We start from the raw sequence: 57,671 nt of genomic DNA on the forward strand, positions 1-57,671 counted from the left end.
GGTGGGTGGAGCGGGTCTCGTCCGCCTAGCGCGATCCGCTGGGACGCGGACCGTGCGTTCGGCGGTGCGGGGGCGCGTGGGGAGGGCGGCTCGTCGCCGGCGAGACGGGCGCGGAAGGCTCGGTGCTCGGGCCGAGACGGGCGCGGACCGGCTCTCGAATAGACTGGCCCCTGCCATCAGCGGCGCCCTCGGGGGCCGCACGCAACGAGATTTCCGAGGGAGAACCGTGTCCGGGCATTCCAAGTGGGCCACGACCAAGCACCAGAAGGCGATCAAGGACTCGCGCCGCGCGAAGTCCTTCGCCAAGCTGATCAAGAACATCGAGGTGGCCGCCAAGATCGGCGGCGCCGACCTCTCCGGCAACCCGACGCTCGTCGACGCCGTGCAGAAGGCGAAGAAGACCTCGGTGCCGAACGACAACATCGACCGCGCGATCAAGCGGGGTGCCGGCCTCACCGGCGAGGTCATCGACTACACGACGATCATGTACGAGGCCTACGGCCCCAACGGCATCGCCCTGCTCGTCGAGTGCCTCACCGACAACAAGAACCGCGCCGCGGCGGACGTCCGCACCGCGATGACCCGCAACGGCGGCACCATGGCCGACCCGGGCAGCGTCGCGTACAACTTCGCGCGCAAGGGCGTCATCTCCGTGCCCCACGGAGAGAGCGTCACCGAGGACGACGTGCTCGGCGCGGTCCTCGACTTCGGTGTCGACGACGTGCTCGACCACGGCGAAAGCTTCGAGGTCCGCGTCGAGCCGAGCGAGCTCGTCCCGGCCCGCTCGGCCCTGCAGGAGGCGGGCATCGACTACGACTCCGCCGACATCGAGTTCGTCGCCTCCCTCCAGGTCGAGGCCGACGCCGAGACAGCTCGCAAGGTCTTCCGCCTGATCGACGCGCTCGAGGACTCGGACGACGTGCAGAACGTCTACACCAACCTCGACATCACGGCAGAGGTGCGCGCCGAGCTCGAGAACGAGGAGTGACGCGGTGAGCCCGGCCCGATCCCGGAGGGCGGCCTGATGCGCGTCCTCGGGATCGACCCCGGGCTCACCCGCTGCGGCGTCGGCATCGTCGACGTCTCGCGCGACCGCCACGCGACCCTCGTGCACGTGACGGTCCTCCGGACACCGCCCGACGACGCGCTGGAGCGCCGCCTGCTGGCCCTGGGCGACGGGCTCGAGGCGCTGCTCGACGAGCACCGCCCCGACGCCGTCGCGATCGAGCGGGTCTTCGCGCAGAACAACGTCAGCACCGTGATGGGCATCGCGCAGATCAGCGGCGTCGCCCTCGTCGCGGCGGCCCGGCGCGGGCTCCCAGTCGGGATGCACACGCCGAGCGAGGTGAAGGCCGCCGTCACCGGCTACGGAGCCGCGGACAAGCGCCAGGTCACCGCGATGATCCAGCGCGTCCTCCGGCTCGACGCCCCGCCGCGGCCGGCCGACGCGGCCGACGCCCTCGCCCTGGCCGTCTGCCACGCCTGGCGGGCGCCTCTCACGCCGTCCTCCGGGTCGGCGGGAGCCGGTGCCGACGGAGCGGCGGGCGGCACAGCAGCGCAGCGGGCGTGGCGCGCCGCCGAGGCCGCGAGTCGAACGCCTGTTCGAGCATCTAGACTGACGCGGTGATATCCTCCCTCCGCGGCACCGTCCTCTCCGCCCGCGGGAGCCTCGCCGTCCTCGACGTCCACGGCGTCGGCTACGCGGTGAACGTGACCCCGCAGCACGCGCTCGAGATGCGCGTCGGCGACGAGACCACGGTCAGCACCGTGCTCGTCGTCCGCGAGGACTCGCTCACCCTCTACGGCTTCCCCGACGAGGAGCAGCTCGAGATCTTCGAGCTGCTGATCGGCGTGACCGGCGTCGGCCCGAAGTCCGCCCTCGGCGTGCTCGGCGCGGTCGAGCCGGACCGGATCGCGCAGGCGGTCGCCGACGAGGACGACGGGGTGTTCCGGAAGGTCAGCGGCATCGGCCCGAAGACGGCCAAGCTGATCATCCTGTCGCTCGCCGGCAAGGTGACCGTCCGTCCGCGCGCCGCCCGCGGCTCCGGTCCCGCCGCCACCGCCGCGCAGAACGTGCTCGCGGCGCTCGTCGGCCTGGGCTGGCCCGAGCGCACCGCGGCCGATGTGGTCGACGAGATCCTGCTCGACGCGCAGGCCTCCGACGCCGCGAACGTGCAGGCGCTGCTCCGGCTCGCCCTCGCCCGCCTCGGTCCGGCGGCCCGCTCGTGAGCGACGAGGTGCTGGGCGCCGAGGTCGCATCGGAGGCCGAGGTCGCCTTCGAGGGCGCTCTGCGGCCCAGGAACCTCAGCGAGTTCGTCGGCCAGCGCAAGGTGCGCGGCCAGCTCGAGCTGCTGCTCAAGGCCGCGGCCATGCAGGGCCGGACCCCGGACCACATCCTCCTGGCGGGCCCGCCCGGTCTCGGCAAGACGACCCTCGCGATGATCGTGGCGGAGGAGAGCTCCTCGCCCCTGCGGCTCTCCAGCGGCCCCGCGATCCAGCACGCGGGCGACCTCGCCGCCGTCCTCTCCTCGCTGCTGCCCGGCGAGATCCTCTTCATCGACGAGATCCACCGCATGGCGCGCTCCGCGGAGGAGATGCTCTACCTCGCGATGGAGGACTTCCGGATCGACATCATGGTCGGCAAGGGGGCGGGAGCGACGTCCGTCCCGCTGGATCTCGCCCCGTTCACGCTCGTCGGCGCCACGACCCGCTCCGGCCTGCTGCCCAATCCGCTCCGCGACCGCTTCGGCTTCACCGCGCACCTCGAGTTCTACGCGGAGGACGAGCTGCGGCAGGTGCTCGCCCGGGCGGCACGGCTGCTCGAGCTCGACATCGACGCGGACGCGATCGCCGAGATCGCCGGCCGCTGCCGAGGCACCCCGCGCATCGCCAACCGCCTGCTCCGGCGGGTGCGGGACTTCGCCCTGGTCCACGGCGGACGGGCCGACGTGACCGCCGTCCGCGCGGCGCTGGAGCTCTACGACGTCGACGCGCTCGGACTCGACCGGCTCGACCGCGCGGTGATGGAGATCGTGCTGACCCGCTTCGACGGCGGGCCGGTCGGCCTGAACACCCTCGCCGTGTCGGTGGGGGAGGAGGCGGAGACGGTCGAGGCCGTCGTCGAGCCGTTCCTCGTGCGGATCGGATTGCTGACCCGGACGCCGCGCGGCCGCGTGGCGACCCCCGCCGCCTACCGCCACTTCGGCATCGACCCCCGGGGGACGGCGGCTCAGCCGCCCCTGTTCCCCGATGATCTATGATTCTCTAGGCCCGACGGGCCGCTCGATCCGCTCCGCCTCGACCTGAGGCCGCGCGGCGGATCGCCCATCCACTCCGGAAGGCCCACCCATGGATCCGACGATCATCCTGCTCGTCCTGCTGCTCGCCGTGATGATCATCTTCATGTTCCGCAACAACAAGAAGCGCCAGCGCGACGCGGAGAGCATGAAGAACAACCTCCAGCCGGGGGTGGAGCTCATGACCGGCTCCGGCCTCTTCGGCACCGTCGTGTCGATCGACGACGAGGCGAACAAGATCGTCATCGAGTCGACCCCCGGCACGCTGCTGACCATCCACCGTCAGGCGATCGCCCGCCTCATCGACCCGAGCGAGAACGCCGTCGCCGTCGACACCGAGGACGAGGCCGACCCGCTGACCGCGACCGGCTCGCCCGAGTTCGGCGAGCGCGACTCCGCGCACCGCGACCCGCTGGTGGACCCGGTCGAGCGCGACCGCCGCCCCGACGCGCAGTAGTCTCCTGGTCGGGCCGGGCGCATCGGCGCCCGCCCGCCCTTCTCCACGCCCGGGCGACCCCGGGCCGATCACCGTCGACCGAAGAGAAAGCTGAGCCCTGGGTGGCCGCATCAACCCCCGTCCGGAAGGCCCGCCGCTCCCTGAGCTGGCTCGGTGTCCTGATCCTCGCTCTCGTCGGACTCAACACGGCGGCCGTCCTCTGGGGCGGCGGCTCCTGGACGCCGAAGCTCGCCCTCGACCTCGAGGGCGGCACGCAGATCGTCCTGCAGCCGCAGCTGAACGACGGCGACACCGTCTCGTCGGAGCAGCTGACGCAGGCCGTCTCGATCATCCGCCAGCGCATCGACGCGTCCGGCGTCTCCGAGGCCGAGATCACGACCCAGGGCTCGAGCAACATCGTCGTCTCGATCCCCGGCACGCCCGACGACGAGACGCTCCAGCGCATCGAGGCCTCGGCGAAGCTCGACTTCCGCCCGGTCCTCGTCGCGAGCCAGGCCACCAACAGCTCGGTCGGCGGCGACGCGACGTCCTCGCCCACGCCGACGCCCGTCGACCCGTCGCTCGCGACGGAGCCGACCGCCTCGCCGACGAACGCGAGCGACCTCGCCTACCTCACGCCGGCGCTCGAGGCCCAGTACACCTCGTTCGACTGCGCGTACCTCAACGGCCAGGACCCGAACCTCGCCCCGGCCGACCAGCCGCTCATCACCTGCGACGACAGCGGGACGGTGAAGTACGTCCTCGGCCCGGTGGAGATCACCGGCGAGGACATCTCGGACGCCTCGAACGGCCTGATGACGACCTCCTCCGGCGCCAGCACCGGCACCTGGGCCGTCAACCTCTCGTTCGACGACCAGGGCACGCAGGCCTTCGGCGACGTGACCTCGCGCCTCGTGGCGCTGCAGGGTGCGCAGAACCAGTTCGCGATCGTCCTCGACGGCCGGGTCATCTCGGCCCCGTCGACGAACGCCGCCATCACCGACGGCAACGCGCAGATCTCGGGCTCCTTCACCCAGGAGTCGTCGAAGACGCTCGCCGACCAGCTCAAGTACGGCGCGCTGCCGATCGGCTTCCAGGTCCAGAGCTCGGACAGCATCTCGGCGACGCTCGGCTCCGCCCAGCTCGCCAGCGGCCTGCTCGCCGGCCTCATCGGCCTGATCCTCGTCATCGTCTACTCCATCGCGCAGTACCGCGTGCTCGGAGCCGTCACGATCGCCTCGCTGCTCGTCGCGGCGATCGTCACCTACCTCGTCGTCACGCTGCTGTCCTGGCGGGAGGGACTGCGCCTCTCGCTCGCAGGAGTCGCGGGTCTCATCGTCGCGATCGGCATCACGGCCGACTCGTTCATCGTGTACTTCGAGCGCATCCGCGACGAGCTCCGCGACGGACGCGGCCTCGAGTCCGCCGTCGAGTCCGGCTGGCGGCGCGCGCTGCGCACGATCTTCGCGTCCGACATGGTGAACCTGCTCGCCGCGGTGGTCCTCTTCCTCCTCGCCGTCGGCAGTGTCCGCGGCTTCGCGCTCACCCTCGGGATCACGACGATCATCGACCTGATCGTGGTGGCGCTGTTCACCCACCCGATCCTGCAGCTGATGGCCACGAGACCGTTCTTCGCCGAGGGGCACAAGGCGTCGGGCCTGGATCCCCGGGCGCTCGGGGCCGTCTACCGCGGCCGTGCCGCCTTCCGTCCGCAGGACCAGGTGGTCGCCGGCAAGCGCGCCTCCGCGTCTCGTGAGGCGGCCAAGCGCCAGACCATCGCCGAGCGGAAGGCCGCCGAGGCGGCCGGCCTGCGCGACTCCAACGACTCGAACGGGAAGGACGCGTGATGGCCAGCTTCTCGCAGTTCGGAAACGACCTCTACACCGGTGCGCGATCGATCGACTTCGTCGGCCGGCGCCGCACGTGGTACCTCGTCTCGCTCGCCCTGATCCTGATCACGCTGCTCGGGACGGTCGCCCGCGGCGGCTTCAACTTCGGCATCGAGTTCACCGGCGGCTCGCAGTTCACGGTGTCCGCGCCGTCGAGCCTCGAGCAGGCGACGGCGACGGACGCGGTGACCTCGGTCGCTCCGGAGACCGTGCCGCGCGTGTCCATCGTCGGCGACGACTCCATCCGCGTGCAGACCGGCCAGCTCTCGACCGACGAGTCGACCGCGGTGCGGAACGCCCTGTCGGAGGCCTACGACGTGCCCACCGACCAGGTCGCCTCCTCCTTCATCGGAGCGGCGTGGGGCAACGACGTGACCCAGCAGGCCCTGCGCGGCCTGGTGATCTTCGTGGTCCTCGCGGCCCTGGCCATGTGGGCGTACTTCCGCACCTGGAAGATGTCGCTCGCGGCGATCGTCGCGCTCCTGCACGACCTCGTGATCGTGGCGGGCGTCTACGGCATCACCGGCACCGAGGTGTCGCCGGCGGCGGTGATCGGACTGCTGACGATCCTCGGCTACTCGCTCTACGACACGGTCGTGGTCTTCGACAAGATCCGCGAGAACACCGTGGAGGCGCTCGGCAGCACGACCCGCACCTTCTCCGAGACGGTGAACCTGGCCGAGAACCAGACTCTCGTGCGCTCCATCAACACCTCGATCGTCGCCGCCCTCCCGGTGGCCGCGATCCTCGTGATCGGCGCGTTCGTCCTCGGCGCGGGCACGCTCCGCGACATCTCGCTCGCCCTGCTGATCGGCATCATCGTCGGCACGTACTCGACGATCTTCGTCGCGGCGCCGCTGTACGCCCAGCTGCGCAGCCGGGAGCCCGAGATCTCCAAGCACGACAAGCGCGTGGAGTCGGCCCGGGCGAAGGCGACCGCTCCGGCCGCGCCGGCCGTGCAGGGCTGAGCCGTGGCCGACTACGCACAGGTCACGGCGGCCGACGCCGTCGGACTCGTCGAGCGCGACGAGGTCTGGCTGCTCGACGTCCGGGAGCCGCACGAGTGGGCGGCGGGGCATGCTCCGGCCGCCCACCACATCCCGATGGGGGAGATCGGCGCCCGGCAGGACGAGCTCCCGGCCGACACGGCGATCCTGGTGGTCTGCCACTCCGGAGTCCGCTCCGCGATGGTGACGCAGGCCCTCGACGGCGCCGGCTACGAGGTCGCCAACGTCGACGCCGGCATGACCGCCTGGGCCGCGGCGGGCGGCGACGTGGTCGACGGCGAGGGGCGCCCGGGACGCATCGGCTGACGCCGGCGCCGTCCGCCCCGGGCGGAACGGTCATCGGCGCCGTCCGCACGGGCGATAATGGGGCGATGGAGATCCTCGCGTGACGGAAACGACGACGACGTCCTCGACCGCTGCCCTGCGCAGACTGGTCCCGCGGATCTTCTCGCGCGCGCAGCCCTCCGGTGCTGTCGACACCCTCGTCCGCACCGTCCGGATGCACCACCCCAAGAGCGACATCGCGCTCATCGAGCGCGCGTACTCGGTCGCGGAGCGGGCGCACGCGAACCAGAAGCGCCGCAGCGGCGAGCCCTACATCACGCATCCGCTGGCCGTCGCGCAGATCCTCGCCGACCTCGGCATCGGCTCGAAGACGATCGCCGCCGCGCTGCTGCACGACACCGTCGAGGACACCGACTACCAGCTCGACGAGCTCCGCGCGGACTTCGGCGACGAGGTCGCGATGCTCGTCGACGGCGTCACCAAGCTCGACAAGGTCAAGTACGGCGACAGCGCGCAGGCCGAGACCGTCCGCAAGATGATCGTGGCGATGTCGAAGGACATCCGCGTCCTGATCATCAAGCTCGCCGACCGCCTTCACAACGCGCGGACCTGGGGCTTCGTCCCCGCCGAGTCCGCGGCCCGCAAGGCCACCGAGACCCTCGAGATCTACGCGCCGCTGGCGCACCGCCTCGGCATCCAGGCCATCAAGTGGGAGCTCGAGGACCTGTCCTTCGCGGTGCTCTACCCCAAGATCTACAACGAGATCGAGAGCCTGGTGAAGCGGCGGACGCCGCAGCGCGAGGAGTTCGTGCAGAACGTCATCGACCTGATCAGCGAGGACCTGCGGGCCGGGCGGATCCGCGGTCGCGTCGTCGGCCGGCCGAAGCAGTACTACTCGATCTACCAGAAGATGGTCGTCCGCGGTCGCGAGTTCGACGAGATCTACGACCTGGTCGGCATCCGCGTCCTCGTGAACTCGGTGCGCGACTGCTACGCCGTGCTCGGCTCGATCCACGCCCGCTGGACGCCGATGCCGGGCCGGTTCAAGGACTACATCGCCACTCCGAAGTTCAACCTCTACCAGTCGCTGCACACGACGGTCGTCGGGCCGAAGGGGCGTGCGGTCGAGATCCAGATCCGCACCAACGAGATGCACCAGCACGCGGAGTTCGGCATCGCGGCGCACTGGAAGTACAAGGAGCAGATGGCCACCGGCAAGGTGCCCACCTCCGGATCGAACGACACCGACCTCGCCTGGCTCGCGCACCTCTCGGACTGGCAGTCGGAGACCACAGACCCGAACGAGTTCCTCGACTCCCTCCGCTTCGAGATCGGCGCCAAGGAGGTCTACGTCTTCACCCCGAAGGGACGCGTGATCGGCCTGCCGACCGGTGCGACCCCGGTCGACTTCGCCTACGCGGTGCACACCGAGGTCGGGCACCGGACGATGGGCGCCAAGGTCAACGGGCGCCTCGTGCCGCTGGAGTCGGCTCTGACGACGGGCGACGTGGTCGAGGTCTTCACCTCGAAGAACCCCGACTCGGGACCGAGCCAGGACTGGCTCCACTTCGTGCAGAGCCCGCGGGCCCGCAACAAGATCCGGCAGTGGTTCACCAAGGAGCGGCGCGACGAGGCGATCGAGCAGGGCAAGGACTCCATCGCCCGGGCGATGCGGAAGCAGAACCTGCCGCTGCAGAAGCTGATGAGCCAGGACACCTTCACCGAGGTGGCCAGCCAGCTGCGCTACAACGACGTCGAGGCGCTCTACGCGGCCGTCGGCGAGGGCCACGTCTCGACCCAGTCGGTGCTCGAGAAGGTCGTATCCTCCATCCAGGGCGATCCGGAGTCGGACGAGAACGAGGTCACCCTCCCGCGCTCGCCCCGGCCGCGGAGCCGGAGCAGCGAGTCGGGCGTCCTCGTGAAGGGCGCGCCGGACATCCTCGTGAAGCTCGCGAAGTGCTGCACCCCGGTTCCAGGCGACCAGATCGTCGGATTCGTGACGCGGGGAGCCGGCGTCTCCGTGCACCAGGCGAACTGCCACAACGTGCAGGAGCTGCTGAAGGAGCCGGAGCGGATCGTCGACGTCGAGTGGGCGCCGTCCTCCAAGAGTATCTTCCTCGTGCAGATCCAGGTCGAGGCGCTGGACCGCTCGGGCCTGCTGAGCGACGTGACGCGCGTGCTCTCGGAGCACCACGTCAACATCCTCTCGGCGACGGTCTCCACCTCGAGCGACCGGCTGGCGATCAGCCGGTTCGTCTTCGAGATGGGCGACACCACCCACCTGGACCGCGTGCTGAACGCCGTGCGCCGGATCGACGCCGTCTACGACGTCTACCGGGTGAACGGGGGCTGATCCCCGGGCGGCGCCTCGCCGAGCGCCGCCCGCAGCCGTCGTCCGACGATCCTCCGTCCCGCGACGGCGCTGCCCTCCTCCAGCCTCGCGAGGACGGCGTCGAGGCCGGTCCGGGTGCTCCGAGAGAGCGCTCGGAGGATCGCGCCCGCGTCCTCCGTCCGGGCGAGGTCGATCAGCGTGCGAGCAGGCGACGTGACCGGCGCGCCGCCGAGGAGGACGACGTCGTCCTCGTCGAGCAGGACCTCGTGGCAGCGCAGGCGGGGGTTCGACGGCGCCTGCCGGCGCTTCCGCCGGTCGATCGAGGCGCTGTGCACCCGCGGCGGACGGTGCATCGCTCCGTGCACCCACGCGGCGGAGAGACGATCGGCGACGGCGCCGCGGGGGAGCAGCGAGCGCAGGGAGGCGGCCCGCTCGGACGCCCCCAGGGGCAGGTCCGCGACGAGGAAGCCCTCGTCGAGCGCGACCAGCTCGCCGTCGAGGCGGGCGGCGCACAGCTCCGCGAGAGGGAGGTGCCCGGGGAGGAGCACGGAGGGGAGGCGCATCCGGCCATGCTGGCCGATGCGCCTCCCCTCCGGAGCGTCGCGAGCGGATCTGTGGATGGATCCGCCGGCGCGGGTCTAGCCGATCGCGTCGAGCCAGACCTTGCGGGCGTCGAGCGCCTCCTGAGCCTGGGCGATCGCGTCGCGGTCGCCGCGCGCCTTCGCCTCGTCGAGCTCGTCCTGGAGCTTCTGGATCGCGGCGGTCAGCTGCGAGGCCAGACCCTCGGAGCGGGCCTTGCGCTCCGGGTTGCTGCGGTTCCAGTGCTCCTCGTCGAGCTTGCGGACGTGCGCCTCGACCTTGCGGAGACGGTCCTCGACGGTGCGCACCTGCTCGCGCGGCACGCGGCCGACGGCGTCCCAGCGCTCCTGGATCGAGAGCAGCACCCGCTTGGCCTTCTCGCGGTCCTGCTCCTGCAGGAGCGGCTCCGCCTCCTCGAGGAGGGCGAGCTTGAGGTCGAGGTTCTCGGTGTACTCGACGCTCTCCTGCGCGACGATCTCGGCCTTGGCGCCGTAGATCGCGTCGCCGGCGGCCTTGAAGCGCGCCCAGAGCGCGTCGTCGAACCGCTTGCCGGCACGGCCGGCGACCCGCCAGCGCTCGAGGAGCGCGCGGTAGTCCGGGATGGCGTCGGCGCCCTGGGGCACCAGCGCCTCGGCCTGATCGATGAGCGCCTGCTTGGCCTGCTTGGCCTCGCGGTGCGCGGAGTCGAGGTCGGCGAAGAACGCCTTGCGGTTCTGCTCGATCGTGGTGCGCGCACCGCGGAACCGGCGCCACAGCTCGTTCGCGTCGTTCTTGGGCAGGCGCGGGCCCTGCTGCTGGTGGTTCTGCCAGCGGGCGAAGAGGTCGTCGATCGCGGCGCTGGCCTGCTTCCACTGCGTCTTCGCCGGGTCGACCGCCGCCAGGGCCTCGGCCTCGGCGACGATCGCCTCGCGGTAGGCGAGGGCCTCGGACAGCGCGGCCTTCGACTCGGCCGCCTGCTGCTCGGTCAGATCCTCGACGGAACCGCTCAGCGCGTCGACCCGGGTCTGCAGCGACTCGAGGTCGCCGACCGCGTTGGCCTGCGCGATGGCCGCGGACAGCGACTGCACCGTCCGGGCGACGTCTCCGGCGGGTGCGCCCCGCTTGGCGCGCTGCTCGAGCAGGGAGACCTGCCCGGCGAGCTCCGTGTACTTGCGCTCGTAGTAGGCGAGCGCCTCCTCGGGAGTCGCATCGGGGTACTGGCCGACCTCTCGCTCCCCGTCGCCGACGCGGACGTAGACCGTCCCGTCGTCGCCGACCCGTCCCCACGGCTGCTGGTCACTCATCGCTCGGAGCCTCACCTTGCTGTTCGATGTCGTGCTTCTCGGTGCCCGTCGCGTCGTCGGCCGGTGGGGCTCGACGGCCGGAGGGCCGAAGACCGCGCTCGGCCGCGAACGGGCAGTGACGACAAGCCTATTGCACTCCCCGCGCGGGCGGACCGTGACGACGCCGCGGGTGCGGCTACTGGACGGAGACGGAGGTGATGGACACGGGCTCGGCGGGGGCGCCGTCACCCGATCCGTCGGCCGTGCCCTTCGACACGACGTCGCTGACGAGGGCGTCGAGTCCCGAGGTGACCTGCCCGAGCACGGTGTACCCGCCGGCCGCGTCGGCGGGCAGGGTCGTGTCCTGGTAGACGACGAAGAACTGGCTTCCCTGGCTGTAGCCGTTGCCGCCCTGGCGGGCCATCGCGATGGTCCCGGCCGGGTAGACGCCGTCCTCGGGCGCGTTCTCGACGGGGCCGTAGCTGTAGCCGGGGCCGCCGGTGCCGTCGCCGTCCGGGTCGCCGCACTGGAGGACGTAGAGGCCCTCCGTGGTGAGGCGGTGGCAGGAGACGCCGTCGTAGAAGCCGGACCGCGTCAGCGAGATGAAGGAGGACACCGCCTGCGGGGCAGCGGCGCCGGCGAGCGTGATGCCCAGCGGGTCCTCGCCGATCGTGAGCGTGCCCGTCCAGTCGCGGCCCTCGGCGATGTCGGAGGAGGGGACGTCGCCGGTGTTCGACCCCGTCGCCTCGGGCGTCGGGGTCGCGGAGGAGGAGGAGGTCGGCTCGGCGACCGGGGTGCCGGGGCCGCCGGAGAAGTAGAGGATCTGGGCGACGACCGCGAGCCCGATCACGACGACGGCGGCGATCGCCGCGATCACGTTGTCGCGCACGCGCCGCTTCTGCCTCGAGCGGTGGAGGCTCTGACGGGCCTGGTAGGCCCGGAGCCGGGTGCGCGCCTCGCGGTCGTTCGACTTGCCCTGGGCCACGTGTTCCTCCGACGTCCTCGTCCGCGCGGCTTCGGCGCGGCGGCCCGCGCACGCAGGCCGCGTCGAGCCTACGAGAACCGCCGGAGGCGCGACAAACGCCGCTCCGTCGCGCCGGGCAGTCGGGCCGGGGCTCTGTCGGAGGCCGTCGTTACGCTGGGGGCATGACCATGCAGCAGGCCGGACTCCGCTCCGGGGCGAGTCCGCTCGCCGTGCGGATGCGGCCGCGCAGCCTCGAGGAGGTCGCCGGCCAGCGCCACCTCCTGACGCCCGGCTCGCCCCTGGTCGCCCTCGCCGCCGACACGACGGGGGAGCGGGGAGCGGTGTCCGTGATCCTCTGGGGCCCTCCAGGCACGGGCAAGACCACGCTCGCGCAGGCGGTGGCCCACTCCAGCGGCCGCCGCTTCGTCGAGCTCTCCGCCGTCACGGCGGGCGTGAAGGACGTGCGGCAGGTGATGGAGGAGGCACTCTCCACCCGCGACCTCTACGGCACGTCCACCGTGCTCTTCCTCGACGAGATCCACCGCTTCACCAAGGCGCAGCAGGACGCACTGCTGCCCGGGGTCGAGAACGGGTGGGTCATCCTCATCGCGGCCACGACCGAGAACCCCTCGTTCTCGGTGATCGCGCCGCTGCTCTCGCGCTCGCTCCTGCTGACCCTCGAGCCGCTCAGCGACGACGACCTGGGCGTCCTGGTCGACCGCGCCCTGCACGACGAGCGGGGTCTGCGCGACTCGGTGACGCTGGAGGAGGAGGCCCGGGCGAGCATCGTGCGGCTCGCCTCCGGAGACGCCCGGCGGGCGCTGACCGCGCTCGAGGCCGCCGCCACCTCCGCCCGCTCGGAGGCCCGCGAGGCCGACCGGGTCGCCCGCGCCGCCGCCGCGGAGGACCCGGACGAGGAGGACGAGGACGACGAGGGCGCTCCCGTCGAGGCCGCCGCCGAGGAGCCCGCGCTCCCCGTGATCACGACCGAGGTCGTCGCGCGCGCCGTCGACCGCGCCCTGCTGCGCTACGACCGCAACGGCGACGAGCACTACGACGTCATCAGCGCCTTCATCAAGTCCATCCGGGGCTCGGACGTCGACGCGGCGCTGCACTACCTGGCCCGGATGATCGAGGCGGGGGAGGATCCGCGGTTCATCGCCCGCCGCATCATCGTCTCCGCGTCCGAGGACATCGGCATGGCCGACCCGCAGGCGCTCGTCGTCGCGATCGCCGCGGCCGACGCCGTGCAGTTCATCGGCATGCCGGAGGGGCGCATCCCGCTCGCCCAGGCGGTCGTGCACCTGGCGACCGCCCCGAAGTCGAACGCGTCCTACTCCGCCATCGACGCGGCCATCGCGGACGTGCGCGCGGGCCGCGCGGGTCGGGTGCCGGCGCACCTGCGCGACGCGCACTACCCCGGCGCCAAGAAGCTCGGCCACGGGAAGGGCTACCGGTACCCGCACGACGCCGACCTCGGCGTCCTCGAGCAGCAGTACCTCCCGGACCCGCTCCAGGGCGCGCGGTACTACCGGCCCACCGAGCACGGCAACGAGCGCGACGTCTCCGCACGACTGGCGAAGCTCCTGCGCATCATCCGCGGCGACCGGGGCTGACCGCGCCGACCGCGAACTCGCGCGACCCGCACGGGAGGCCGTGGCCTGATAGTCTTGCGAGGTTGCCCACCGCTCTGTAGCCGAGCGGAGCAGCGCATCCCTCTGAATCGCGCAGCCCGCCACTGCGGTCACCCTTCCCCCGCACCCGCGGAGGACACGACCGCGGCGTCCGCACTCCTCCCGGAGCCGGCGGTCGAGAGCTGCGACCGAACCTCTCAGACCTTGGAAGGACCACTGTGTCGACCACGTCCCGTACCCGCTCGAAGACGCGCCTCTCGCGCGCCCTCGGCATCCCCCTGACCCCGAAGGCCGCCCGCTACCTCGAGAAGCGTCCCTACGCTCCCGGCGAGCACGGCCGCTCGAAGCGCAAGGCCGACTCCGACTACGCGGTCCGCCTGCGTGAGAAGCAGCGTCTGCGCGCCCAGTACGGCATCCGCGAGAAGCAGCTCCGCATCGCCTTCCAGGAGGCGCGCCGCACCCAGGGCCTGACCGGTGAGAACCTGGTCGAGCTCCTCGAGATGCGCCTCGACGCCCTCGTCCTGCGCTCGGGCTTCGCCCGTACCACCGCGCAGGCCCGCCAGTTCGTCACCCACCGCCACATCATGGTGGACGGCAAGACGGTCGACCGCCCCTCCTTCCGCGTGAAGCCGGGCCAGGTCATCCACGTCAAGACCCGCTCCGAGGGCACCGAGCCCTTCCAGGTCGCCGCCGCCGGTGGACACGTCGACGTCCTCCCCAAGACCCCGGGCTACCTCGAGGTCGAGATCGACAAGCTGCAGGCGACGCTCCTGCGCCGCCCGAAGCGCGCCGAGGTCCCCGTGACCTGCGAAGTGCAGCTCGTCGTCGAGTACTACGCGGCCCGCTGAGTCCAGCCCTGCAGAGAAAGGCCCCGGTGTCCGCACCGGGGCCTTTCCCGTTCCCGGGGTCGCGATCCGGAGTGCCCGCCGCGCTCCGAGAGTCCCGCGCTGCGCCCGATCCGGCCGTCGCGCCCGAGCCGAGCGCCCGCCCCTGTCGCGGCCCGTCGGTAGGCTGGAGTGCCGCGCTGGGCGGCATCGAACGGAGGTCACCGTGACCGGTGGAGACATCGCAGGGCTCATCGCCGCGGGGGTGTTCGCGATCCTGGTGGCGATCACCGCCGTCCCGCTCTGGAAGCTCGGGCGCGTCTTCGACAGCACGAGCGAGGCCATCAAGCAGGCCAGCGACGGCCTGACGCCGATCCTCGACGAGTCGGCCTCCACCCTCCGCGAGGCCAACCACCAGCTCGCGCGGGTGGACACGATCACCAAGGACGTCGCCGAGGTCACCGGCAACGTCAACGCGCTCGTCGCCCTCACGGCCGCGACCGTGGGCGGTCCGCTCATCAAGCTCGCCGGCTTCACCGCCGGAGTCCGCGCCGTGCTCGTCGCCGGACGGACGGCCGACAAGGCCGGAGCCGCGGTCGGCCGCTCCGCCGCGAAGCGCACGAAGCGCCCGCGCTCGAAGTAGCGCCGCGCCCGCGCCCTAGAATCGAACGGGTCGTCGCGCCGTCGCGCCCGCCCCGCCGCTGTGGAAGGACACCCCGTGAAGAACATCCTCCTGATCGTCATCGGGATCGGCCTCGGATTCGCGGTCGCCCACCAGGTCTCGCGCACCGAGGCGGGCGCCCGGCTCTTCGCCGACCTCAACCGCACCGCGAAGGAGCTCGGCGAGGCCGTCTCCGAGGGCTACCACCAGCGCGAGGCCGAACTGAAGGCCGCCATCGGCGAGGGCTGACGCCCCGCCGCCCGACATCCGCGTCGTCACCGACCGAACCGTAACGGAACCCATGCAGACCGCAGACATCCGCAACCGCTGGCTCGACTTCTTCGGGAGCCGCGGCCACACCGTGGTCCCCTCCGCCTCCCTCGTGAGCGAGGACCCGAGCCTCCTCTTCACCGTCGCCGGCATGGTGCCGTTCGTGCCCTACCTCACCGGAGTGGTCCCCGCGCCGTACCCGCGTGCGACCAGCGTGCAGAAGTGCATCCGCACCAACGACATCGAGGAGGTCGGCAAGACGCCTCGTCACGGCACCTTCTTCCAGATGAACGGCAACTTCTCCTTCGGCGACTACTTCAAGGAGGGGGCGATCGGCTACGCCTGGGAGCTGCTCACCGGCGCCGAGAGCGACGGGGGACTGGGCTTCGACGAGAAGGACCTCTGGGTCACCGTCTACAAGGACGACGACGAGGCGATCGCGCTCTGGAAGACGATCGCGGGACTGCCGGACGAGCGCATCCAGCGCCTGGACAAGGACACCAACTACTGGTCGACCGGCCAGCCCGGCCCTGCCGGCCCCTGCTCCGAGATCTTCTACGACCGCGGCCCCGCCTACGGGATCGACGGCGGCCCGGCGACGGACGACGACCGCTACGTGGAGATCTGGAACCTCGTCTTCATGCAGTACCTCCGCGGCGAGGGCACGAGCAAGGTCGACTTCGACATCCTCGGCGAGCTGCCGCGCAAGAACATCGACACCGGCATGGGCCTCGAGCGCGTCGCCTTCCTCAAGCAGGGCGTCGAGAACATGTACGAGATCGACCAGGTCCGTCCGGTCCTCGATCGCGCCGCCGAGCTCTCGGGCCGCCGCTACGGAGCCGTCCACGAGGACGACGTCCGCATGCGCGTCATCGCCGACCACGTGCGCTCCTCGCTGATGCTGCTGTCGGACGGCGTGACGCCGTCCAACGAGGGGCGCGGCTACATCCTCCGCCGCCTCATGCGCCGCACGGTGCGCGCCATGCGCCTGCTCGGAGTGGACACCGCGACGTTCCCCGAGCTCTTCGCCGCCTCGCGCGACGCGATGGCGTCGGCCTACCCCGAGGTGTCCACGGAGTTCGAGCGCCTCTCGACCAGCGCCTACGGCGAGGAGGAGGCGTTCCTGCGCACCCTCGCGGCCGGCACCGAGATCCTCGACCTCGCGGTCCTGAAGACGAAGAAGGCCGAGTCGCCGACGCTGCCGGGCGACACCGCGTTCCTCCTGCACGACACCTTCGGGTTCCCGATCGACCTCACCCTCGAGATCGCCGAGGAGTCGGGTCTGACGGTCGACCGCGAGGCGTTCGATTCCCTCATGACCGCGCAGCGCACGCGTGCGAAGGCCGACGCGAAGTCGAAGAAGTCGGCGCTGGCCGATCTCTCGGTCTACGCCGACTTCCGCGCCCACGGCGAGACGCTGTTCACCGGCTACGACGTGCTCGACACCGAGACGCGCATCCTCGGCCTCATCGTCGGCGGGCACTCCGTCACGAAGGCGGTCGCGGGCGACATCGCCGAGGTGATCCTCGAGGCGACCAGCCTCTACGCGGAGTCGGGCGGCCAGGAGGCCGACGCCGGCCGCATCGTCGGCTCCGGCTTCGATCTCGAGGTCCTCGACGTGCAGAAGCCCGTCAAGGGGCTCATCAGCCACAAGGTCCAGGTCGCCAGCGGCGAGGTCGGAGTGGGCGACGCCGCCACCTCCGTCGTCGACCGCGACTGGCGCCGGGGCGCCACGCAGGCGCACTCGGGCACGCACCTCATCCACGCCGCGCTGCGCCAGGTGCTCGGTCCGCAGGCGCACCAGTCCGGCTCCTACAACAAGGCGGGCTACCTGCGCCTGGACTTCTCGTGGAACCAGGCCCTCTCGCTCGAGACCCGCAGCGAGATCGAGGAGATCGCCAACACGGCGATCCGTGACAACCTCGAGGTCGTCACGCGCGAGCTCCCGATCGACGAGGCGAAGGCGCTCGGCGCGATGGCCCTCTTCGGCGAGAAGTACGGCGACGTCGTCCGCGTGGTCGACATCGGCGGGCCCTGGTCGCGCGAGCTCTGCGCGGGCACCCACGTCGGGCGCTCGTCCGAGGTCGGCGTGATCAGCCTGGTCAGCGAGTCCTCGGTCGGATCGACCAACCGCCGCGTCGAGTCGCTCGTGGGCCGCGAGGCCTTCCAGGAGCTCGCCGCCGAGCGCGCCCTCGTCAGCACGATCTCGTCCTCGCTGAAGACCCCGCGCGAGCAGCTCCCCGAGCGGATCGGCGAGCTCGTCGCGAGCCTCAAGGCCGCTGAGAAGCGGATCGCCGCGTTCGAGGCCAAGGCCCTCGCCGACCGGGTGCCCGCCCTCGCCGCGACCCGCCGCACCGTGGGCGGCACGACCGTCGTCGCCGAGAGCATCGGCTCCGCCGGATCGACGGACGAGCTGCGCTCCCTCGTGACCTCCGTCCGCGAGCGGCTCGGCCAGGAGCCGGCCGTCGTCGCGCTCGCCGCCGACGTCTCGGGCAAGCCCGCGGTGATCGTCGCCACCAACCAGGCCGCCCGCGACCAGGGCCGCCGCGCGGGTGCGCTCGCCAGGCGCGCCGCCGGGATCCTCGGTGGCGGCGGAGGCGGCAAGGACGACCTCGCCCAGGGCGGCGGCTCCGACGTCTCCGCCATCGGCGCGGCGCTCGAGGCCGTGGTGCAGGAAGCGACCAGCTGAATGAGCCGGTTCGGCGTCCGGCTCGGCATCGATGTGGGCCGTGCCCGCATCGGGGTCGCCCGCTGCGACGCCGACGGCCTGCTCGCGGTGCCCGTCGAGACGGTCGCGCGGGCGGGCACTGACGGCGGATCCTCGGACGTCTCCCGGATCGCTCACCTCGCCGCCGAGTACGATGCCCAGGCGATCATCGTCGGACTGCCGTTGTCGCTGTCGGGGGCCGAGACGGCCTCGACGGAGGACGCGCGCGGATTCGCTCGACTGCTCGCCGAGGCGGTGCCCACCGCTCCGGTGCGGCTCGTCGACGAGCGGCTGTCGACGGTCACCGCTCAGAGCGCCCTGCACCGCTCCGGACGCACCACCCGCGGCTCCAGAGCCGTGATCGACCAGGTCGCCGCCGTGGTGATCCTGCAGCACGCCATCGATTCCGAGCGCTCGGCCGGCACCCCGGCCGGGGTCCTGCTCGAACCGAACGAAGGACCTCCTCGTGACCGACGTCCCCCCGAGCCGCCGCGACGCCCGCGCCGCCGAGCAGGCGCAGCCGACTCCGCCCGACCCGACTCCGGAGCAGCAGCCCGCGCCGACTGAGGCGCACGATCCGCTGGGCCGCCTCTTCACCGGGCCCGACGTGCCCGAGCCCCGTGGCCGCGACGACGCGGCCGCGTTCGACCCGGACGCGCGCCCGAAGCGTCGCCGCGCGGCTCGCGCGACGGGCGGCGCGAAGAAGCGCCGCAGCCGCCGCGGGCTCATCGGCGGGCTTCTGGCCTTCGGCGTCTTCGCCGCGCTCGTCGCCATCGCCGTCACGATCTTCCTCGAGCCCGTGCGCGGCCTGTTCGCCGAGCCCGAGCCGACCGACTTCACCGGCACCGGCTCGAGCGAGGTGCTGTTCACGATCCACCAGGGCGACGGCGGCAGCGACATCGCCAACAACCTCGTCTCGGACGGGGTCATCAAGTCGTACGACCCCTTCTACGACCTGCTCCTCGCCCAGAGCCCGGAGCCCGTCTTCCAGCCCGGCGCGTACTCGCTCAAGGCCGAGATGAGCGCCAAGGCCGCACTGTCGGCGCTGCTCGACTCCGAGTCGACGCGCCTCGCGAACACCTTCGTCATCCCCGAGGGGACGGCGCTCAAGGAGGCGCTGCCGCTCATCGCGGACGGTACCGGGGTCGCGCTGACGGACCTCGAGGCGGCCGCCGCCGACTGGGGCTCGTTCGGGCTCCCGGCCGGGGCGACGAGCCTCGAGGGGTTCCTGTTCCCCGCGACCTACGACATCGACCCGTCGACGCCGGCGCACGACATCCTGAAGACCCTGGTCGACCGGATGTACCAGTCGCTCGACCAGGCCGGCGTGCCGGCGGACGACCGCTACCGCGTCGTGGTGTTCGCGTCCCTCGTGCAGCGCGAGGCCCGCGTCGCCGAGGACTTCCCCAAGGTCGCGCGCGTGTTCCAGAACCGCCTCGACCAGGGGTGGCGCCTGCAGTCGGACGCGACCGTGGCGTACGGCACCGGCGCGACCGACCGCGTCTCGACCACGGACGCCGAGCGGAACGACGCCGGCAACGTCTACAACACCTACCAGCGCGACGGCCTGCCGCCCGCGCCGATCTCGAACCCGGGCGACGTGGCGATCGACGCGGTCATGCACCCCGCGGACGGCACCTGGATGTACTTCGTCACGGTGAACCTCGAGACGGGCGAGACGGTCTACTCCACCACCGACGCCGAGCACAACGCGGCCGTCGACCAGTGGCAGGCCTGGATGCGGGACCACCCGGAGTACCAGTGACGGCCGCCGGGTACCGCCTCGCGGTCCTCGGCGCGCCGATCGCGCACTCGAAGTCGCCCGCGCTGCACGCGGCCGCCTACCGGGTGCTCGGACTCGACTGGAGCTACCGCGCCGTCGAGACGACGGAGGCGACCCTCTCCGAGGTCGTGTCCGGTGAGCCCTGGCACGGACTGTCGCTGACAATGCCGCTCAAGCACGCGGTGCGACCGCTGCTGGCGGAGGAGGACGCGGTCGCCCGGGTCACCGGCGCGGTCAACACCGTGCTGGTCGACCGCTCCGGCCCGGCACCCCGCCTCCGCGGGTTCAACACCGACGTCGCGGGCATCGTGCGCGCCCTCGCCGAGGCGGGCGTCGTCTCGGCGGAGCGCGTCCAGGTGCTCGGCGGGGGAGCGACCGCCGCCTCCGCCCTGGCCGCCGCCGCCGAGCTCGGCGCGGCGCGGGTCGACCTCGTCCTGCGGACGGCGTCGAGGGCCGTCGAGCTCGCTCCGCTCGCGGAGTCGCTCGGCGTCCCGCTCTCGGTCCGCTCCTTCGCCGACTGGTCCACCGGAGCGCCACTGGTGATCTCGACGCTCCCCGGCGGGGCGGCGGACGGCCTCGACGTGCCCGACGCGGCGGTCGCGGGCTCGACCCTGTTCGACGTGGCGTACTCCCCGTGGCCGAGCGCGCTCGCCCGGCGCTGGGAGCAGGGCGGCTCCCCGGTCGTCTCCGGGCTCGGGATGCTGCTCCACCAGGCACTCGTGCAGGTGCGGATCTTCGTCGGCGGCGACCCGGTCCTGCCTCTCGATCGCGAGGACGAGGTGCTCGCGGCGATGCGCCGAGCCGTCTCGGCGGGTCCGGCGCACTGACCTCGTGTGCCAGAATCGGAGGATGCTCCGTTGGCTCACGGCCGGGGAATCCCACGGTCCCGAACTCGTCGCCGTCCTCGAAGGACTGCCGGCGGGCGTCCCCGTCTCCCTCGACGACATCCGCGCCGATCTGGCGCGCCGGAAGCTCGGCTACGGCCGCGGAGCCCGGATGAACTTCGAGCAGGACGAGCTGACGATCTCCTCCGGCGTCCGGCACGGAGCGACGATGGGCAGCCCCATCGCCCTGCGCATCGGCAACACGGAGTGGCCGCGCTGGGTCGACGTCATGTCGGCGGAGCCCCGTGACCCCGAGAGCCTGCCCAAGGGCCGCGGCGCCGCGCTCACACGGCCCCGCCCGGGCCACGCCGACCTCGTCGGGATGCAGAAGTACGGCTTCCCCGAGTCCCGCAACGTGCTCGAGCGCGCCTCCGCCCGCGAGACCGCGGCCCGCGTCGCCCTCGGCGCCGTCGCCCGCCGCTTCCTCGGCGAGCTCGGCGTCTCGCTCGTCAGCCACACCCTCGCCATCGGGCCGGTCCGCGTGCCCGAGGGCTCGCCGCTGCCCGGCCCGGCCGACGTCGCCGCCCTGGACGCGGATCCGCTGCGCTGCCACGACGCCGCGACCAGCGCCCTCATGGTCGCCGAGGTGGACAGCGCCCACGACGACGGCGACACTCTCGGCGGCGTGGTCGAGGTCCTCGCGTACGGTCTCCCGCCCGGACTCGGGTCCTACGTGCACTGGGACCGTCGTCTCGACTCCCAGCTCGCGGCGGCCCTGATGGGGATCCAGGCGATCAAGGGCGTCGAGGTCGGCGACGGCTTCCTCACCACCACCCGCCGCGGCTCGGAGGCGCACGACGAGCTCTTCCAGTCCGCCGCCGGCATCTCCCGGTCCAGCGACCGGGCCGGCGGCACCGAGGGCGGGATGAGCACGGGGACCGTGCTGCGGGTCCGCGCCGGCATGAAGCCGATCGCGACCGTGCCGCACGCGCTGCGCACCGTCGACGTCGCCACCGGCGAGGCAGCCGGCGCTCACCACCAGCGCTCCGACGTCTGCGCGGTGCCGGCGTCCGGTGTCGTCGCGGAGGCGATGGTCGCCCTGGTGCTCGCGAACGCCGTGCTCGAGAAGTTCGGCGGCGACAGCGTCACCGAGACCCGCCGCAACCTGCAGGGCTACCTCGCCGCCATCCCCGACGAGCTCCGCACGGCCGCCGCGAGCGACCCGGCTCTCGGGCTCGCCTGATGGCCGCGTCCTCGGCGGCCCGCTGATGGCGGGTCACGATACCGGCGCGGCCCGCGCCCGCCTCGTCCTGATCGGCCCGATGGGGGCCGGCAAGACGACGATCGGCAAGCGGGTCGCGAAGGCGCTGAGCGCCGGGTTCGTCGACTCCGACGCGGAGTTCGTGCGCATCCACGGCCCGATCGCCCCCTACTTCGACGCCCACGGCGAGCCGGCCTTCCGCCGCGAGGAGCGCCGCGTCGTCGAGCGCGCCGTCCGCCGCGACGTGGTGCTGAGCCTCGGCGGGGGAGCGGTGCTCGATCCCGCGACGCGCGCCGACCTCGCGGACGTCCCTGTCGTGCTCCTCACCACCACGGCCGAGGCCGTCCGCGACCGGCTCGGCTCCGGCTCCCGCCCGCTGGTGCGCGGCGGGGTCGGCGACTGGGTCCGCATCTTCGACGAGCGGCGCCCGGTCTACGAGTCCCTCGCGGACACCGTGGTCGACACCTCCCGGCGGCCGATCACGCTGATCGCCGCCGAGATCGCGGAGTGGGTGCGCGCGCAGCGCCCCTCCGCCACCCCTGCACCATCGGACCCGGCGGCCACGAGCCGCCCGAGCGGAAGACAGTCATGAACGACGGCACCACCGCCATCCCCGTCGCCGGAGAGAACGGCTACGACATCCACGTCGGGCGCGGACTCCTCGACGGCCTCGCCGACGCGATCGGCCCCCGGGCCGCGAAGGTGCTCATCGTGCACCCGCCGACCCTCGCGGTCCTCGCCGCCGAGATCCGCGAGAGCCTGCTCGAGCGCTACGAGGTGCTGCTCGCCGAGGTCCCGGACGCCGAGGCCGCGAAGCGCGTGGAGGTGGCGGCCTTCTGCTGGCAGGTGATGGGGCAGTCGGACTTCACCCGCACGGATGTGGTCGTCGGCTTCGGCGGCGGCGCGATCACCGACCTGGCCGGCTTCGTCGCCGCCACCTGGCTCCGCGGGGTCGACCTGGTGCAGGTGCCGACCACCGTGCTCGGGATGGTCGACGCGGCCGTCGGGGGGAAGACCGGCATCAACACGGCCGAGGGCAAGAACCTCGTCGGCGCCTTCCACGCGCCGCGGGCGGTCGTCGCCGACCTCGACGTGCTGACCAGCCTCCCGCGCAACGAGATCCTGGCCGGCTTCGGCGAGATCGTGAAGTACGGGATGATCGCCGAGCCGCGCATCCTCGACATCATCGAGTCCGACATCGACCTGGCCACGGACCCGACGTCGGAGGAGTTCCGCAGCCTGGTCGAACTGTCGATCGGGATCAAGGCGCGGGTCGTCGGCGAGGACTTCACCGAGAAGGGCCTGCGCGAGATCCTGAACTACGGGCACACCCTCGGGCACGCGGTCGAGCACGCCGAGCGCTACCAGTGGCGCCACGGCGCGGCCGTCTCCGTCGGGATGATGTTCGCGGCCGAGCTCTCGCGCCTGACCGGATCGCTCAGCGACGCGGTCGTGGACCGCCAGCGCCGGGTCCTCGAGTCGCTGACCCTGCCGACGAGCTACCCGCTCGGACGGTGGGAGACGCTCCTCGCCGCGATGCAGCGCGACAAGAAGACCCGTGCGGGCATGCTCCGCTTCGTGGTCCTCGACGACATCGCCCGCCCGAGCATCCTGCAGGGGCCGGAGACGTCGCTGCTGTTCGCGGCGTACCAGGAGATCGGATCGTAGGTCCGACTCGGCTGAGCCCGGGCGGCGCCGTTGGGGCGATTCGCACGCGGCGTCCAGACTCCTCTGCCGACGGGGCCGCGTCGACTACACTCGACGGGTCAGCCGGACCGGCCGATATCGCCGCGCCCGCGTACCGGGCTCGCCGGCGCAGACTTCCACCGAAACGGATCCCCCTTCGCATGGCCTCTACCACCGACATCAAGAACGGCACCGTCCTCAGCATCGACGGCCAGCTCTGGAACGTCATCGACTTCCAGCACGTCAAGCCGGGCAAGGGCGGCGCCTTCGTCCGCACCAAGATGAAGAACGTCCTCACGGGCAAGGTCGTCGACAAGACCTTCAACGCGGGCGCCAAGATCGACACGGCCAACGTCGACCGCCGCGACTTCCAGTACCTCTACCGCGACGGCGCGGACTTCGTGTTCATGGACACCAGCGACTACGACCAGATCACCGTCCCCGAGGCGGTCGTCGGCGACGCGGCGAACTTCATGCTCGAGAACCAGAACGTGACCCTCGCCCTGCACGACGGCGACCCGCTCTACATCGACCTCCCCGCCTCGGTCGTCCTCGAGATCACGTACACGGAGCCGGGCCTCCAGGGCGACCGCTCGACCGGCGGCACCAAGCCCGCGACGGTCGAGACCGGCTACCAGATCCAGGTCCCGCTCTTCCTCGAGCAGGGCACGAAGGTCAAGGTCGACACCCGCACGGGCGACTACCTCGGCCGCGTCAGCTGAGCCGGGCCTCCCGTGAGTGCTCGCACGAAGGCGCGCAAGCGCGCCCTCGACATCCTCTACAACGCCGACGTCCGGCAGATCAGCTTCGCCCAGTCGCTGCGCGCCGAGGCCGAGCGAGCGGCGAACGAGCCGGCCCGTGAGGCCTCGTGGCTCTACGCCCGCGAGATCGTCGACGGGGTCATCGACCACGCCGACGAGATCGACGAGCTGATCGCCCGGCTCGCCCAGGGCTGGACACTCTCGCGCATGCCGCTGGTCGACCGCGCGATCCTCCGGATCGGGGTGTGGGAGATCCTGCACAACGACGCGGTGCCCGACGGCGTCGCCATCTCGGAGGCCGTCGAGGCCGCCACGTCGCTGTCGACCGACGACTCGGCGGGCTTCATCAACGGGCTCCTCGCCTCCGTCGCGGAGTCCCGCACGACGGCCTGACCCGCCCCGGAGACCTGCTCGGCCCGCCGGATCCCCGTGATCGGGCGGGCCGAGGTCGTTCCCGGGCTGCCCGTCCGGCGGGCAGCGCGTCGGCCCCTATACTCGACACGGCTTTTCCTTTAACAGCCGTCCTGTGAGGCGGGGAAGGAGGTCGGTGTGACGGCACGAATCGTGCTCAACGGCGCTGACATCACGCGAGCGCTCACGCGCATCGCCCACGAGATCCTCGAGTCGAACCGCGGCCCCGAGTCGCTGGTCGTCCTCGGCATCCCGACGCGCGGCGTCGCCCTCGCGAGGCGCATCGCCGAGACGATCGCGCGGATCGAGCCGGACGGTCCCCCCGTCTTCGCCGGCTCCCTCGACGTGACGATGTACCGCGACGACCTCTCCCGGCACCCGGTCCGCACCCCCGCGCGCACCGCCGTCCCCGCGAGCATCGACGGCCGGACCGTGGTCCTCGTCGACGACGTCCTCTTCTCGGGCCGCACCATCCGCGCCGCCCTGGACGCCCTCAGCGACATCGGCCGTCCGCGAGCCGTGCGGCTGGCCGCGCTGGTCGACCGCGGACACCGCGAGCTCCCGATCCGGGCGGACTTCGTCGGCAAGAACCTGCCGAGCAGCCTGAGCGAGCGGATCAACGTCCGGCTCGTCGAGACGGACGGTGAGGACCTGGTCGCGATCGAGTCGCAGGCCACCGGCGAGGAGACGGCTCCGTGAAGCACCTGCTCTCGACCCGGGACCTCGACCGCGCGAGCGCGATCGCACTCCTCGACATCGCCGAGGACATGGCGGACGTGCAGAACCGCGAGGTCAAGAAGCTGCCGACCCTGCGCGGGAAGACCGTGGTCAATCTCTTCTTCGAGGACTCCACCCGCACGCGGATCTCGTTCGAGGCGGCGGCGAAGCGGCTCTCGGCCGACGTCATCAACTTCAGCGCGAAGGGCTCCAGCGTCTCCAAGGGCGAGAGCCTGAAGGACACCGCGCAGACCCTCGCCGCGATGGGCGCCGACGGCGTGGTCATCCGCCACAGCGCCTCCGGAGCCCCCGCGGTTCTGGCGGCGAGCGGCTGGATCGACGCGTCGATCCTCAACGCCGGCGACGGGACCCACGAGCACCCGACCCAGGCGCTCCTGGACGCGTTCACCATCCGCCGGCGCCTGCACGGCGCCTCCGCGTCCCGCGGCAAGAGCCTCGACGGCGTCGCGGTCACGATCGTGGGCGACGTCCTGCACTCGCGGGTGGCGCGCTCGAACGTCTGGCTGCTGACGGCCCTGGGCGCCGAGGTGACCCTGGTCGCACCGCCGACCCTCGTGCCGGTCGACACGCGCGACTGGCCCGCGACCATCCGCTTCGATCTGGACGAGGCGATCGACACCGGGCTCCCCGACGTCGTGATGCTCCTGCGCATCCAGCTCGAGCGGATGTCGAGCGGGTTCTTCCCCAACGGCCGGGAGTACGCGCGGATCTGGGGCCTCGACGACGAGCGGCTCGCCCGGCTGGGTCCCGATACCATCGTCATGCACCCCGGACCCATGAACAGGGGCGTCGAGATCTCCTCGGCGGCCGCCGATTCGAGCCGCTCCACGGTGCTCGAACAGGTCACGAACGGAGTGTCCGTCCGGATGGCCGCGCTCTACCTGCTGCTGTCCGGCGAACGGGAGGTCCACTGATGAGCACTGCCCAGCCGCTTCAGAGCACGGCGCCGGAGCGGATCCTGATCTCGGGAGCGACGCTCGCCGACGAGTCGACCGCCGACCTGCTGATCGACGGGGGCGTGATCGTCGAGATCGGCGCCGACCTCGACTCGCGCGGGGCCCGCGTGATCGACGCCGACGGCCTGCTGGCGCTGCCCGGCCTGGTCGACCTGCACACCCACCTGCGCGAGCCGGGGTTCGAGCAGAGCGAGACGATCCTCACCGGCACGCGAGCTGCGGCCGCCGGAGGCTTCACCGCCGTCTTCGCGATGGCGAACACCTCGCCGGTGCAGGACACCGCGGGCGTGGTCGAGCAGGTGCAGAGCCTGGGCGAGGACGCCGGCTACGCGACGGTCCGCCCGATCGGCGCGGTGACCGTGGGTCTGGCGGGGGAGTCGCTCGCCGAGCTCGGCGCGATGGCCCGCAGCCGCGCGGCCGTGCGGGTCTTCTCGGACGACGGGAAGTGCGTCTCGGACGCGCTGCTGATGCGCCGCGCTCTCGAGTACGTCAAGGCGTTCGACGGAGTCGTCGCCCAGCACGCGCAGGAGCCGCGGCTCACCGTGGGCGCGCAGATGAACGAGGGCGCCGTCTCCAGCGCCCTCGGCCTGCAGGGCTGGCCCGCCGTGGCCGAGGAGGCGATCATCGCCCGCGACGTGCTCCTCGCCGAGCACGTGGGCTCCCGCCTGCACGTCTGCCACGTCTCGACCGCGGGCTCGGTCGACGTCATCCGCTGGGCGAAGGCCCGGGGGATCGACGTGACCGCCGAGGTCACCCCCCACCACCTGCTCCTCACCGAGCAGGCCGTCGCCGGCCAGGACGGGCCGAGCTACGACGCCCGCTTCAAGGTGAACCCGCCGCTGCGCCGCGACGAGGACGTGCTCGCCCTCCGCGAGGCCCTCGCCGACGGCACCATCGACATCGTCGCCACCGACCACGCGCCGCACCCGGTCGAGGCGAAGGACTGCGAGTGGGACGCCGCGGCGTTCGGCATGGTCGGCCTCGAGAGCGCGCTGAGCGTGGTGCACGCCGCCGTCGTCGAGGACGGGCGGATGAGCTGGTCCGACGTCGCGCGCGTGCTCTCCTCCGCCCCCGCCCGCATCGGCCGGCTCGACGGCTACGACCGCGGCCTCGCCGTCGGGGCCGCCGCGAACGTCGTGCTCTACGACCCGGAGGCGCGACGCCGCTTCTCCGTCGAGGACCTGCGCGGCCGCAGCGGCAACTCCCCGTACCTCGGTCGCGAGCTGCCGGGCCGCGTCGTCGCCACCCTCCACCGGGGCTTCCCGACCGTGCTGGACGGCGAGCTCGTCGACGCGGCGGTCGTCGCCGCCTCCGCGAAGGCCTCCCGTGGATAGGGCCGCGATCACGATCGTCATCGCCGCGGTCGTCGTCCTCGTCTTCGTCGGCATGCTGCTCTCCTGGCGCGCGCGGCGCCGCCGCTCGGCCGCCCTCGCGCCGGAGCCCGTGCCCGCGTCCTCGCTGGGCGCCGAGGTCGAGCGCGTCGACCTCCCGTACGTGGCCACGACCCGCTTCGAGCAGCCGCTCGAGCGCGTCGTGCTGCCGGGGCTCGGCTTCCGCGGCAACGCTGTGCTGCGCCTCCACGAGCGCGGCGTCGTGATCGCCCCCGTCGGCGAGCGCGAGACGGTGATCCCGGCCTCCCTCCTGCGCGGAGCGGGCCAGGGCAGCTACGTGATCGACCGCGTCGTCGAGGAGGGCGGCCTGCTCGTGATCTCCTGGTCGCCCCGCGGCGACGAGACCGTCGACAGCTACCTCCGCGTGGCCGAGCCCGCCCTCCGGGCGCACCTGGTCGCCGAGCTGCAGCGCCTCGCCGGCCTCCGTTCCTCCCCCTCCCACCCCGGAGCCGCCGACGGCGGCCCCGACACGACCCAGAAGGGCTCCTAGTCCGTGCCAACGACACGCCTCAGCACCGAACCCACCGCCGTCCTCGTCCTCGAGGACGGACGACGATTCCGGGGACAGGCCTACGGCGCCCGAGGCCGCACCCTGGGCGAGATCGTCTTCGCCACCGGCATGACCGGGTACCAGGAGACGCTGACCGACCCGAGCTACGCCGGCCAGATCGTCGTGCAGACCGCGCCCCACATCGGCAACACCGGGACCAACGACGAGGACATGGAGTCGCGCCGCATCTGGGTCGCCGGCTACGTCGTCCGCGACCCCTCCCGCGTCGTCTCCAACTTCCGCGCGCAGCGCTCCCTCGGCGACGACCTGGAGACCGACGGCATCGTCGGGATCTCCGGCGTCGACACCCGGGCGATCACCCGCCACATCCGCTCGGCCGGCTCGATGCGCGCCGGCGTGTTCTCCGGCGAGGACCTCGCCCTCCCCGAGGAGGAGCAGCTCGCGCTGGTCCTCGGCGGCCGGCAGATGCAGGGGCTCAACCTCTCCTCCTCGGTCTCGACCGACGAGCAGTACACGGTGCCCGCCCGCGGCGAGCGCGTCGGCTCGGTCGCGGTCATCGACCTGGGGGTGAAGACCTCGACGGTCAACTACCTCGCGGAGCGCGGCTTCGACGTGCACGTGCTGCCCGAGTCGGTGACCGCCGAGCAGGTGCTCGCGCTCGACCCGTCCGCGCTCTTCTTCTCCAACGGCCCCGGCGACCCCGAGGCCTCGGACCGCCACGTCGAGCTGCTGCGCACCACCCTGCGCGCCGACCTGCCGTTCTTCGGCATCTGCTTCGGCAACCAGCTGCTGGGGCGCGCTCTCGGCTTCGGCACCTACAAGCTCTCGTTCGGCCACCGCGGGATCAACCAGCCCGTGCTCGACAAGCTCACCGGCCGCGTGGAGATCACCTCGCAGAACCACGGGTTCGCCGTGGACGCGCCGATCGAGGGCGAGCTGGACTCGCCCGAGGGCTTCGGCCGCGTCGAGGTCAGCCACTACTCCCTCAACGACTCGGTCGTGGAGGGCCTGCGCTGCCTCGACATCCCCGCCTTCTCGGTGCAGTACCACCCGGAGGCGGCGGCCGGCCCGCACGACTCCAACCACCTCTTCGACCGCTTCCGCGAGATGGTCGTGCAGCGCACGGCCGGGCGCGGGGCCTCGGAGCCCACCGACATCCCCACGACCAGCAGCATCGGAGAGCAGAAGTAATGCCGCGCAGGGAAGACATCCAGAGCGTCCTGGTCATCGGCTCCGGCCCGATCGTCATCGGACAGGCCGTCGAGTTCGACTACTCCGGCACCCAGGCCTGCCGCGTGCTGCGCGCCGAGGGGGTGCGCGTGATCCTCGTCAACTCCAACCCGGCGACGATCATGACCGATCCCGACTTCGCCGACGCCACCTACGTGGAGCCGATCACGCCCAAGGCGATCGAGGCGATCATCGCCAAGGAGAAGCCGGACGCGATCCTGCCGACCCTCGGCGGGCAGACGGCCCTGAACGCGGCCATCCAGCTGCACGACCTCGGGATCCTCGAGAAGTACGGCGTCGAGCTCATCGGCGCGAGCTTCGAGGCGATCAACCGCGGCGAGGACCGGCAGATCTTCAAGCAGCTGGTGCTGGACGCGGGCGCCGACGTCGCGAAGTCCTACATCGCGCACACCGTCGACGAGGCGATCGAGTACGCCGAGGACCTGGGCTATCCCCTCGTCATCCGCCCGTCGTTCACCATGGGCGGCCTGGGCTCCGGCTTCGCCTACACCCGCGAGGAGCTGGTGCGGATGGTCGGCGACGGCCTGCACCAGAGCCCCACCACCGAGGTGCTCCTGGAGGAGTCGATCCTCGGCTGGAAGGAGTACGAGCTCGAGCTCATGCGCGACACGGCCGACAACACGGTGGTCGTCTGCTCGATCGAGAACGTCGACCCCGTCGGCGTGCACACGGGCGACTCGATCACCGTCGCACCGGCGCTGACCCTCACCGACCGCGAGTACCAGAAGCTGCGCGACATCGGCATCCGGATCATCCGCGACGTGGGCGTGGACACCGGCGGCTGCAACATCCAGTTCGCGATCGACCCGGCGGACGGCCGGATCATCGTGATCGAGATGAACCCGCGCGTCTCCCGCTCCTCCGCCCTCGCCTCCAAGGCGACCGGCTTCCCGATCGCCAAGATCGCCGCGAAGCTCGCCATCGGCTACCGCCTGGACGAGATCCCGAACGACATCACCAAGGTGACGCCGGCGAGCTTCGAGCCGACGCTGGACTACGTGGTCGTGAAGGTCCCGCGGTTCGCGTTCGAGAAGTTCCCGGCCGCCGACAAGACGCTGACCACGACCATGAAGTCGGTGGGCGAGGCGATGGCGATCGGCCGCAACTACGCGCAGGCGCTGCAGAAGGCGCTCCGCTCGCTCGAGAAGCGCGGCTCGTCGTTCCACTGGGGCGCGCAGGAGCGCTCGGTCGAGGAGCTGCTCGAGATCGCGAGGACCCCGACCGACGGCCGCATCGTCACCGTGCAGCAGGCGCTGCGCCTGGGAGCCACGGTCGAGCAGGCGTTCGAGTCCACGAAGATCGACCCCTGGTTCCTCGACCAGATCGTGCTGATCAACGAGATCGCCGACCTGGTGCGCGAGCACGACGGCCTCGACGGCGGACTCCTCCGCCTGGCGAAGGACCACGGCTTCTCGGACGCGCAGATCGCCGAGCTCCGCGGGCTCGACGAGGCGGAGGTCCGCCGCACCCGCTACGCGCTGGACGTGCGCCCGGTCTACAAGACCGTCGACACCTGCGCGGGTGAGTTCCCGGCGCTCACGCCGTACCACTACTCCTCGTACGACGAGGAGACGGAGGTCGTCGCCGCCGACCGCCGCAAGGTCGTCATCCTGGGCTCCGGCCCCAACCGCATCGGCCAGGGGGTCGAGTTCGACTACTCCTGCGTGCACGCCTCGTTCGCGCTCTCGGACGCGGGCTTCGAGACGATCATGATCAACTGCAACCCCGAGACGGTCTCGACCGACTACGACACCTCGGACCGCCTCTACTTCGAGCCGCTGACTCTCGAGGACGTGCTCGAGGTCATCCACGCGGAGTCGCAGTCCGGCGAGCTCGTCGGCGTCGTCGTGCAGCTGGGCGGCCAGACGGCGCTCGGGCTCGCCGCGGGCCTCGAGGCGGCCGGCGTGCCCATCCTCGGCACCACCCCAGCGAACATCGACCTCGCGGAGGAGCGCGGCGCGTTCTCGCGGATCCTCGACGAGGCGGGGCTTCTCGCTCCGCGCAACGGCACCGCGACCGACCTCGACGGCGCCCGTGAGGTCGCGGTGGAGATCGGCTACCCGGTCCTCGTCCGTCCGTCGTTCGTCCTCGGCGGGCGCGGCATGGAGATCGTCTACGGCACGCCCCAGCTCGAGGACTACTTCGAGCGGATGGCCGGCGAGGGGATCATCGACGAGGCGCACCCGCTGCTGGTGGACCGCTTCCTCGACGACGCGATCGAGATCGACGTCGACGCGCTCTTCGACGGCGAGCAGCTCTACATCGGAGGAGTGATGGAGCACATCGAGGAGGCCGGCATCCACTCCGGCGACTCGGCGTGCACGCTCCCGCCGGTGACGCTCGGCCGCCGCCAGATCGACCAGGTGCGGGAGGCGACCCTTGCGATCGCGCAGGGCGTCGGCGTCCGAGGACTGCTGAACGTCCAGTTCGCGATCGGCCAGGGCGTGCTCTACGTGCTCGAGGCGAACCCCCGGGCCTCGCGCACCGTGCCGTTCGTGTCGAAGGCGCTGGGCATCCCGCTCGCGAAGGCCGCGTCGCGCCTGATGGTGGGCGAGACCATCGCCGCGCTGAAGGCCGAGGGCCTGCTGCCCGAGCGCGACGGCTCCGACGTCCCGATGGACTCTCCCATCGCGGTGAAGGAGGCGGTCCTGCCGTTCAAGCGCTTCCGCACCAAGGAGGGCCAGATCGTCGACTCGCTGCTCGGGCCCGAGATGCGCTCCACCGGCGAGGTCATGGGGATCGACCGCGACTTCCCGCGCGCCTTCGCGAAGAGCCAGGACGCCGCGTACGGCGGCATGCCGGCGAGCGGGACCGTCTTCATCTCGGTCGCCGACCGCGACAAGCGCTCGATCGTCCTGCCCGCGCTGCGCCTGCGTCAGCTCGGCTTCGACATCCTCGCGACCGAGGGCACGGCCGAGGTGCTGAACCGCAACGGGATCCAGGCCCGCGTGGTCCGCAAGTACAGCGAGACCGCCGAGGGCGACGCGCCCTCCATCGTCGAGCTGATCGCCCGCGACGAGGTCGACGTGGTGATCAACACGCCCAGCGGAGGAGCGACCCGCGCCGACGGCTACGAGATCCGCGCCGCCGCGGTCGCCGCGGACAAGCCGCTGTTCACCACGATCGCCCAGCTCGCGGCGGCGGTCGCCTCGCTCGACGCGGCGAACGAGCCCTTCGAGGTGACGAGCCTGCAGGACTACGCCCTGCGCCGCGCGGAGCGCACCGCGTGAGCGGCGGCGCGGCGGGCACCGCCTCCTTCGGCTCGCGCCTCGAGGCGGCGTTCGCCGCGCACGGCCGGCTCTGCGTCGGGATCGACCCGCACGCGTACCTGCTCGACGCGTGGGGCCTCGCCGACGACGCGGCCGGGCTCGAGAGCTTCGGCCGAACGGTCGTCGAGGCGGCGACCGGCCGTGCGGGCGTGGTGAAGCCGCAGATCGCGTTCTTCGAGCGGCACGGCTCGGCGGGCTACGCCGCGCTCGAGCGCGTGCTCGCCGACGCCCGCGAGGCCGGACTGCTGGTGATCGCCGACGTCAAGCGCGGCGACATCGGCACGAGCGTCACCGCCTACGCCGAGGCGTGGCTCCGGCCCGGCTCGCCGCTCGAGGCGGACGCCATGACCGCGGCGGCCTACCAGGGGCTCGGCTCCCTCGAGGGGATGCTGACCCTCGCCGAGGAGGCGGGCAAGGGCGTGTTCGTCCTCGCAGCCACCTCCAACCCCGAGGCCCGCCCCGTGCAGCGCGCCCTCGTGCAGGACGGCGGCCGGGCGGGATCCACCGTGGCACGCGCGGTCGTGGCGGACGTGGCATCCTGGAACGACGCTCACGCTCGCGCGTCGATCGGCTCGGTCGGCGTGGTGCTCGGCGCCACTGTCGCCCTGGGCGACTTCGGCATCGGCATCGACGAGCCGCTGCACCCCGCACTTCCGGTGCTCGCGCCCGGCTTCGGCCACCAGGGCGCAGCCGTCGCGGACGCGCAGCGGCTGTTCGGCGCGCTGAGCGCCGCCACCATCGTCAGCGAGTCGCGCAGCGTGCTCGGCGCCGGCCCCTCGGGGATCGCGGCCGAGATCACCCGCCGCGCGACCGACATCCAGGAGACCCTTGTCCGCTGAAACCGTCAGCCCCGATCCCGGCGCCTCCTCGCGCCCGGAGGCCGTGCGCCGTCCCTCGCCGCCCGAGGTCGACCGGCGCGCCGCCTCCGAGGCCGCGATCGCGGCGCGCCGTGCCCGCGCCGCCGTCAAGAAGGCCGTCGCCGCCGGACGCCGCCCCGCGACCGCCGTGCTCGCGGCGGCCCAGGCCGAGCCGCTCGGAGTCGAGGGGCGGATGCGCGTGAGCGAGCTGCTCCGCGCCGTGCCCGCACTCGGCGTGGTGAAGACGCCCCGGGTGATGGACCAGCTGCGGATCGCCGAGTCGAAGCGCCTCGGCGGGCTCGGCCGGCGCCAGGTCGGGGGCCTGGCGTCGTTCCTCGAGGAGCGGGAGTCGCGGCAGCGCCGCCCCGGCCGCAACCGCCTGCTCGTCCTCGCCGGTCCGACCGCGGTCGGCAAGGGCACCGTGTCGACCTACATCCGCGAGAACTACCCGGACGTCCTGCTCTCGGTCTCGGCCACCACCCGGGCCCCGCGTCCGGGCGAGGTGGACGGCGTCAGCTACTACTTCATCGACGACGCCGAGTTCGACCGGATGGTCGCGGCGGGGGAGTTCCTCGAGTACGCCGTCGTCCACAACGCTCACCGCTACGGCACGCCCCGCGGCCCCATCGACGCCGCCCTGGAGCAGGGCCGGCAGGTGATGCTCGAGATCGACATCCAGGGTGCCCGCCAGGTGCGCGAGCGGATGCCGGACGCGCGGCTGGTCTTCCTCCTGCCGCCGACCTGGGACGAGCTGGTCCGCCGGCTGGTCGGCCGCGGCACCGAGAGCGCGGAGGAGCAGGAGCGCCGCCTGGCCACCGCGAAGGTGGAGCTGGCCGCGCAGGACGAGTTCGATTTCGCCGTCGTCAACAGCACCGTGCCCGAAGCGGCCCGCGAGGTCGTAGAATTGATGTCGCCTCGTGCCGACGGCGCGCCCGCTGACCCGGGCCGCTGACACCGGGCCACCGACCACCTCCGGGCCGACGCCCCGGGTCCCACCGGGCACACGCCCCTCGGAGCCCGCGCGCCGTGTTGCTCCGGAGCCGCAGATCGGCGCTGATGCGCCTGCAAGGAGACACCCATGGCCAACAACCTCGGCATCATCGACCCGCCCATCGACGAGCTCCTCTCGAAGGTCGACTCCAAGTACGCGCTGGTGATCTTCGCCTCCAAGCGCGCCCGCCAGATCAACGACTACTACGCCGACCTCCACGAGGGCAGCCTGTTCGACAACGTCGGCCCGCTGGTCGACTCCACCATCGACGACAAGCCCCTCTCGGTCGCACTGCACGAGATCAACGAGGACAAGCTCGTCGCCAAGCCCCTCGCCGAGTAGTCCCCTCCGGGTGGGCTCCTCTCTCGAGGCCGGCCGACGGCTCAACGTCGTCGTCGGCATCACCGGCGGCATCGCCGCGTACAAGGCCGTCGGAGTCGTCCGCGCGCTGGTCCTCGCGGAGCACGACGTGCACGTCGTCGCGACCGAGGCCGCGCTGCGCTTCGTCGGCAAGCCCACCCTCGAGGCCATCTCGCGGAACCCGGTGCACACCGAGCTCTACGAGGGCGTCGCCGAGGTCCGGCACGTGGCCATCGGCCAGGCCGCCGACCTCATCGTGATCGCGCCCGCGACGGCGCACACGCTCGCCAAGCTCGCCGCCGGCCTCGCCGACGACCTGCTCGGCAACACGGTGCTCGCGAGCACCGCCCCGCTCGTGGTCGCCCCCGCGATGCACACCGAGATGTGGGCGAACGCCGCCACCGTCGCGAACACGGCGGTGCTCCGCTCCCGCGGCGTGCACGTCGTCGGCCCCGCGGTCGGCCGCCTCACCGGCGCCGACTCGGGCCCCGGCCGCATGGAGGAGCCCGAGACGATCGTGGCGGAGGCCCTCGCCGTCCACGCCCGCTCCGCCTCCGCCCGCCGCGACCTCGCGGGCGTGCGCGTCCTCGTGACCGCCGGCGGCACCCGCGAGCCCCTCGACCCGGTGCGCTTCGTCGGCAACCGCTCCAGCGGCAGGCAGGGCGTCGCGCTCGCGCTGGCCGCTGCGGCCCGCGGCGCGGAGGTCACCCTCCTCGCCGCGAACCTCGACGTGCCGGCGCCGGAGGGCGTCACGGTCCTCCCGGTGGGCACCGCGCTCGAGCTGCGCGAGGCCGCCCTCGCCGCGGCCCCCGGCGCGGACGTCGTGATCATGGCCGCGGCCGTCGCCGACTACCGGCCCGCCGCGGTCGCCGACGCGAAGATCAAGAAGGAGCAGCAGGGCGACCGTCTCGTCCTCGAGCTCGTCAAGAACCCGGACGTCCTCGCCGAGATCTCCGCCTCCCGGCGGGAGGGGCAGATCGTCGTCGGCTTCGCCGCGGAGACCGAGCCGGACCGGGACGCGATGCTCGCCCTCGGCCGCGCCAAGATCGCCCGCAAGGGCTGCGACCTGCTCGTCCTCAACAGGGTGGGCTGGGCCGAGGGTTTCCAGAGCGACAGCAACGCCGTCGTGGTCCTCGATCGGGCCGGCGATATAGTTGGCGAGGCCTCGGGCAGCAAGGCGGAGGTGGCCGATCGCGTCCTCGACGCGGTCGTGCGCTAGCCCCGCCGGTCCGCCCGCCCAGGCGCCGATCGCCTGCCGCCCGGCATCGCGCCCGCCAGGCCACTCCCGGTACGAACGACCCCGGTCCGCACGAGCCGGGACGAGAAGAGAAGCATGACCTCCGGTCCCCTCCGCCTGTTCACCTCCGAGTCCGTCACCGAGGGCCACCCGGACAAGATCTGCGACCAGATCTCGGACCGCATCCTCGACGCCCTGCTCCGCGAGGACCCGCACAGCCGGGTCGCCGTCGAGACGCTGGTCACGACGGGGCTCGTGCACGTCGCGGGCGAGGTCTCCACGAGCGGCTACGTCGAGATCCCCAAGATCGTGCGCGACACGATCGTCGAGATCGGCTACGACTCCTCGGAGAAGGGCTTCGACGGCCGCTCCTGCGGCGTCTCGGTCTCGATCGGCCAGCAGTCGCCCGAGATCGCGGCGGGCGTCGACACGGCGCTCGAGGTCCGCTCCTCCGAGGCGGGCGAGGACGCCTTCGACCGCCAGGGCGCGGGCGACCAGGGTCTGATGTTCGGCTTCGCGACCGACGAGACCCCCGAGTACATGCCGCTGCCGAGCTGGCTCTCGCACCGCCTCGCCGAGCGCCTGGCCGCCGTCCGCAACTCGGGCGAGCTCGACTACCTCCGGCCCGACGGCAAGACCCAGGTCACCATCGGCTACGACGGCACGACGCCGTCCACCATCGACACCGTCGTCCTGTCCACCCAGCACGCCGAGCACGTCAGCACCGAGACGATCCACGCGGACATCGCGGCGCACGTCATCCGCCCCGTGCTCGAGACGGTCGACCTCGACTCCTCCGCCGTGCGCCTGCTGATCAACCCGACCGGCCGCTTCGAGATCGGCGGGCCTCAGGGCGACGCCGGGCTCACCGGCCGCAAGATCATCGTCGACACCTACGGCGGAGCGTCCCGCCACGGCGGCGGCGCGTTCTCGGGCAAGGACCCGTCGAAGGTGGACCGCTCGGCCGCCTACGCCATGCGGTGGGTCGCCAAGAACGCGGTCGCCGCGGGGCTCGCCTCGCGGCTGGAGGTGCAGGTCGCCTACGCCATCGGCAAGGCGGCCCCGGTCGGCCTCTACGTCGAGACCTTCGGCACCGGCACCGTCTCCGACGAGACGATCACCGAGGCGATCCGCTCGGTCTTCGACCTGCGCCCGGCCGCGATCATCCACGCACTCGACCTGCTCCGCCCGATCTACGCGCAGACCGCGGCCTACGGCCACTTCGGCCGGGAGCTCCCCGACTTCACCTGGGAGCGCCTCGACCGGGTCGACGACCTGCGCTCCGCCGCGGGCCTCTCGTAGCGGGCGCGGCGGCGATGGCGACGAGCGGAGCCGTCGCGCGCGTGCTCCTGGACTCGCCCCTCCCGCAGCTCGACCGGCTCCTGGACTACGCGGTGCCGGAGGCGCTGCGCGGCGAGGTGGTCCCCGGCGTGCGCGTGCGGGTGCCGTTGCGGACCGGAGGCCGGATCGCCGACGCGTTCGTCGTCGAGACGGGGGAGGGGACCGAGCACGCCGGAGCGCTCAGCGGCATCGAGGAGCTGGTCTCGCCGCTCGTCGTGCTGACCCCGGAGGTCTGGGCCCTCGCCCGCCGGGTGGCCGACCGCGCCTCCGGGGGCGCGAGCGACGTGCTGCGCCTGGCCGTGCCGCGCCGCCACGTCCGCGTCGAGAAGGCGCGACTCGCCGCGGGTCCCGCTCCTGCGGCGCCCGCGGTCGAGGCGGGCGGCGTGACGGGCTACCCCGACGCCTCCTTTGTTGGACTCGCCGAGGGGGCCCGGCTGGCGGTCGGCGCCGTGCCGGCTCCGGTGAGGCTCGACTCGGGCGCGTGGGTCGGCGGCTGGGCCGTCACGCTCGCCGAGCTCGCCCGGGACACGCTCGCCGCGGGCCGCGACGCGATCCTGGCCGTCCCCGACTACCGCGACCAGGAGCAGCTGGAGCTCGCTCTCGCCGCCCTCGTCCCCGCGGAGGCGGTGGTGCGCCTCGATGCGCGGCAGAAGGGCGCCGAGCGCTACTCCGCCTTCGTCCGCTGCCTCGATCCCGGGCCGCGGGTCGTCGTCGGCAACCGCTCCGTCCTCTACGCGCCCTCCTCCGCCCTCGGCCTGATCGCGCTCTGGGACGACGGCGATCCGCTCTTCGCCGAGCCGCTCGCGCCCTACGCGCACGCCCGCGACGTCGCCCTGGTGCGGCAGGAGCAGAGCGGCGCCGGCCTCGTCCTGCTCGGCAACACGCGCACGGTCGAGGTCGAGCGGCTCGTCGAGATCGGCTTCGCGACCGAGGTGGAGCCGCGGCCGAGCCGCCGCCCGCACGTCGTGCCGACCGCCCAGCAGTGGGCGGCCGACGAGCACGACGCGGCAGCGCGCATCCCCTCCTCCGCCTGGCGGGAGGCGCGGAAGGCCCTCGACTCCGGTCCCGTGCTGGTCCAGGTCGCGCGCCCCGGCTACGCGCCGGTGGTCGCCTGCGCCCGTTGCCGGACCGTCGCACGCTGCAACCGCTGCCAGGGTCCGCTCGGCGTGCACTCCGAGGGCGGGCGGCCGAGCTGCGGCTGGTGCGGCCTGATCGCGGCCGACTGGACCTGCTCCGTCTGCGAGGCGACGGCTCTGCGCCTCGTCTCCCTCGGCGCGGGCCGCACCGCGGAGGAGCTCGGACGCGCCTTCCCGGGTGCCAAGGTGATCGTCGCCGACGGGCAGCGCCCCGTGCTCACCCTCCCCGACGAGCCCGCGCTCGTCGTGGCCACGCGCGGGGCGGAGCCGCGGGCCGACGGCGGCTACCACGCCGTCCTGCTGCTGGACGGCGAGCGGATGCTGGCCCGCGAGAGCCTGCGGGTCGCCGACGACGCGCTCCGCACCTGGTCGAACGCCGCGGCGCTGGCCCGCCCGGGCGCGCCGGTCCTCCTGGTCGGGGTCGGCGGCCGGCTCGCGACCGCCCTGGCGACCTGGCGGCAGGCCGAGTACCTCCGGGCCGAGCTCCAGGAGCGGCGCGCTCTGCGCTTCCCGCCCGCGGTGCGCCTGGCCACGGTGAGCGGCGACGCGCACGCGGTGGAGGAGGCGCTCGACGCGCTCGACGAGGACGACCGGCACGAGGTCCTCGGTCCTGTCGGGCTCGAGGACGGCTCCGTCCGGGCGATCGTCCGGTTCGACTACGCTCGCGGTGCGGATGTGGCCGCGCGCCTCCGCTCCGCCGTGATCCGCAACGCCACGCGCCGTCGTCGCCCGCCGACCACGCCCGGCCGCTTCCGGCCGGCCCCCCGGCTCCGGGTCCGTCTCGACGACCCCGACATCCTCTGACTCCCCAGGAGACCCCCGTGCGCCTCGTCTTCGCCGGCACGCCCGCCGCTGCCGTTCCGACCCTCCGCGACCTCGCCGCCTCCGCGCACGAGGTCGTGGCCGTGGTCACCCGGGAGGACGCCCCGGTGGGCCGCAAGCGCGTGCTCACCCCCTCGCCGGTCGCCGTCGCGGCCGAGGAGCTGGGGATCCCGGTGATCCGGGCGAACCGCCTCGACGAGGACGTGACCGACCGGATCGCGGAGCTCGCCCCCGACCTCGGCGTGATCGTGGCCTACGGCGGCCTCGTCCGGCAGCGCCTGCTGGCGGTGCCGCGCCTGGGCTGGATCAACCTGCACTTCTCCCTGCTGCCGCGCTGGCGCGGGGCGGCTCCCGTCCAGCGGGCGCTGATGGCGGGCGACACGCGGATCGGCGCGAGCGTCTTCCAGCTGGTCGCCGAGCTCGACGCCGGTGACGTGTACGCCGAGCTCGCCGTCGACGCGGGGGAGCACACCGCGGGCGAGCTGCTGACGGAGCTGGCCGCGAGCGGCGCCGGCCTCACCCTCGGCGTGGTCGACGCGCTGGAGGAGGGCACGGCCGTCGCGACTCCGCAGACCGGAGAGGCGACCCCCGCTCCCAAGCTCGACGCCGCCGACGGCCGGATCGACTGGAGCCTCCCGACCGCGCGGGTCCTCGCGCTCGTGCGCGGAACGACTCCCGAGCCCGGAGCCTCGACCGCGGTGGGCGACGCGCGCCTCAAGGTGCTCGCGGTCCGCGCGGCCGAGGGGGACCTCGCTCCCGGCGTCGTCCGCCTCGACTCGGGGCGCGCCCTCGTCGGCACCGCGGACGGAGCGGTGGAGCTGGTCACCGTCCAGCCCGCCGGCAGGACCCCGATGGCCGGCGCCGCGTGGGCCCGCGGCCTGCGCGAGAGCACGGTGCTCGCGTGAGCGCCCGGCGCGAGGCCGCTCCCGCCCGCCGGGTCGCCTACGACGTCCTGCTCGCGGTGAGCGGTTCGGACGCCTACGCCAACCTGGTCCTGCCCGCGCGGATCAGCGCCGCCGGCCTCTCGCCCGCCGACGCGGGACTGGCCACCGAGCTCTGCTACGGCACCCTGCGGATGTCCGGCTACTACGACCGCGTGATCGCCCTGGCGGCCGGCCGGTCCGTCGAGAGCATCGATGCGCCCGTGCTCGACGCGCTGCGCCTGGGCGTGCACCAGCTGCTCGCGACCCGTGTGGCCCCGCACGCCGCGGTGAACGAGAGCGTCGCGCTCGTCGCGGCCGGCTCCTCGCGGGGAGCGGTGGCCTTCGCCAACGCCGTGCTGCGCGCGGTCTCGCGCTCGAGCGCCGGCGAGTGGCGCGAGCGGGTCTCCGCGGCCGCGGTCTCCGGCGACGACCGGATCGCCGCGCTGAGCTCCCACCCCGTGTGGATCGTGCGCGCCCTGCGACGGGCGCTGGCGGCGGAGGGGGCGGCCGACGAGCTCGACGCGCTGCTCGCCGCCGACAACGCGGCTCCGCGGGTGAACCTGGTGGCTCTGCCGGGCCTGGCGTCTCCCGGCGAGATCGCCGACGCCGAATCCGACCGGTTCTCGCCGGTCGGCATGACCAGCACCGGCGGCGACCCGGAGGCGTTCCCCGCGGTGCACGAGGGCCGCGTGCGCGTGCAGGACGAGGGCTCCCAGCTCGCCGCTCTGGCGCTCTCCCGGGCACGGCCGGTCCGCCCGGGCGAGCGCTGGCTCGACCTGTGCGCGGGACCCGGCGGCAAGGCGGCGCTGCTCGCGGCGGAGGCGCGCGCAGGAGGGGCGGCGCTGCTCGCCAACGAGGTGGTCCCGGGCCGCGCGGGCCTGGTGCGGCAGGCGCTGGCCGCCGTCGACCCGTCGGTCGAGGTGCGCACCGGCGACGGGCGCGACCTGGGCGACGAGCAGCCGGGATCGTTCGACCGCATCCTCCTCGACGCGCCGTGCACCGGTCTCGGTGCGCTGCGGCGGCGGCCGGAGGCGCGCTGGCGCAAGTCCGCGGCCGACGTGGAGCCGCTGGCCGCACTCCAGGGCGAGCTGCTCGACTCCGCGGTGAGGGCTCTCGCTCCCGACGGTCTGCTGGCCTACGTGACCTGCTCGCCGCACCTCGGCGAGACCCGGCGCGTGCTCGCCCTCGCGCAGGAGCGGCACGAGCTCGAGCTCGTCGACACGCCGGCCGTGCTGCGCGCGGTGACGGCGGACCCGCTCCCGCTGCCGGACGGCCCCCTCCACGTGCAGCTCTGGCCGCACCGGCACGGCACCGACGCCATGTTCGTCCAGCTCCTCCGCCGCCGGCCCCTCGAGGCGGCGTCCGGAGACGCCTGAACCCTCCGGAGCGGGAACGCGCTCGGCCGGGCGGACGCGGAGGACGCTCCGATCTAGGCTGGACGCATGCCCGCACGGATCAACCCCAGCATCCTCTCCGCCGACTTCGTGAACTTCGAGGCCGAGCTGCAGCGCATCGCCGGAGCCGACCTGGTGCACGTCGACGTGATGGACAACCACTTCGTGCCGAACCTCACGTTCGGGCTGACCATGGTCCAGCGCCTCCAGGACGTCTCGCCCCGGCCACTCGACCTGCACCTGATGATCGACGACCCCGACCGGTGGGCCCCCGACTACGCCGAGACCGGCGCCTACTCCGTGACCTTCCACGCCGAGGCCGCGCGCGACGCCGTGGCCCTCGCGCGGCGCCTGCGCGAGATCGGCTCGCGGGCGGGGATCGCGCTCAAGCCGGGCACGATGGTGGACGACTACCTCGACCTCCTGCCCGAGTTCGACCAGGTCCTCGTGATGACGGTCGAGCCCGGCTTCGGGGGCCAGTCCTTCATGGAGGAGACGATGCCCAAGCTGCGCACCCTCCGGAACGTGGTGGACCGCACCGGGCTCGACGTCTGGCTCCAGGTCGACGGCGGGATCGCTCCCGGCACGATCGAGATCGCAGCGGAGGCGGGAGCCGACACCTTCGTCGCGGGCTCCGCGGTCTTCGGCGCGGACGACCCGGAGGCCGCGATCGCGTCGCTGCGCGAGACGGCGACCGCTCACCTGCACCGGCACTGAGGCGGCCCGCGCCCGGCCGCCGTATAGACTTCCCCGGTGAAAACTTTCGACGACCTCTTCGCTGAGCTGGGCGAGAAGGCCGCCGCCCGTCCCGAGGGTTCGGGCACCGTCCGCGAGCTCGACGCCGGCGTGCACTTCATCGGCAAGAAGATCGTCGAGGAGGCCGCCGAGGTGTGGATGGCCGCCGAGTACGAGGGCGACGAGCGCACCGCCGAGGAGATCTCGCAGCTGCTCTACCACCTGCAGGTGCTCATGCTCGCCAAGGGACTGACGACGGCCGACGTCTACCGGCATCTGTGAGCCCCGCCCCGCTCGCCGGGGTGCGCCTCCGCTCCGCGCCGTCGCGCCCGCACGCTCCCCGAGGAGCCGTGCCGCCCCCTGAACAGCCGTCGAGTCATGAAGGACGTCCCGTGACCACCACCCCCGCCCCGGCGCTCCTGCGCGTCGCCCTCCCCAACAAGGGCTCCCTCTCGGAGACCGCCGGTCAGATGCTCGCGGAGGCCGGCTACACCGGCCGCCGCGACCCGAAGGAGCTGCACGTCGTCGACGAGCGCAACGGGGTGGAGTTCTTCTACCTGCGCCCGCGCGACATCGCCACCTACGTCGGCTCCGGCGCTCTCGACGTCGGGGTCACCGGCCGCGACCTCCTGATCGACTCCGGCTCCGAGGCGCGCGAGATCGCGAGCCTCGGCTTCGCCAACTCCACCTTCCGCTTCGCCGGGCCCGCAGGCCGCTACGACGAGCTCGCGCAGATCGACGGCCTCCGCGTGGCGACCAGCTACCCGGGCCTCGTGGGCCGCTTCCTCCGGGAGCACGGCGTCGAGGTGACGCTGATCCGCCTCGACGGCGCGGTCGAGTCCGCGATCCAGCTCGGCGTCGCCGACGTCATCGCCGATGTCGTCGAGACCGGCACCACGCTCCGCAAGGCCGGCCTCGAGATCTTCGGGCCGGTCATCCTGGACTCGACCGCCGTCCTGGTCTCCGCCGCGGGGGAGCCCGAGGGCATCCCGGTGCTGCTGCGCCGCCTGCAGGGCGTGCTGGTCGCCCGCGAGTACGTGCTGCTCGACTACGACTGCCCCGTCGCGCTCCTGGAGAGCGCCACGGCGATCGCCCCGGGCTTCGAGTCGCCGACGGTCTCGCCGCTGCACGACGCCGAGTGGGTGGCCGTCCGCGTGATGGTGCCGCGCTCGGACATGAACCAGGTGATGGACCGCCTGTACGACCTGGGCGCCCGCGCGATCCTGGTCACCTCCATCCACGCCGCGCGCCTGTAGAGGGGGAGCCGATGAGTCTCGCCGTCCGCGTCATCCCCTGCCTCGACGTCGCCGCCGGCCGCGTCGTGAAGGGCGTCAACTTCCAGAACCTGCGCGATGCGGGCGACCCCGTCGAGCTCGCCCGCCTCTACTTCGAGCAGGGCGCCGACGAGCTGACCTTCCTCGACGTCACCGCCACGGTCGACGACCGCTCGACCACCTACGACGTGGTGCGGGCGACCGCCGAGCAGGTCTTCATCCCGCTCACGGTCGGCGGAGGCGTGCGCAGCGCCGAGGACGTCTCGCGACTGCTCGCGCACGGCGCCGACAAGGTGGGCGTCAACTCCGCCGCGATCGCCCGGCCCGAGCTCCTCGGCGAGATCGCCGACGTCTTCGGCGCGCAGGTACTCGTGCTCTCGCTCGACGTCAAGCGGAGCGACGCCACGGCGTCCGGCTTCGTCGTCACCACTCACGGCGGACGCCGCGAGACCGAGCTCGACGCCCTGGCCTGGGCGGGCGAGGCCGTCGAGCGCGGCGCCGGGGAGCTGCTGGTCAACTCCATCGACGCCGACGGCACCAAGCAGGGCTTCGACCTCGAGCTGATCGCCGCGATGCGCGAGCTGAGCTCCGTGCCGGTCATCGCCTCCGGAGGCGCCGGCGCCGTCGAGCACTTCGCTCCGGCCGTCGACGCGGGAGCCGACGCCGTGCTCGCCGCCTCCGTCTTCCACAACCGCGAGCTGACGATCGGCGACGTCAAGCGCGCGCTCGCCGCCTCCGGGATCGAGATCCGATGACCCCCGCCGAGCTCGACGCCGTCCTGGACCGCGCCGCCTTCGATCCGACCGGGCTCCTGCCCGCGATCATCCAGCAGCACGACACCCGCGAGGTGCTCATGATGGGCTGGATGGACCGCGAGGCTCTCCGGCGCACCCTCACCGAGGGCCGCGTCACCTTCTGGTCGCGCTCGCGCCAGGAGTACTGGCGCAAGGGCGACACGTCCGGGCACGCGCAGTACGTGCGGGGTGCCGCCCTCGACTGCGACGCCGACACCCTGCTGGTCCAGGTCGAGCAGATCGGCGCAGCCTGCCACACGGGCGAGCACGCCTGCTTCGACGTCGACCCCCTCGTGCCGTTCACCGGCCTCGGCCCGGCGGAATGAGCATGAGCGGACGGCGGCTGAAGTACACGGCGATCCTCGGGGTCGTGCTCCTCGCCGCGCTCGAGCTGACCTCCTCCACCCAGACCTGGTCCACGCTGACCCTGGCCGCGATCGAGGGGGAGGGCCAGCGGATCGACGTGGCCGGGACCGTCGCCGCGCCCGCGCTCTCCGCCCTGGCGCTCGCGGGCCTCGCCCTCGCCGCGGCCCTCGCCATCGCCGGCCCCGTCTTCCGGATCGTGCTCGGTGTGCTCCAGGCCGTCCTCGGCGCCTCGGTGGTGCTCGCGGCCGCGACGGCACTGGGCGACCCCGTGCGCGCCGGCGCCTCGCTGGTCACGGAGGCGACCGCCATCGCGGGGGAGCAGTCCGTCGCCGCGCTCGTGGCTTCGTCCTCCGCGACGGCCTGGCCCGTCGTCGCCCTGGTCTGCGGCGTGCTCACCGCGCTGCTCGGGATCGGCGTCCTCGCGACCTCGCGCCGCTGGCCGGGAGCGGCGCGGAAGCGCGCGTCCCGCTTCGAGCCCGCCGACGGCTACGGCCACGGCGCGTCGACCGTGCAGACGGACGACGGCGACATCGATCCGGTCGTCTCGTGGGACGAGCTCTCGCGCGGCGACGACCCCACCTCAGGCCGCTGACACCGGCCGGGGACGTGTCCGGCGGTCCGGCATCCCCGCCTCCTGCAGGCGACTGCGCAGGCGAGTCCGGGGCCGGACGCTCAGGCGCCTCACGCTAGACTGCTCTGGTCCCGATGCACCCCCAGGAGGAGACCCATGAGCACCGAGCACGACGACGACAACCACGGCCACTCGCCCGCAGCGTGGACGGCCGTCGTCATCATGCTGGTCGGATTCACGATCGGCACGATCGCGTTCTGGTTCGACGTGCCCCTGGTGGTCTGGCTCTCGGCCGGCCTGGTCGTGGTGGGTCTGCTCGTGGGCATGGGCATGGCCAAGGCGGGCTACGGCGTCAACGGCGCGAAGGCGAACCCGAAGGCGCGCGCCTAGGTGCTCGCCGACCTCACCGCCGGCGCCCTGGCCGACGCGGCCCGGCGCCGCGAGAGCGCCCCGCTCGAAGCCGTCGAGCGCCGCGCGCTCGCCCAGGCGCCCGCCCTCGACGCCCTGGCCGCTCTGGCCCCCGCCGAGCGCGTCAGGATCATCGCCGAGGTGAAGCGCGCCAGCCCGTCGCGCGGAGCCCTCGCCGACATCCCCGTCCCCGCCGAGCTGGCCGGACAGTACGAGCTCGGGGGAGCGAGCGCGATCAGCGTCCTCACCGAGGAGCGCCGCTTCAAGGGGTCCCTCGCGGACCTCGAGGCGGTCCGCGAGCGCGTGTCGATCCCCGTCCTGCGCAAGGACTTCGTCGCCGAGCCGTACCAGGTCCTCGAGGCCCGCGCGGCCGGAGCCGACCTGGTCCTCCTCATCGTCGCCGCGCTCGAGCAGCCCCTGCTCGCCGAGCTGCACGCCCTCGTCCTCGAGCTGGGGATGACCCCGCTCGTCGAGACGCACTCGGCCGACGAGCTCGAGCGGGCCGCCGACCTCGGCGCGCGGCTCATCGGCGTGAACGCCCGCGACCTCTCCACCTTCCAGCTCGACCGCGACCTCTTCGGCCGCCTCTCCGAGCGCTTCCCCGACGACGCGGTGAAGGTGGCCGAATCGGCCGTCCTCACCGCCGACGACGTCGCGCACTACCGCGGCTCCGGAGCCGACGTCGTCCTCGTGGGCGAGGCTCTCGTCACCGGCGGCGACCCCGTCTCCACCCTCGCCGGCTTCCTGGCGCACTGACCACACCGATAGGCGGTACCCCCATGGCACTCCGGGATGAACTCGGCCCCTACTTCGGCGAGTTCGGCGGACGCTACGTCCCCGAGTCCCTCGTCGAGGCCCTCGACGAGCTGAGCGCCGAGTACGAGCGCACGAAGGTCGACCCCGCGTTCGCGGCCGAGCTGATGGAGCTGCACCGCAGCTACACCGGTCGTCCGTCGATCATCACCGAGGTGCCGCGGTTCGCCGAGCACGCCGGCGGTGCGCGGATCATCCTCAAGCGCGAGGACCTCAACCACACCGGCTCGCACAAGATCAACAACGTGCTGGGCCAGGCGCTGCTCACCAAGCGGATCGGCAAGACCCGCGTCATCGCCGAGACGGGAGCGGGCCAGCACGGCGTCGCGACCGCCACGGCCGCCGCCCTGTTCGGCCTCGACTGCGTGGTCTACATGGGCGAGGTCGACACCGAGCGCCAGGCCCTCAACGTCGCCCGCATGCGCCTGCTCGGCGCCGAGGTGATCCCCGTGACGACCGGCTCGCGCACCCTCAAGGACGCGATCAACGACGCGATGCGCGACTGGGTGACGAACGTGGGCACCACGAACTACATCTTCGGCACCGTCGCGGGCCCGCACCCGTTCCCGGCCCTCGTCCGCGACTTCCAGAAGATCATCGGCGAGGAGGCGCGCGAGCAGGTCCTCGAGCTCACCGGCTCGCTGCCCACCGCGGTCACCGCCTGCGTCGGCGGCGGCTCCAACGCGATGGGGATCTTCCACGCCTTCCTCGACGACCCCGAGGTCCGCCTCGTCGGCTTCGAGGCCGGCGGCGACGGGATCGAGACCCCCCGCCACGCGGCGACCATCAGCAAGGGCCGCCCCGGCGTCCTGCACGGCGCCCGCAGCTTCCTCCTCCAGGACGAGGACGGCCAGACCGTCGAGTCGCACTCGATCTCGGCCGGCCTCGACTACCCGGGCATCGGCCCGGAGCACGCATGGCTCTCGAGCATCGGCCGCGCCGACTACCGCGCGGTCACCGACTCGGCCGCGATGGACGCGCTCATGCTGCTCAGCCGCACCGAGGGGATCATCCCGGCGATCGAGTCCGCGCACGCGCTGGCCGGCACGCTGGAGCTCGGGCGCGAGCTCGGCCCCGAGGCCACCATCCTGGTCAACCTCTCGGGCCGCGGCGACAAGGACATGACGACCGCTGCGCACTACTTCGGCCTCATGGACCAGGGCGCGGTGCAGTCGTGAGCGGCCGCGGACCGAGCGTCGCCGAGACCGTCCGGCGCCGGAACGAGGAGGCGGCGGGCGCCCTGATCGGCTACCTCCCCGTCGGCTTCCCCGACCTGCCGACCAGCATCGACGCCGCCGTGGCCATGGCGGAGAACGGCGTCGACGCGATCGAGCTCGGTCTGCCCTACTCCGATCCGGTGATGGACGGACCCGTCATCCAGGAGGCGACCCAGGCCGCCATCGCGGGCGGCTTCCGCCTCCGCCACGGCTTCGAGGCCGTCCGCGAGATCCGGGCGCGCGTCGACGTGCCGGTCCTGGTGATGACCTACTACAACCCCGTCCTGCAGTACGGGGTCGAGCGCTTCGCCACCGATCTGGCCGAGGCCGGCGGGTCCGGCCTCATCACGCCCGACCTGATCCCGGACGAGGGCGCCGAGTGGCTCGCCGTCTCCGAGCGGCTCGGACTCGACCGCGTGTTCCTCGCGGCACCGTCCTCGACGGACACGCGCCTGCGCCAGGCCGTCGACTCGAGCCGTGGATTCGTCTACGCGGTCTCGACGATGGGCATCACCGGCGCGCGCACCGATGTCGACTCCGCGGCCCGCACCCTGGTCGACCGCCTCCGCGCCGCCGGCTCCGAGAGCGCGTGCGTCGGCCTGGGCATCTCGACCGGCGAGCAGGTCGCCGAGATCCTCGCCTACGCGGACGGCGCCATCGTCGGATCCGCCCTGGTGCGGGCGCTGGCGTCCGGCGGGGTCGACGCGGTCGCCGAGACCTCCCGCGGCCTCGCCGAGGGCACCCGCCTGCGCTCCGCGCGCTGACACCCTCCCGCTACAATCGGGATGCCCACCGGGGCGCGGCCGAGCCGCGCCCGGGGGACCCCCTCCTTCGAAAGGTCGAGTACCGGTGTCCGTACCGCTGAGCATTCCGAGCCCCCCCGACGCGTGGAGTCAGTACGACCTCACGATCGGCACCTTCACGCTCGCGATCCACACCTACGCGCTCTGCATCCTCGCGGGGATCATCGTGGCGACGATCATGACGAACCAGCGGCTCAAGCGCCGCGGCGCGGAGCCGTGGGTCGTGCTCGACATCATCATCTGGGCCGTGCCGCTCGGCATCGTCGGCGCCCGCGCCTACCACGTGCTCACCCACCCCGGCGACTACTTCTACGACGGCGCCGACCCGTGGGAGGTCGTCCGCATCTGGAACGGCGGCAACGCCATCTTCGGCGGGCTGATCGGAGGCGCGGTCGGCGCGTTCATCGGCTGCCGCTGGACAGGAGTGCGGTTCTGGACCTTCGCCGACGCCCTCGCCCCCGGCATGCTCGCCGCGCAGGCGCTCGGGCGCCTGGGCAACTGGTTCAACCACGAGCTCTTCGGCCTGCCCACGACCCTGCCCTGGGGCCTCGAGATCGAGACCACCAACCCGGCCTTCCCCGTCGGCCTCCCGGCGGGCACGCTCTTCCACCCGACCTTCCTCTACGAGATCCTCTGGAACGTCGTCGGCATCGCGGTCATCCTCCTGCTCGAGCGCCGTCTCAAGCTGCAGTGGGGCACCGTCTTCGCCGCCTACCTGATCTGGTACGGGATCGGCCGCGTCTGGTTCGAGTCCATCCGGATCGACCCGAGCGAGTTCTTCTGGGGCATCCGCACCAACGTCTGGGCCGCGCTCATCGCCGTGGTCATCGGCCTGGTCCTCGTGGTGATCCAGAAGCGCGAGCACCCGGGCGCCGAGCCCTCGGCCTACCGGCCGGGTCGCGAGTGGACGCCCGCCCCGGCTGCGGTAGAATTCGAGGACGTCGAGTCCGACTCCGACGACACCACCACCCCTGCTTCCGGCACCGACGCCGAGAAGCCGACGGTCTCCCGCACCTGACGGAGGTCGCGGAGCCTCCGCGACCGCCTCCCGGGTGCCCGACACCTCCACGACCGCCCCATCGCGGCGCAGCCACGAGCGCTGCCGCGGGCGGGTCGTCGTGCAGGCACCGCCGGCGGCGCGCGACGCTCGCGCCACGGCAGAACCCTGCGGCCCTCCCGATCGGGGAGCCGCTCCTCCTCCACCACCGCGGGCCAGTGACGTCCCGATCAGCCATCACCCCCGTGAGGACGGTTCCCATGGCCTCCGCCCAGCCCTCGACCCCGGCCCGCGCCGTGCCCTTCCTGGGCATGCCGCCGGCGCAGGGGATGTACGACCCGGCCGCCGAGAAGGACGCGTGCGGTCTCGCGATGGTCGCCACCATGCGCGGCACCGCCGGCCACGACATCATCGACGCCGCGCTGAACGCGCTGCGCAACCTCGAGCACCGCGGCGCCGTCGGCTCCGACGCGGGAACAGGCGACGGCGCGGGGATCATCACGCAGATACCGGACGAGTTCCTCCGCGCGGTCGCTCCCTTCGAGCTCCCGCCGCTGGGCCAGTACGCGGTGGGCAACGCCTTCCTCCCGGTGGACGTGTTCGAGCGCGAGCGGGTCAAGTCGACGATCGCCGACATCGCCCGCGAGGAGAACCTCGCCGTGGTCGGCTGGCGGTCCGTGCCCGTGCAGCCCGACGAGATCGGCACGCTCGCCCGGGCCGCCATGCCGGCGATCGAGCAGCTGTTCATCCGGAGCGAGCTGACCGACGAGAGCGGCACGCCCCTCTCCTCCGTGCGCCTCGACCGTCTGACCTTCCGCCTGCGCAAGCGCGTCGAGCGCGAGCTCGAGGTCTACTTCATGTCGCTCTCGAGCCGCACGCTCGTCTACAAAGGCATGGTGACGACGCTCCAGCTGGAGCCGTTCTACCCGGACCTGTCCGACGAGCGCTTCGCGTCGAAGCTCGCGCTGGTGCACTCCCGGTACTCCACCAACACCTTCCCGTCGTGGCCGCTCGCTCAGCCGTTCCGGATGATCGCGCACAACGGCGAGATCAACACGGTGCAGGGCAACCGCAACTGGATGCGCGCGCGCCAGTCGCAGCTGAAGAGCCGCGAGCTGGGCGACCTGGCCCCGCTGTTCCCGATCGTCTCGCCCGGCCGCAGTGACTCCGCCTCGTTCGACGAGACGGTCGAGCTGCTCAACCTGGCCGGCCGGTCGCTCCCGCACGCGGTCATGATGATGGTGCCGGAGGCCTGGGAGAACCAGGACGGCGCGCTCGACCCGAAGCGCCGCGCGTTCTACGAGTACCACTCGATGCTCATGGAGCCGTGGGACGGCCCGGCCGCGATCGTCTTCACCGACGGCGAGCTCGTCGGCGCCACTCTCGACCGCAACGGGCTCCGCCCCGGCCGCTACGTCGTGACCGACGACGGGCTCGTGGTGCTCGCCAGCGAGATCGGCGTGCTCGACATCGACCCCGCGAAGGTGGTCCGCAAGGGACGCCTGCAGCCCGGCCGCATGTTCCTGGTCGACACCGAGCAGGGCCGCATCGTCGAGGACGAGGAGATCAAGGGGCAGCTCGCCGCCTCCGGTCCGTTCGAGGAGTGGCTCGAGAAGGGCCGCATCAACCTCAAGGACCTCCCCGAGCGCGAGCACATCGTGCACACGCCCGCCTCGGTCAACCGCCGCCAGCGCACCTTCGGCTACACCGAGGAGGAGGTCCGCCTCCTCCTGCTGCCGATGGCGCGCGCCGGTGCGGAGCCGCTCGGAGCGATGGGCTCGGACACCCCCGTGGCCGTCCTGTCCAAGCGCCCCCGCCTGCTCTTCGACTACTTCACGCAGGCCTTCGCGCAGGTGACGAACCCGCCGCTGGACTCGATCCGCGAGGAGGTCGTGACCTCGCTCCGTCTGGGCCTCGGCCCCGAGCGCAACCTGCTGACCGCCGGTGCCGAGCACGCGCGCCAGGTCGTCCTCGACTTCCCGGTCATCGACAACGACGAGCTCGCGAAGATCCAGCACATCGCGCCGCGCCCGCTGAGCCACATCACCACGACGATCCGCGGCCTCTACCGCGTCGACGCGGGACCCCGCGCGATGCAGGACCGCATCGACGAGATGTGCGATGAGGCCGACGAGGCCATCGCCGCGGGAGCGCAGTTCCTGGTGCTCTCGGACCGCGACTCCACCAAGGACCTCGCGCCGATCCCCTCGCTGCTGATGCTCGCCGCCGTGCACCACCACCTCATCCGCACCGAGAACCGGATGCGAGTGGGGCTCGTGGTCGAGGCGGGCGACGTCCGCGAGGTGCACCATGTGGCGACGCTCATCGGCTACGGCGCCTCCGCGGTCAACCCGTACCTGGCGATGGAGACCTGCGAGGACCTCGTCCGCAGCGGCATGCTGTCGGACGTCTCGCCGGAGAAGGCCGTGAAGAACGTGATCAAGGCGCTCGGCAAGGGCGTGCTGAAGATCATGTCCAAGATGGGCATCTCCACCGTGTCGAGCTACGCCGGGGCGCAGACCTTCGAGGCCGTCGGCCTCAGCCAGGCGTTCGTCGACCAGTACTTCACCGGCACCGTCTCGAAGCTCGGCGGCATCGGCATCGACGTCGTCGCCGAGGAGAACGCCGCGCGTCACCGCGCCGCGTACCCCGAGGACGGCGCGATCGTCGCGCATGAGCGCCTGGCGGTCGGCGGCGAGTACCAGTGGCGCCGCGACGGCGCCCCGCACCTGTTCAACCCGGACACGGTGTTCCGCCTGCAGCACTCGACGCGCAACCGCCGCTACGACGTCTTCCGCGAGTACACGAAGATGGTCGACGACCAGGCGAGCTCGCTGATGACCCTCCGCGGCATGTTCAAGCTCGACACCGCGGGGCGCACGCCGATCCCGATCGACGAGGTCGAGCCGGTCGAGGCGATCGTGAAGCGCTTCTCGACGGGCGCGATGAGCTACGGCTCCATCTCGCCGGAGGCGCACGAGACGCTCGCCATCGCGATGAACCGCCTCGGCGCCAAGTCGAACACGGGCGAGGGCGGCGAGGACACCGAGCGGCTGCTCGACCCGGAGCGCCGCTCCGCGATCAAGCAGGTCGCCTCGGGCCGCTTCGGCGTCACGAGCATGTACCTCACCCACGCCGACGACATCCAGATCAAGCTCGCCCAGGGCGCCAAGCCCGGCGAGGGCGGTCAGCTGCCGCCGACGAAGGTGTACCCGTGGATCGCGCGCACCCGGCACGCGACCGCCGGTGTCGGCCTGATCTCGCCGCCGCCGCACCACGACATCTACTCGATCGAGGACCTCAAGCAGCTGATCTTCGACCTCAAGCGGGCGAACCCGTCGGCGCGCATCCACGCGAAGCTGGTCAGCCAGTCGGGCATCGGAGCGGTCGCCGCCGGCACCGCGAAGGCCCTCGCCGACGTGATCCTCGTCTCGGGTCACGACGGCGGCACCGGCGCGAGCCCGGTGAACTCGCTCAAGCACGCGGGCACGCCCTGGGAGCTCGGCCTGGCCGAGACCCAGCAGACGCTGATGCTCAACGGCATGCGCGACCGCGTGGTCGTGCAGGTCGACGGCCAGATGAAGACCGGTCGCGACGTCGTCATCGGCGCGCTGCTCGGAGCCGAGGAGTTCGGCTTCGCGACGGCTCCGCTGATCGTCGAGGGCTGCATCATGATGCGCGTCTGCCACCTCGACACCTGCCCGGTGGGCGTCGCGACGCAGAACCCGGAGCTGCGCCAGCGGTTCTCCGGCAAGCCCGAGTTCGTCGTCAACTTCTTCGAGTTCATCGCCCAGGAGGTGCGCGAATACCTCGCGCAGCTCGGCTTCCGGAGCGTCGACGAGATCGTCGGCCACCGCGAGCTGCTCGACGTCGACCAGGCGATCGAGCACTGGAAGGCGAGCGGGCTCGACCTGACGCCGATCCTCGTCGGACCGGTCTTCACGGCGGAGGAGCCGCGCCGCCACGGCCGCGCGCAGGAGCACGAGCTCGAGCACCACTTCGACAACGAGCTGATCCGCCTCGCGGCGAACGTGCTCGACCACCGCGGCACCGTGCGGATCGAGCGCGAGATCAAGAACACCGAGCGCGCCGTCGGCACCATGCTGGGCCACGAGGTCACCGTCCGATTCGGCGAGAACGGCCTGCCGGCCGACTCCATCGTCGTGTCGCTCCGCGGCTCGGCCGGGCAGTCGCTCGGAGCGTTCCTCCCCGCCGGCATCACTCTGCGGCTCGAGGGCGACTCCAACGACTACGTCGGCAAGGGCCTCTCGGGCGGCCAGATCGTGGTGCGGCCGGACCGCCGCAGCACCTTCGACGCCTCGACGAACGTGATCGCGGGCAATGTGATCGGCTACGGGGCGACCCAGGGCACGATGTTCATCCGCGGGATGGTCGGCGAGCGCTTCCTGGTCCGCAACTCCGGCGCCACCGCGGTGGTCGAGGGAGTGGGCGACCACGCGCTCGAGTACATGACCGGCGGCCTGGCGGTGATCCTCGGCGAGACCGGGCGGAACCTCGGCGCCGGCATGTCGGGCGGCACGGCCTACATCCACGGCCTGCGCCGCGAGCTCGTGAACCGCGACGCGATCGCCTCCGGCGAGCTGACCCTCTCCGAGCTCGGCAGCGCCGACGTGGAGATCCTGCGCGATCTGCTCGAGCGGCACGTCGCGGAGACCGAGTCGACCCTGGCCCAGGGGATGCTCGACGATTTCGACGGAACGGTCTCGCGTTTCGTCAAGGTACTGCCCCGCGACTTCGCCGCGGTGCTCGCGACGCGCGCATCCGCTGTGGAGGAGGGGCTCGACCCCGACGGCGACGTCGTCTGGGGACGGATTCTGGAGGTGACCGGTGGCTGATCCCAAGGGGTTCCTGAAGGTGCAGGACCGGGAGCTGCCCAAGCGGCGTCCCGTGTCCGTCCGCCTGATGGACTGGAAAGAGGTCTACGAGCAGGGCGACTCCGCCGTGCTGCGCCGGCAGGCGGGCCGCTGCATGGACTGCGGCATCCCGTTCTGCCACAAGGGCTGCCCGCTGGGGAACCTGATCCCCGAGTGGAACGACCTGATGTGGCGCGGCGAGGGCCGCCAGGCGATCGAGCGCCTGCACGCGACGAACAACTTCCCGGAGTTCACGGGACGGCTCTGCCCGGCGCCGTGCGAGTCGTCCTGCGTGCTCGGCATCAATCAGCCCGCCGTCACGATCAAGCAGATCGAGGTCTCGATCATCGATCAGGCCTTCGGCAACGACTGGGTGCAGCCGCACCCGCCGGAGCGCCTGACCGGCAAGACCGTCGCGGTCGTCGGCTCCGGCCCGGCGGGGCTCGCCGCCGCTCAGCAGCTCACCCGCGCCGGGCACACCGTCGCGGTCTACGAGCGCGACGACCGCATCGGCGGCCTCCTGCGCTACGGGATCCCGGACTTCAAGATGGAGAAGAAGCACCTCGAGCTCCGCCTGAACCAGATGAAGGCCGAGGGCACCCGGTTCCGCGCGGGCGTCGACATCGGCTCCGACATCACCTGGGACGACCTGCGGGCGCGCTACGACGCGGTCGTGGTCGCCACCGGCGCTCTCGTGCCGCGCGACCTGCCGATCCCGGGGCGCGACCTCGACGGCGTGCACTTCGCCATGGAGTACCTCGTGCAGTCGAACCGCGCGATCGCGGGCGACCGCGTCTTCGAGCAGATCTCGGCCGAGGGCAAGCACGTCGTCGTCCTGGGCGGAGGCGACACCGGAGCGGACTGCATCGGCACCGCCCACCGCCAGAAGGCCGCGTCGGTCACGAACCTGGCGATCGGGCAGCAGCCGCCGTCGCAGCGCCCGGACAGCCAGCCCTGGCCGATGGACCCGACCGTGTTCGAGGTCTCGAGCGCCCACGAGGAGGGCGGGGAGCGGATGTTCCTCGCGTCGACCGTGGAGTTCCTCGCGAACGAGGGCGGCGAGGTCCGCGCGGTGCGCGTGGCCGAGACCGAGTACCTCGACGGGCGCCGCGTCCCCAAGGCGGGCACCGAGCGCGAGATCCCGGCCGACCTGGTCCTGCTCGCCCTCGGCTTCACCGGCCCGGAGGCGGACCATCTCGGCCGTCAGCTCGACGTCCCCTTCACCGAGCGCGGCAACGTCGCGCGCGGCGACGCCTTCGAGACCTCCGTCCCCGGCGTCTTCGTGGCCGGCGACGCCGGGCGCGGCCAGTCCCTGATCGTCTGGGCGATCGCGGAGGGCCGCTCCGTCGCGGCCGAGGTCGACCGCTACCTCGAGGGCACGACCCAGCTGCCGGCGCCGGTCGGCCCCAACGACCGGGGCTTCACGCTCTAGTCCCCGGGACGCGATAGTCTCGGCCCGCCAGCAATCAGCTCACCCTCCCCGCTAACGACGCGCCTCCGGGCGCAGAACAACGGAGCACCCCCTCAATGAGACGAGCGAAAATCGTCGCCACCCTCGGCCCGGCAACGTCGTCGTACGAGACCATTCGTGCGATCATCGACGCCGGCGTGGACGTGGCCCGCATGAACCTCAGTCACGGAAGCTACGACGTCCACGAAGGCATCTACCGCATCGTGCGGAAGGCCGCGGACGACGCCGGGCGCGCGGTCGCGATCCTCGTCGACCTGCAGGGTCCGAAGATCCGCCTCGGCAAGTTCGAGGGCGGCCCGTACGCCCTCGCCGAGGGCGACGTCTTCACCATCACCACCGAGGACGTCCTCGGCACGCGCGAGCTCTCGGGCACCACGTTCAAGGGCCTCCCGGACGACGTGAACCCGGGCGACATGCTCCTCATCGACGACGGCAAGGTCGCTGTCCGCGTCACCGCCGTCGAGGGCCCCCGGGTCGTCACCGAGGTCGTCGTCCCCGGCAACGTCTCGAACAACAAGGGCATCAACCTGCCCGGTGTCGCGGTCAACGTCCCCGCCCTCTCCCAGAAGGACGAGGACGACCTCCGCTGGGCGATCCGCCTCGGCGCCGACATCATCGCCCTCTCCTTCGTGCGCAACGCCAGCGACATCGAGCGCGTGCACGAGATCATGGCGGAGGAGGGCCGCAAGGCTCCCGTCATCGCCAAGATCGAGAAGCCGCAGGCGGTCGACAACCTGCAGGAGATCATCGACGTCTTCGACGGCATCATGGTCGCCCGCGGCGACCTCGGCGTCGAGCTGCCCCTCGAGGCGGTGCCGATCGTGCAGAAGCACGCCGTCGAGCTCGCCCGCCGCTGGGCGAAGCCGGTCATCGTCGCGACCCAGATGCTCGAGTCGATGATCGAGAGCCCCCGCCCCACGCGGGCCGAGGCCTCGGACGTCGCGAACGCCATCCTCGACGGCGCGGACGCGGTCATGCTCTCGGGCGAGACCAGCGTCGGAGCCTGGCCCGTCGTCACCGTGCAGACCATGGCCCGCATCGTCGAGTCCACCGAGGAGCACGGCCTGGAGCGCATCCCCCCGCTGGGCAGCAAGCCCCGCACCCAGGGCGGATCGGTCACGCTGGCCGCCGCCGAGGTCGCGGAGTTCGTCGAGGCGAAGTTCCTCTGCGTGTTCACGGAGTCGGGCGACTCGGTCCGCCGCATGACGCGCCTGCGCCACGGCATCCCGATCATCGGCTTCACCCCCGAGCCGGCCGTCCGCCGCCGCATGGCGCTGAACTGGGGCGTCCAGTCCTTCG

Annotated in this window: 52 protein-coding genes and 1 pseudogene (1 of these 53 running past the window's edge); 50 read left to right on the forward strand and 3 right to left on the reverse strand. The window is 72.5% G+C overall.

What is annotated here, in order from left to right; translation table 11 throughout:
- The first annotated feature begins 226 nt into the window (after positions 1-226).
- The 9 genes from C5C29_RS11090 (at position 227) to C5C29_RS11130 (ending at position 9,266) form a co-directional block, all read left to right on the forward strand.
- Positions 227-988 (forward strand): YebC/PmpR family DNA-binding transcriptional regulator, encoded by a 762-nt coding sequence (locus C5C29_RS11090; RefSeq protein WP_104224772.1) that lies wholly within the window; start codon positions 227-229, stop codon positions 986-988.
- 36 nt (positions 989-1,024) lie between these two features.
- A complete protein-coding gene (gene ruvC, locus C5C29_RS11095; protein WP_104224771.1) occupies positions 1,025-1,627 on the forward strand; it encodes a crossover junction endodeoxyribonuclease RuvC in 603 nt (200 codons plus the stop codon).
- The gene (ruvA, locus tag C5C29_RS11100) at positions 1,624-2,229 is read left to right on the forward strand and encodes a Holliday junction branch migration protein RuvA (protein WP_104225337.1); all 606 of its coding nucleotides are present in this window, start codon (positions 1,624-1,626) and stop codon (positions 2,227-2,229) included. Before ruvC ends, ruvA begins: the two co-directional genes overlap by 4 nt.
- Positions 2,226-3,260 (forward strand): Holliday junction branch migration DNA helicase RuvB, encoded by a 1,035-nt coding sequence (gene ruvB, locus C5C29_RS11105; RefSeq protein ID WP_104224769.1) that lies wholly within the window; start codon positions 2,226-2,228, stop codon positions 3,258-3,260. Before ruvA ends, ruvB begins: the two co-directional genes overlap by 4 nt.
- An 88-nt stretch (positions 3,261-3,348) precedes the next feature.
- On the forward strand, positions 3,349-3,753 hold the full coding sequence (gene yajC / locus C5C29_RS11110; protein ID WP_104224768.1) for a preprotein translocase subunit YajC: 405 nt from the start codon (positions 3,349-3,351) through the stop codon (positions 3,751-3,753).
- Between the two features lie 101 nt (positions 3,754-3,854).
- Positions 3,855-5,579, forward strand: a complete 1,725-nt coding sequence (secD, locus tag C5C29_RS11115) for a protein translocase subunit SecD (protein ID WP_104224767.1) — start codon at positions 3,855-3,857, stop codon at positions 5,577-5,579.
- The gene (gene secF / locus C5C29_RS11120) at positions 5,579-6,589 is read left to right on the forward strand and encodes a protein translocase subunit SecF (RefSeq protein ID WP_104224766.1); all 1,011 of its coding nucleotides are present in this window, start codon (positions 5,579-5,581) and stop codon (positions 6,587-6,589) included. Before secD ends, secF begins: the two co-directional genes overlap by 1 nt.
- Positions 6,590-6,592: 3 nt before the next feature.
- On the forward strand, positions 6,593-6,934 hold the full coding sequence (locus tag C5C29_RS11125; RefSeq protein ID WP_104224765.1) for a rhodanese-like domain-containing protein: 342 nt from the start codon (positions 6,593-6,595) through the stop codon (positions 6,932-6,934).
- A gap of 79 nt (positions 6,935-7,013) precedes the next feature.
- Entirely contained in the window at positions 7,014-9,266 is a 2,253-nt protein-coding gene (locus tag C5C29_RS11130; protein WP_104224764.1) for a bifunctional (p)ppGpp synthetase/guanosine-3',5'-bis(diphosphate) 3'-pyrophosphohydrolase, read from the forward strand.
- On the opposite strand, the gene C5C29_RS11135 is transcribed toward C5C29_RS11130, so the two are convergent.
- The 3 genes from C5C29_RS11135 to C5C29_RS11145 form a co-directional block, all read right to left on the reverse strand.
- On the reverse strand, positions 9,245-9,808 hold the full coding sequence (locus C5C29_RS11135) for a type IV toxin-antitoxin system AbiEi family antitoxin (protein ID WP_104224763.1): 564 nt from the start codon (positions 9,806-9,808) through the stop codon (positions 9,245-9,247). The genes C5C29_RS11130 and C5C29_RS11135 overlap by 22 nt on opposite strands.
- A 75-nt stretch (positions 9,809-9,883) precedes the next feature.
- Entirely contained in the window at positions 9,884-11,107 is a 1,224-nt protein-coding gene (locus C5C29_RS11140) for a DUF349 domain-containing protein (protein ID WP_104224762.1), read from the reverse strand.
- Between the two features lie 175 nt (positions 11,108-11,282).
- Entirely contained in the window at positions 11,283-12,071 is a 789-nt protein-coding gene (locus tag C5C29_RS11145; protein WP_104224761.1) for a peptidylprolyl isomerase, read from the reverse strand.
- 161 nt (positions 12,072-12,232) lie between these two features.
- Between C5C29_RS11145 and C5C29_RS11150 the strand changes: the two genes are divergently transcribed.
- From C5C29_RS11150 to pyk, 41 genes and pseudogenes are all read left to right on the forward strand, one after another.
- Entirely contained in the window at positions 12,233-13,666 is a 1,434-nt protein-coding gene (locus C5C29_RS11150; RefSeq protein WP_104224760.1) for a replication-associated recombination protein A, read from the forward strand.
- A 236-nt stretch (positions 13,667-13,902) separates the two neighbouring features.
- Positions 13,903-14,532, forward strand: coding sequence for a 30S ribosomal protein S4 (gene rpsD / locus C5C29_RS11155; protein WP_068210518.1), 630 nt, complete (start codon positions 13,903-13,905; stop codon positions 14,530-14,532).
- A 202-nt stretch (positions 14,533-14,734) separates the two neighbouring features.
- Entirely contained in the window at positions 14,735-15,151 is a 417-nt protein-coding gene (locus tag C5C29_RS11160) for a DUF948 domain-containing protein (protein ID WP_104224759.1), read from the forward strand.
- A gap of 75 nt (positions 15,152-15,226) precedes the next feature.
- Positions 15,227-15,418: a hypothetical protein gene (locus C5C29_RS11165; RefSeq protein ID WP_104224758.1), complete on the forward strand. Its 192-nt coding sequence runs from the start codon at positions 15,227-15,229 to the stop codon at positions 15,416-15,418.
- A gap of 52 nt (positions 15,419-15,470) precedes the next feature.
- Positions 15,471-18,128 (forward strand): alanine--tRNA ligase, encoded by a 2,658-nt coding sequence (gene alaS, locus C5C29_RS11170; RefSeq protein ID WP_104224757.1) that lies wholly within the window; start codon positions 15,471-15,473, stop codon positions 18,126-18,128.
- Positions 18,129-18,602, forward strand: a pseudogene (ruvX, locus tag C5C29_RS11175) (Holliday junction resolvase RuvX); the annotation flags it as partial.
- 10 nt (positions 18,603-18,612) lie between these two features.
- The gene (gene mltG, locus C5C29_RS11180) at positions 18,613-19,911 is read left to right on the forward strand and encodes an endolytic transglycosylase MltG (protein ID WP_181065474.1); all 1,299 of its coding nucleotides are present in this window, start codon (positions 18,613-18,615) and stop codon (positions 19,909-19,911) included.
- Positions 19,908-20,756 carry a shikimate dehydrogenase gene (locus C5C29_RS11185; protein WP_258059240.1) on the forward strand — a complete coding sequence of 283 codons (849 nt, stop codon included), beginning with the start codon at positions 19,908-19,910 and terminating at the stop codon, positions 20,754-20,756. Before mltG ends, C5C29_RS11185 begins: the two co-directional genes overlap by 4 nt.
- A 22-nt stretch (positions 20,757-20,778) precedes the next feature.
- Positions 20,779-21,996 carry a chorismate synthase gene (gene aroC, locus C5C29_RS11190; protein ID WP_104308391.1) on the forward strand — a complete coding sequence of 406 codons (1,218 nt, stop codon included), beginning with the start codon at positions 20,779-20,781 and terminating at the stop codon, positions 21,994-21,996.
- A gap of 25 nt (positions 21,997-22,021) precedes the next feature.
- Entirely contained in the window at positions 22,022-22,606 is a 585-nt protein-coding gene (locus C5C29_RS11195; protein ID WP_104224753.1) for a shikimate kinase, read from the forward strand.
- Positions 22,603-23,682, forward strand: a complete 1,080-nt coding sequence (gene aroB, locus C5C29_RS11200; protein WP_104224752.1) for a 3-dehydroquinate synthase — start codon at positions 22,603-22,605, stop codon at positions 23,680-23,682. The genes C5C29_RS11195 and aroB overlap by 4 nt, the downstream gene beginning before the upstream one ends.
- A gap of 179 nt (positions 23,683-23,861) precedes the next feature.
- Positions 23,862-24,422 carry an elongation factor P gene (gene efp, locus C5C29_RS11205; protein WP_068210208.1) on the forward strand — a complete coding sequence of 187 codons (561 nt, stop codon included), beginning with the start codon at positions 23,862-23,864 and terminating at the stop codon, positions 24,420-24,422.
- A gap of 12 nt (positions 24,423-24,434) precedes the next feature.
- Entirely contained in the window at positions 24,435-24,854 is a 420-nt protein-coding gene (gene nusB, locus C5C29_RS11210) for a transcription antitermination factor NusB (RefSeq protein WP_104224751.1), read from the forward strand.
- A gap of 156 nt (positions 24,855-25,010) precedes the next feature.
- Positions 25,011-25,571, forward strand: a complete 561-nt coding sequence (pyrR, locus tag C5C29_RS11215) for a bifunctional pyr operon transcriptional regulator/uracil phosphoribosyltransferase PyrR (protein WP_104224750.1) — start codon at positions 25,011-25,013, stop codon at positions 25,569-25,571.
- Positions 25,568-26,524, forward strand: a complete 957-nt coding sequence (locus C5C29_RS11220; protein WP_104224749.1) for an aspartate carbamoyltransferase catalytic subunit — start codon at positions 25,568-25,570, stop codon at positions 26,522-26,524. The genes pyrR and C5C29_RS11220 overlap by 4 nt, the downstream gene beginning before the upstream one ends.
- Complete coding sequence (locus C5C29_RS11225; RefSeq protein ID WP_104224748.1) at positions 26,524-27,900, forward strand: dihydroorotase; 1,377 nt, start codon at positions 26,524-26,526, stop codon at positions 27,898-27,900. The genes C5C29_RS11220 and C5C29_RS11225 overlap by 1 nt, the downstream gene beginning before the upstream one ends.
- The gene (locus tag C5C29_RS11230; RefSeq protein WP_104225322.1) at positions 27,893-28,447 is read left to right on the forward strand and encodes a hypothetical protein; all 555 of its coding nucleotides are present in this window, start codon (positions 27,893-27,895) and stop codon (positions 28,445-28,447) included. The genes C5C29_RS11225 and C5C29_RS11230 overlap by 8 nt, the downstream gene beginning before the upstream one ends.
- Before the next feature lie 3 nt (positions 28,448-28,450).
- The gene (gene carA, locus C5C29_RS11235) at positions 28,451-29,659 is read left to right on the forward strand and encodes a glutamine-hydrolyzing carbamoyl-phosphate synthase small subunit (RefSeq protein ID WP_104308392.1); all 1,209 of its coding nucleotides are present in this window, start codon (positions 28,451-28,453) and stop codon (positions 29,657-29,659) included.
- A complete protein-coding gene (gene carB / locus C5C29_RS11240; protein ID WP_104308393.1) occupies positions 29,659-32,949 on the forward strand; it encodes a carbamoyl-phosphate synthase large subunit in 3,291 nt (1,096 codons plus the stop codon). The genes carA and carB overlap by 1 nt, the downstream gene beginning before the upstream one ends.
- Positions 32,946-33,827 carry an orotidine-5'-phosphate decarboxylase gene (pyrF, locus tag C5C29_RS11245; protein ID WP_104308394.1) on the forward strand — a complete coding sequence of 294 codons (882 nt, stop codon included), beginning with the start codon at positions 32,946-32,948 and terminating at the stop codon, positions 33,825-33,827. The genes carB and pyrF overlap by 4 nt, the downstream gene beginning before the upstream one ends.
- A gap of 43 nt (positions 33,828-33,870) precedes the next feature.
- Entirely contained in the window at positions 33,871-34,797 is a 927-nt protein-coding gene (gmk, locus tag C5C29_RS11250; RefSeq protein ID WP_181128819.1) for a guanylate kinase, read from the forward strand.
- Positions 34,798-34,923: 126 nt separating this feature from the next.
- Complete coding sequence (gene rpoZ / locus C5C29_RS11255; protein ID WP_104221835.1) at positions 34,924-35,178, forward strand: DNA-directed RNA polymerase subunit omega; 255 nt, start codon at positions 34,924-34,926, stop codon at positions 35,176-35,178.
- Positions 35,179-35,188: 10 nt separating this feature from the next.
- Positions 35,189-36,415: a bifunctional phosphopantothenoylcysteine decarboxylase/phosphopantothenate--cysteine ligase CoaBC gene (gene coaBC / locus C5C29_RS11260; protein ID WP_104237507.1), complete on the forward strand. Its 1,227-nt coding sequence runs from the start codon at positions 35,189-35,191 to the stop codon at positions 36,413-36,415.
- Positions 36,416-36,529: 114 nt separating this feature from the next.
- Positions 36,530-37,735, forward strand: coding sequence for a methionine adenosyltransferase (metK, locus tag C5C29_RS11265; protein ID WP_104308396.1), 1,206 nt, complete (start codon positions 36,530-36,532; stop codon positions 37,733-37,735).
- Between the two features lie 14 nt (positions 37,736-37,749).
- Entirely contained in the window at positions 37,750-39,714 is a 1,965-nt protein-coding gene (locus C5C29_RS11270; RefSeq protein ID WP_104225316.1) for a hypothetical protein, read from the forward strand.
- 17 nt (positions 39,715-39,731) lie between these two features.
- Positions 39,732-40,637, forward strand: coding sequence for a methionyl-tRNA formyltransferase (locus C5C29_RS11275; protein ID WP_104308397.1), 906 nt, complete (start codon positions 39,732-39,734; stop codon positions 40,635-40,637).
- Entirely contained in the window at positions 40,634-42,031 is a 1,398-nt protein-coding gene (locus tag C5C29_RS11280; RefSeq protein WP_258069492.1) for an RsmB/NOP family class I SAM-dependent RNA methyltransferase, read from the forward strand. The genes C5C29_RS11275 and C5C29_RS11280 overlap by 4 nt, the downstream gene beginning before the upstream one ends.
- 66 nt (positions 42,032-42,097) lie before the next feature.
- Entirely contained in the window at positions 42,098-42,766 is a 669-nt protein-coding gene (gene rpe, locus C5C29_RS11285; protein ID WP_104232661.1) for a ribulose-phosphate 3-epimerase, read from the forward strand.
- Between the two features lie 36 nt (positions 42,767-42,802).
- The gene (locus C5C29_RS11290; RefSeq protein WP_055791842.1) at positions 42,803-43,066 is read left to right on the forward strand and encodes a phosphoribosyl-ATP diphosphatase; all 264 of its coding nucleotides are present in this window, start codon (positions 42,803-42,805) and stop codon (positions 43,064-43,066) included.
- A 110-nt stretch (positions 43,067-43,176) separates the two neighbouring features.
- Complete coding sequence (gene hisG / locus C5C29_RS11295; RefSeq protein ID WP_104308399.1) at positions 43,177-44,040, forward strand: ATP phosphoribosyltransferase; 864 nt, start codon at positions 43,177-43,179, stop codon at positions 44,038-44,040.
- An 11-nt stretch (positions 44,041-44,051) separates the two neighbouring features.
- Positions 44,052-44,813 (forward strand): imidazole glycerol phosphate synthase subunit HisF, encoded by a 762-nt coding sequence (hisF, locus tag C5C29_RS11300; protein WP_104308400.1) that lies wholly within the window; start codon positions 44,052-44,054, stop codon positions 44,811-44,813.
- Positions 44,810-45,178 (forward strand): phosphoribosyl-AMP cyclohydrolase, encoded by a 369-nt coding sequence (gene hisI / locus C5C29_RS11305; RefSeq protein ID WP_104221855.1) that lies wholly within the window; start codon positions 44,810-44,812, stop codon positions 45,176-45,178. The genes hisF and hisI overlap by 4 nt, the downstream gene beginning before the upstream one ends.
- A gap of 2 nt (positions 45,179-45,180) precedes the next feature.
- A complete protein-coding gene (locus C5C29_RS11310; protein ID WP_104221858.1) occupies positions 45,181-45,810 on the forward strand; it encodes a Trp biosynthesis-associated membrane protein in 630 nt (209 codons plus the stop codon).
- Positions 45,811-45,945: 135 nt separating this feature from the next.
- Positions 45,946-46,179: a DUF6704 family protein gene (locus C5C29_RS11315; protein ID WP_104221860.1), complete on the forward strand. Its 234-nt coding sequence runs from the start codon at positions 45,946-45,948 to the stop codon at positions 46,177-46,179.
- Positions 46,180-46,953, forward strand: a complete 774-nt coding sequence (gene trpC, locus C5C29_RS11320) for an indole-3-glycerol phosphate synthase TrpC (RefSeq protein WP_104221862.1) — start codon at positions 46,180-46,182, stop codon at positions 46,951-46,953. It abuts the gene before it with no gap.
- Positions 46,954-46,976: 23 nt separating this feature from the next.
- Entirely contained in the window at positions 46,977-48,188 is a 1,212-nt protein-coding gene (gene trpB / locus C5C29_RS17350) for a tryptophan synthase subunit beta (RefSeq protein WP_104225310.1), read from the forward strand.
- Positions 48,185-48,991, forward strand: coding sequence for a tryptophan synthase subunit alpha (gene trpA / locus C5C29_RS11325; RefSeq protein ID WP_104232657.1), 807 nt, complete (start codon positions 48,185-48,187; stop codon positions 48,989-48,991). The genes trpB and trpA overlap by 4 nt, the downstream gene beginning before the upstream one ends.
- Before the next feature lie 85 nt (positions 48,992-49,076).
- Positions 49,077-50,048 carry a prolipoprotein diacylglyceryl transferase gene (gene lgt / locus C5C29_RS11330; RefSeq protein ID WP_258059820.1) on the forward strand — a complete coding sequence of 324 codons (972 nt, stop codon included), beginning with the start codon at positions 49,077-49,079 and terminating at the stop codon, positions 50,046-50,048.
- A gap of 239 nt (positions 50,049-50,287) precedes the next feature.
- Entirely contained in the window at positions 50,288-54,883 is a 4,596-nt protein-coding gene (gene gltB, locus C5C29_RS11335) for a glutamate synthase large subunit (protein ID WP_104232656.1), read from the forward strand.
- Positions 54,876-56,333: a glutamate synthase subunit beta gene (locus C5C29_RS11340; protein ID WP_104221867.1), complete on the forward strand. Its 1,458-nt coding sequence runs from the start codon at positions 54,876-54,878 to the stop codon at positions 56,331-56,333. The genes gltB and C5C29_RS11340 overlap by 8 nt, the downstream gene beginning before the upstream one ends.
- 95 nt (positions 56,334-56,428) lie before the next feature.
- Positions 56,429-57,671, forward strand: the 5' portion of a protein-coding gene (gene pyk / locus C5C29_RS11345) for a pyruvate kinase (RefSeq protein ID WP_104221869.1). 203 nt of this gene lie beyond the right edge of the window; the window shows 1,243 of its 1,446 coding nt (coding positions 1-1,243); the start codon lies at positions 56,429-56,431; the stop codon falls past the right edge of the window.

It is taken from the genome of Rathayibacter sp. AY1H2, assembly GCF_002931985.1.
Taxonomy (GTDB): Bacteria; Actinomycetota; Actinomycetes; order Actinomycetales; family Microbacteriaceae; genus Rathayibacter.

What these genes read in the sequence shown, in the direction of transcription:
- ruvC (WP_104224771.1), top strand. Translation starts at nt 1,025, where the DNA reads ATGCGCGTCCTCGGGATCGACCCCGGGCTCACCCGCTGCGGCGTCGGC.
- yajC (WP_104224768.1), top strand. Translation starts at nt 3,349, where the DNA reads ATGGATCCGACGATCATCCTGCTCGTCCTGCTGCTCGCCGTGATGATC.
- secF (WP_104224766.1), top strand. Translation starts at nt 5,579, where the DNA reads ATGGCCAGCTTCTCGCAGTTCGGAAACGACCTCTACACCGGTGCGCGA.
- C5C29_RS11135 (WP_104224763.1), bottom strand. Translation starts at nt 9,808, where the DNA reads ATGCGCCTCCCCTCCGTGCTCCTCCCCGGGCACCTCCCTCTCGCGGAG.
- C5C29_RS11140 (WP_104224762.1), bottom strand. Translation starts at nt 11,107, where the DNA reads ATGAGTGACCAGCAGCCGTGGGGACGGGTCGGCGACGACGGGACGGTC.
- C5C29_RS11150 (WP_104224760.1), top strand. Translation starts at nt 12,233, where the DNA reads ATGACCATGCAGCAGGCCGGACTCCGCTCCGGGGCGAGTCCGCTCGCC.
- alaS (WP_104224757.1), top strand. Translation starts at nt 15,471, where the DNA reads ATGCAGACCGCAGACATCCGCAACCGCTGGCTCGACTTCTTCGGGAGC.
- aroC (WP_104308391.1), top strand. Translation starts at nt 20,779, where the DNA reads ATGCTCCGTTGGCTCACGGCCGGGGAATCCCACGGTCCCGAACTCGTC.
- C5C29_RS11195 (WP_104224753.1), top strand. Translation starts at nt 22,022, where the DNA reads ATGGCGGGTCACGATACCGGCGCGGCCCGCGCCCGCCTCGTCCTGATC.
- aroB (WP_104224752.1), top strand. Translation starts at nt 22,603, where the DNA reads ATGAACGACGGCACCACCGCCATCCCCGTCGCCGGAGAGAACGGCTAC.
- efp (WP_068210208.1), top strand. Translation starts at nt 23,862, where the DNA reads ATGGCCTCTACCACCGACATCAAGAACGGCACCGTCCTCAGCATCGAC.
- C5C29_RS11225 (WP_104224748.1), top strand. Translation starts at nt 26,524, where the DNA reads ATGAGCACTGCCCAGCCGCTTCAGAGCACGGCGCCGGAGCGGATCCTG.
- carB (WP_104308393.1), top strand. Translation starts at nt 29,659, where the DNA reads ATGCCGCGCAGGGAAGACATCCAGAGCGTCCTGGTCATCGGCTCCGGC.
- rpoZ (WP_104221835.1), top strand. Translation starts at nt 34,924, where the DNA reads ATGGCCAACAACCTCGGCATCATCGACCCGCCCATCGACGAGCTCCTC.
- metK (WP_104308396.1), top strand. Translation starts at nt 36,530, where the DNA reads ATGACCTCCGGTCCCCTCCGCCTGTTCACCTCCGAGTCCGTCACCGAG.
- C5C29_RS11270 (WP_104225316.1), top strand. Translation starts at nt 37,750, where the DNA reads ATGGCGACGAGCGGAGCCGTCGCGCGCGTGCTCCTGGACTCGCCCCTC.
- rpe (WP_104232661.1), top strand. Translation starts at nt 42,098, where the DNA reads ATGCCCGCACGGATCAACCCCAGCATCCTCTCCGCCGACTTCGTGAAC.
- hisF (WP_104308400.1), top strand. Translation starts at nt 44,052, where the DNA reads ATGAGTCTCGCCGTCCGCGTCATCCCCTGCCTCGACGTCGCCGCCGGC.
- hisI (WP_104221855.1), top strand. Translation starts at nt 44,810, where the DNA reads ATGACCCCCGCCGAGCTCGACGCCGTCCTGGACCGCGCCGCCTTCGAT.
- C5C29_RS11310 (WP_104221858.1), top strand. Translation starts at nt 45,181, where the DNA reads ATGAGCGGACGGCGGCTGAAGTACACGGCGATCCTCGGGGTCGTGCTC.
- C5C29_RS11315 (WP_104221860.1), top strand. Translation starts at nt 45,946, where the DNA reads ATGAGCACCGAGCACGACGACGACAACCACGGCCACTCGCCCGCAGCG.
- trpB (WP_104225310.1), top strand. Translation starts at nt 46,977, where the DNA reads ATGGCACTCCGGGATGAACTCGGCCCCTACTTCGGCGAGTTCGGCGGA.
- gltB (WP_104232656.1), top strand. Translation starts at nt 50,288, where the DNA reads ATGGCCTCCGCCCAGCCCTCGACCCCGGCCCGCGCCGTGCCCTTCCTG.